Here is a 57,671-nt window from a genome sequence, read left to right as displayed (position 1 = left end):
TTTCATACAGAGACTGGAGCTGGCTGATTGACGCAGCGCGGGCCGCCTGAAAGCGGCTGACTTCCGCCTCGGCATCGTCAATAGGCCGGACGGCTGTAGAAATCGTATTGCGGTGAAATAGTGCCAGCGGTCCGATGGTGATGCCGGAACTTACGCTTTTTCCTTTAAGGGTCAGCATGACTTACACCTCCCGGTTATGGCAAGGGAGGATTGCCCATGCAGTCCTCCCCGCCTCATACATTAGAAATTTTCTTTGAAAAATGTTTCCATAGCAGAAGCTGCTGCTTCTTCATCGGCACCATCTGCCTGAACTGTTATGCTTTCACCCTGTTTGACACCCAGACCCATGACGGTGAAGATTTTCTTCAAATCGCCTTTTTTACTGCCTTTGGCAATCGTCAGGGACGAGGCATATTTCTTGGCTTCTTTAACCAGCAGTCCTGCCGGGCGGGCATGGATACCCTGGGGATCGGTAATGGTGTAAGTAAATTCTTTCATGATAATTCCTCCTCTGTATGAAATCCTATGGTTTAGTTTACTCTATGTTCATTAGTATGGCAACCGTTACGACTGGGGGCATTTTTTGCGGATAATCCCCATGATGACGGCTGCAATGACAGCGCCGGCTGCCAAAGATGCAAAATACATAGGCCAGTTGGTGACGACGCCGAAGACAAAGATGCCACCGTGCGGTGCCGGTACGGTACATCCGAAAAGCATGGAAAGGGCACCAGCTGCAGCAGATCCGATAGCGCAGGGCGGAATAATGTGCAACGGATCCGACGCGGCAAAGGGAATAGCTCCTTCTGTAATGAAGGACAGTCCCATGATAAAGTTGGTAATCGTAGACTGCCGTTCTTTCGGCGTAAATTTTTTCTTGAAGAGCAGCATGGAAAGGGAAATCGCAATGGGTGGCACCATGCCACCGATCATGACCGATGCCATGATGCCCGAGCTGACGGCCGCACCAGATGCGTCCATAAGGGATGCCGTACCAAAAACATACGCCGCTTTATTGATAGGACCGCCGAAATCGATTGACATCATACCACCCAGGACAAGGCCTAGGATGATGCGGCTGGATGTCGTCATAGATGAGAGCGTATCTGCCAGCCAGTGATTGAACACCGATGTCGGAGGATTAATGATATACGTCATGATAAGGCCGATGAGGACCAGTCCCAGTACGGGGTAGATGAGAATCGGCTTAGTCCCTTCCAACGCCTGGGGAAGATGGGAAAATATTTTTTTCAGCAGGATGATGAGATACCCGGCAATAAATCCGGCAAAGAGGGCCCCGAAGAAACCAGAACCACCAGTCGTCGCCAGGAAGCCGCCGACGATACCCGGCATGAGAGCCGGCCGTTCACCGATACTGGCAGCAATATAACCGGCCAGGATAGGCATCATCATACTGAATGCCAGTCCGCCGACGTTTTTCAGGAATGCCGAAAGAGGAGTTCCTGTACCAAATTGGGCCGTACCGGCATTACCCATATCGAAAAGAAATGCCAGGGCAATGAGAATCCCGCCGCCAATGACGAAGGGCAGCATGTGGGATACGCCGTTCATCAGATGCTTATATATCTGACGGCCTGTACTTTCGCCGCTTTCCGCCTCTGTTACCGCTTCCGACTCAGAAGCCGTACCATGGAATACAGGCGGTGTCCCGTCCAGGACCTGCCGGATGAGAGCCTGCGGCTCTTTGATTCCTGCCGCCACTTTGACGAAGAGGACGCGTTTGCCATCAAACCGTTCCACCGGTACGTCTTTATCGGCAGCGACGATGACACCGGCAGCACGGCGGATATCATCCGCCGTCAGGTGATGCTTGACACCGCCGGAACCGTTCGTTTCAATCTTGATATCGACGCCCATTTCAGCAGCCTTCTGTTCCAGTGCTTCCGCTGCCATATAGGTATGGGCAATGCCGGTCGGGCAGGCCGTAACGCCGATGACATAAGGGCGTCCGGCATCTGGTGCGGCAGATTGCGTTTCCGTATCTGTCACATCATCGGATACGGCATTGCCGTCTACAGCAGTTTCTTCAGCCGCCGCTTCAGCTGCGTCTTCAGCCAGCTGGGCCGTTTCGGCATCGGTGATGATCTGCAGGTATTCATCAACCGATGCAGCCTGCATCAGTTTTTCCCGGAAATCATCATCCATGAGCATCCGGGAAAGGCGGCTCAGAACTTCCAGATGAATATTGGCACCACCGGCAGGGGCTGCAATCATGAAGAACAAATAGGCCGGTTCATCATCGAGGCTTTCGTAATCGACGCCCTGACGGACAATCATCGACGCCAGGCCTGGCGTCGCTACGGCGTCGGTCTTGGCGTGGGGAATCGCTATGCCTTCACCGATTCCCGTACTGCCTTCTTCTTCCCGGGCAAGGACACAGGCCTTGTAGGCTGCCGTATCTTTCAGATGACCGCCCTTTTCCATCAGTCCCACGAGATGATCGATAGCCCCGGCTTTATCAGCAGCCCGGGCCTGCAAATCAATACTTTCTTTTTTTAATAAGTCTGCAATACGCACGGAATTTTCCTCGCTTTCCAGAAAACGCACATCGGTCACAGTGTTTTATACAATTTCTTTATTTCCTTTTCGCCAGCAAGCCAATCCTGGAACGCTGTAGCACTGCCGGCAGCAATCCCCCATTTCAGCGCTTCTTCCAGACTGCCGCCAGATGCTTCAAAACCAGCCAGGAAACCGGCTACCATGCTGTCACCGGCACCGACGGAATTCACCAGCCGGCCCTGGGGAGACGGACGGCGGTAGATTTTTCCATCTTCACCGAGAAGCAGGGCCCCGTCACCGCCGAGAGAAACGAGGACATTGCGTGCTCCCATGGTCTGGAGCCGTTTGGCACACATGATGATTTCTTCATCCCTGTGCAGGACAACACTGAAGAGTTCACCCAATTCATCCTGATTGGGCTTGATGAGAAACGGCCGGTAAGCAATGACGTTGCGCAGCAAGTCACCGGTGGCATCGACAACCGTGCGGATATGGCGAAATTCCATGCGTTTCAGGATTTGTTCATACATATCGCCCGGAAGAGTAGAAGGAATGCTGCCGGCCAGTACCAGCGTGTCTCCTTCATCCAGAGCTTCAATTTGTTTCATGAGCTGTTTCAGTTTATCCTTCGGAATAACCGGCCCCATTCCGTTGACAGCCGTTTCTTCTTCCGCACTGATTTTCATATTGATACGGGAATACCCCTTGTCCAGACGGATAAAATCACAATCGCCTCCGTTTTCTTCACAGAGCCGTTCAATTTCCTGCCCCGTAAATCCGGCCATAAAGCCCAGCATCCGTGCCGGTATGTGGAGATTTCCCAGGACAAGCGCTACGTTGATGCCCTTGCCACCGGGATAAATCGTTTCCTTTTCGGCCCGGTTAATGGCACCAGCGGCAAATTTTTTCATGTGAACGACATAATCCAGAGAAGGATTAAAGGTAACGGTATAAATCAAAGCACATGCACCTCCGTCAATTTCTTATAAGGAGCAAAATCGACATCCCGGCTGCTCCGTGCCGTTATGACTGACACGCCTGTAAGAGGCGCAAATGTAATATGGGAAGCCAGGCCGAACTTGCTGCCATCCGCCAGTATATAGGCCCGCCGGCACTGGGAAAAGGCCGCGGCCTTGGCAGCAGCTTCTTCTGCGTCCGGCGTCGTACAACCTTCTTCCAGGCTGATACCATTGGTACCAAAAAAGCCATAGGTAAAATGATACTGCACCAGTGCCTGAAGGAGTTCACTGCCGACGACGGATGCAGTCGTTCCCCTTACATGGCCTGGCAGCATATGGACAGATATGCCATTCCGGGCCAGTTTTTGTGCCAGGGGCAGGCTGTTGGTCAGAAAGGATGCCCCTGACCCTGTCAGAAAATCTGCCATCTGTTCCACCGTCGATCCCGCATCAAGATACACAAAATCGCTATCAGTCACGCAGGAAGCAGCATACTGGGCTATGCGCCGTTTTTCCGTCATATGGAGAGAATACTTATGTTCCAGTTCTTCCATATTGGCTTCATACACCCCTTCTTCAGAAGGCAGTGCCGTTGCCCCGCCATGAACACGGCGAAGCCGGCCGTCCCGGTTCAGGACCGACAAATCACGCCGCACCGTCGCTTCAGAAACCTGAAAATAATCAACCAGTTCCTGTACGGAAACAGAACCGCCGGCCGTTACCAGCCGTACCATCTCATCTTGTCGTTCTTCTGTCAGCACATATATCACCTACCTCTGTACAATCAGAATTACTTTTTATACCCCGTATTATACAAACATTTTCATTCATTTTCAATCACGTTCAATCATTATATTGAAATAGCAATCATTTCCGTTCATTTATACTAGAAGGTAATAGAAAAAACGGCTGCCACACGAAGCAACTATTTCATGTGACAACCGTTTTCTGATATGCTTTTCGCCTTTATAAAAACTATTTGAAAAATTTACATCTGTTACTGCATGCTGTGTTCTTTCTGTACACTGGCTGCTACAGCATTGTCGCTGGTAACAATACCATGACGCGTCTTGTATTTGAGGAAGAGCATAATGGCCAGAGCCAGTACGAAACAGCCAGAGAAGAACTGCAGTGTAATGGCATAACTGTTGGTCGTTTCCTTAATGAGCGACAGGACCAGGGGACCAGCAACGCCAGCAGCTCCCCAGGCCGTCAGGATCCGGCCGTGGATGGCACTCAGTTCCCGCGTCCCAAAAAGATCGGAAAGGTAGGCCGGCATGCAGGAGAAACCGCCACCATAACAGGTAATGATGAGCAGGACGAGTATCTGGAAACTGAAAGCTCCCGTGACATGGGACAGCTGCCAGAATGCCAGGATTTCAATAGTAAAGAACAGGACATAGGTCATAGAACGGCCCAGGTAATCGGAAACAGTAGCCCAGGCAATGCGGCCGGCGCCGTTCATGAATCCGATTATGCCGACCATCGAAGCCGCTGCCATCGGCGACATGCCGACGACTTCCTGAGCCATAGGAGAGGCGACAGCCAGAAGAGCAATGCCACAGGTAATATTGGTAAAGAAGAGCCACCAGATAGTATAGAGCTGCCACGTCTTCATCGCTTTTTTTACGCTAAACTGAGGCATGGCATCGGCATAGACCGGCGTATGGCGGGAACCGGCTTTGCGAAGAGCCGCATCGGAAACGGGGACTTCTCCCGGTTTGGGTGGAGCCAGATACAGAGAAGAAGCCGTCATGATGACCATATATACCGTGCCCAGGATGAGAAAATTGGGAATCAGGCCCAGATGCTGGACCAAAAGCTGCATGACCGGACCGGCAATCATACTGGCAAAACCAAATCCCATGATAGCCAGGCCCGTCGCAAAGCCACGGTTGTCCGGGAACCATTTGACCAGTGTCGAAACGGGAGTGATGTAACCTGTTCCCAGACCAATACCGCCAATGACTCCGTAGAAGAGATATAACAGAGGCAGGCTGTGGAAATATAACGCTGCAGCCGTGCCGAACATGCCACTGCAGAAAAAGGTCATGGCCAGCAGACCCGACTTACGGGGTCCGATTTTCTGGACGAAGCTGCCGAGAAAACCAGCAGACAGTCCTAAAAACAAAATAGCCAGGGAAAAGGTCCACGTCGTATCTTTGAGAGAAAATCCCATAGCCTGCATGATAGGACGGGTAAGGACACTCCAGGCATAGACACTGCCAATGCAGATGTGGATGCCCATAGCAGACAACGCAATAAGCCAACGGTTCTTTTTCATGAATCCATCTCTCCTTTGCGGTCGGCCGGCAAAGAGAGTGCAAAAAAAGCACCGGCCGGCTGGCCAAAGCATATTTTCATATCTTTGCCCAGACGGTCGGCGCTTTTTCTAAACGATACAGTCCACGTGGTTATTCCACTTGATTCCGTCAGGCCTGCATCGCATATTTTCTTGATGTTCTTTCATTATAGCAGGAAACATCTGTCTGTCAATAGGGAGCCTGTCTTATTTTTCATTCTAATTTTCCGCAGCAATCCGGGCCGCCTGTTTCTGCTGGGCTGCTATCTGGGATAAGGTCTGTCCTGCCGGCGCATCGCGCAGGACATAGGCTTCATCGGCATCAGCCGGTGCATTAGATGCACGGCCAGTCTGTGTTACAGCCTGGGAAGCGGCAACCGCTGCTTTTTCGGCAGCTGTCGCCGTCGTTGCCGTCGTTACATTCTTTACAGCAGCTGCCGGGGCCGACAGGCGTTCAAAGCCATAGGTCAGGAGAGCTGCCGCATCACCAGCACGGTCACCGCTGTTGAGGATGGACGCAACCAGGGTATGACCATTACGCGTAGCAGAAGCTACCAGACAAGGGCCGCCATCGTTAGTCGCACCGGTCTTGATGCCGTCAGCTCCCGCAAAACCGCTGGTGAGAAATTCATTCGTCGTTTCGCAATGCTTCGTACCACTGTCTGCATAGGGCATGTCAAAGAAAGCATGATTGACGAGTCCCCGGAAATCGGCTGATTTCATGGCATAGGCGCCAATTTTTGCCAGGTCTCTCGCCGTAGAATAATGATTTTCATCAGGAAGTCCGGCCGGATTGGTGAAGTGCGTATGACTGGCCCCAATAGATGCCGCTTTTTCATTCATAGACTGAACAAAGCTGTCCAGAGACGGCGAAACCGTAACAGCCGCATCATATGCCACATCACAGCCCCCGACCGTCATCATGCCCGTCAGAGCATTGCGCAACGTCACCTTGTCACCGGGATAAATGCCGAGACGGCTCACATCGCCGGCCAGCTGCTGGGATGCATCGGATACGGTCATGACCGTATCGAGTTTTCCCGATTCGACGCCAAGGATGCTGGTCATCATCATAGTCGTACCGCCAGGATACATGCGCTGATCTGCATTTTTGGCATACAGTTCATTGCCCGTCGCAGAATCGATGACGCAGGCTGACTGAGCATCGATCTGCGGTTCTTCTGCCAGTGCCGATGCACTGAACATCGTAAAGCAGGCTGCCAGGACGACAGCTATAGACGTTTTCAAAGACATAATCATACACCCTTTCTCCTGAAGTTTTTATTTTATAATGGATGTTTTGCCGCCATTTTGGGTTTGCGCGGGTATTTAGCCGGACTCGTGCCACTCTTGCGGATATAGAGGACCGCCCGTTTATCGGAAAGCCCGGGAAGCGTTACCGGGCGGACTTCTTCCAGTATCCCTCCCAATATGCGCAGGGCATTGGAAGCCTCTTTGATTTCTTCCTCATATTGCGCTCCTTTAAGAGCAATAAATAAGCCATTGTTCCGCACGTAAGGCAGCGCCCATTCACAGAGAATGGAAAGGCGGGCCACCGCCCGGCTGGTCACCAGATCAAACTGTTCCCGGTATGCTTCCTGATGGGCCATTTCTTCAGCCCGCCCGTGAAGGAACGCCACCTTCCGGAGGCCCGTTTCCCGGCATACTTCATTCAGGAAGTTCAATCGCTTCTGCAGGGAATCAAAAAAAGTCACCGTAAGATCCGGCCGGAAAATAGCCAGGGGAATACCGGGAAAACCGGCACCCGTACCGAGATCCAGCAGGGAGGCATCCTTTGGAAAATACCTTTCATCATAACAGGACAAGCTGTCAGCCATGTGTTTGACTGCTACTTCACCCGGATCGGTAATGGCTGTCAGATTCATGACTTTATTCGTTTCCAGGAGCAGTTCTTCAAACCGGCAGAACTGTCGTATCTGATAGTCTTCCAGTACAAGTCCCATAGCTTCCATAGCATGGATGAGGTCATTTTGAAACATGGCCGCCCTCCCGCTGATACTGTTCCAGATAAATGAGAAGGGCCGTAATATCTGCCGGAGAAACGCCGGAAATACGGCTGGCCTGCCCAAGAGACCGGGGCCGGATTTCATCAAGTTTCTGCCGCGCTTCACCGGACAGCGTATCAATATCGGCATACACAATGTCGTCCGGCATGAGTTTTTGTTCCAGACGGTTCATTTTTTCTACTTGTTCCATCTGGCGGCCAATATATCCTTCGTACTTGATCATGATTTCGATTTCTTCTTTGACATCGGCATCCAGTTCGGGCAGATCAAAAGTCTGGCACAGTTTGTCATACGACAGATCCTGACGGCGCAGTAATTCATAGGCCGTTATGCCCGTATGGACCGGAGCCGTGCCGAGAGCATCCAGTTTTTCCGCCATCGCTTTGCTCGGTGTAATGGAAATGGATCGCAAAGCGGCGATGCCATCAGCAATAGCTTTCTTTTTGGCACAAAATACGTCGTACCGTTCCTGACTGACCAGACCGATATCATAGCCTTTCTGGGTCAGACGCAGATCGGCATTATCCTGACGGAGGACGAGGCGGTATTCACTGCGGCTGGTCATCATGCGATATGGTTCCTGCGTTCCTTTCGTAACCAAATCGTCAATGAGTACGCCAATATACGCTTCCGAACGGGTAAGGATAAAAGGATTTTTTCCCTGCACCTTGCGGGCAGCATTGATACCGGCAATCAGGCCCTGGGCTGCTGCTTCTTCATAGCCGCTGGTACCATTGGACTGGCCGGCAGAAAACAGGCCGCTCACTTTTTTCGTTTCCAGGGACGGTGTCAGCTGCAACGGGTCGAGGCAGTCATATTCAATGGCATATCCAGGCCGCATGATTTTCACATCTTCCAGCCCTGGAATGGTGCGCAGGAATTCGTATTGGACATCGATAGGCATACTGGTACTCATGCCCTGGACGTACATTTCTTCTGTAGATTGTCCTTCTGGTTCGATAAAGAGCTGATGCCGCTTTTTATCGGCGAAGCGGACGATTTTTGATTCAATGGAAGGGCAGTACCGGGGACCGATACCTTGTATGATGCCATTGCACATGGGTGCCCGGTCAAGATTATCGCGGATAATTTTGTGCGTTTTTTCGTTGGTAAACGTCAGCCAGCAGCATTCTTTATTCCGGTTTTTCCGTTCTGACAGGAACGAAAAGGCATGACCATCTGTATCACCTTCCTGCACAGCCATTTCATCCGTACGAAGCGTACGCCGGTCTACCCGGGCTGGTGTCCCCGTCTTGAAACGCATGAGTTTCAATCCTGCTTTTATCAGCGACCCGGACAGATCTTCTGCCGAGCGCTGGCCGATAGGACCTCCGGAATAGGTGCATTCGCCGATGATGATTTTACCTTTCAGATATGTCCCGGTCGCCAGGATGACACAGGATGCGCCATAGACTTCCCCCAGTTCGGTCTGTACGCCGGTTACTTTTCCGTCTTTTGTAAGGAGGTCCGTAATCATGAGCTGCTTGACATCGAGATGATCCTGATTTTCCAGTGTTTTTGTCATGGTCATCTGATACAGTTTTTTATCTGACTGGGCACGCAGGGAATATACGGCTGGCCCCTTGCCCGTATTGAGCATACGCATCTGCAGGCACGTCAGGTCCGTATTGATTCCCATCTGGCCACCCAGGGCATCGATTTCCCGTACGAGGTGGCTCTTTCCCGGCCCTCCTACAGCAGGATTACAGGGCATAAGAGCAATATTATCAAGATTCAATGTCGCCATCAAAGTTCTGGCACCCAGACGGGCACTGGCAAGGGCTGCTTCACAGCCGGCATGGCCGGCACCGATGACGATAACATCATACGTATCTACTACATACATGGAATTTCCTTCCCTTTCGCAATACATTTGCAATCTATTTATCATTTACCCAGACAGAACCGGCTGAATATTTCTTCAACAATATCATCGTGAACCGTATCGCCTGTAATCGAGCCCAGCGTATCCCACGCCTGACGGATATCGATGACAGCACAATCCAGAGGCATTCCATCCTGCAACGACTGCCGTGCCCGTTCCAGAGCTTCTGCACTCTGCCGTACCAGTTCTATATGGCGGGTATTGGTCAGAAGAGCGCTGGGGCCATCGGTAAAGCCGCCTTTCAGCACTTCCTGCAGGAGTCTGTCCTTCAACTCTTCCAGACCGTCCCCGGTACTGGCCGAAATGGGGCAGATTGGGAAGCCATAGGTGCTCAGGTCCTGGCTGGTCATGACAGACGGCAGATCCGTCTTATTTAGGACAATAATGACATTTTTATCTGCCGCAGACTGGAGGATATCTTTGTCTTCATCCGTAAGGGGACGGGAACCATCTATGACAGCCAGGATGATGTCTGCCCGGTCCAGATACCGACGGGCCCGGCTGACGCCAATTTTTTCGACCGTATCATCCGTTTCCCTAATGCCAGCTGTATCGACGAGGCATACGGGAACGCCGCGCAGAGTAATCCATTCTTCCAATACATCCCGTGTCGTACCCGGCACGTCCGTAACGATGGCCCGTTCTTCCTGAAGAAGACGGTTCAGGAGACTCGACTTACCGGCATTGGGCGTACCGGCAATAGCGGCCATGACGCCGTCGCGGATCATGCGCCCGTTCTGGGATTCTTCCAGCATATGCTGCAGTTTTTCCTGCATTTCCTGCAAAGCACCGGATACGTCCGGCACAGCAATATCTTCCAGATCTTCTTCCGGATAATCAATCATGACTTCCAGCCGCGTCACCAGCTCGGTCAGGTCTTTGCGGGTCTTATTGATGACCTTGGAGAGCCGGCCCTCCAGCTGGCTTACAGCACTGGTGAGACCGGCCCTGCTTTTAGCCTGAATCACATCCATGACGGCCTCAGCCTGGGCCAGGTCGATACGGCCATTGACAAAGGCCCGTTCCGTAAATTCACCGGGATTGGCCATGCGGGCACCACTGCGCAATATGAGCTGCAAGATAGATTCCAATGCTTCCCGGCCGCCATGGCACTGGATTTCCAATACGTCTTCTGCCGTATAGGAGTGAGGGCCTTTCATGATAAGGGCCAGGACTTCATCGATACAGGTCCCATTTTCATCGACAATAGTCCCGTACTGAATAGAACGATCACGGCGTTCCTTCAGGGGAACTGCCGATTTACTTTTAAATATTTTATCTCCTACAGCATAGGCATCGGGTCCGCTGATACGGACTGCACCGATACCGCTTTCTCCCAGCGGTGTCGTAATCGCCGCAATGGTATCTGCCGTATCGTACATACAAACACTCCTTTCTGACAGGACTACAGGCGGACCGGTCAGATAACAAAAATGGCCAGATACCAGCGGTCCGTGAAAGATTCACTAACCAACTGACACTGACCACTGGTCACTTGCTCCGTTAGCCTTATTCAGCGTAATAAATGACGACATGACGGTACGGATCCTGACCTTCACTTTCCGTACGGACATGTTCGGCGTCCTGAAGTGCTACGTGGATAATTTTCCGTTCATAGCCGTTCATCGGTTCCAGGACGACTTTATCACCTTTCTTTTTCACCCGTCCAGAAAGGCGCAAAGCCAGCTGCTTCAGCGTTTCTTCCCGGCGGTGGCGGTAATTTTCGACGTCGAGCATGATGAAATGCCGCGTTTCTTTTCCCTGATTGGTTGTCAGATTGGTAAGATACTGGAGTGCATCCAGCGTCTGTCCATGTTTGCCAATGAGGATACCGAGATTTTTTCCATGGAGATGAAGGATAATTTTGTCCGGCTTGATCATTTTTCAATCATGACCTGCATGCCCATATTCTTCAGGACTTCCTGGAGAAATTCCCGTGCTTTGGCAGCCGCTTCTTCAGCGGTAAAATCTTCTACGGAATCTGCTGATTCTTCTGCAGGAGAATCTGTTACGGAATCTTCCCCGTCATCGGCAGGACTAGCTGTTTCCGGTTCGGCCGGATCAGCAGCTGGCTCAGACGCAGACTGTGGTTCTGCCACTGCTTTTGTTTCCGTAGCGGCGGTCTGTTTTTCTGCTTCTTCTGCCTTGCGCACATCTTCCTGCTGCCGCTGCAGCACGTGTTCTGCTTCTTCTTTGGCTGTCACGCGGACGACGGCAGGCTTGCTGCCAATGCCGAGAAAGCCGCTTTTCGGTTCGGCCAGCACTTCTACCGTCACTTCATCACGGGTCAGTCCCAGCTGTACCAGACCGGAACGGACAGCATCTTCTATCGTTTTTCCTGTCGCTTCTACATGATTCATGCGTTAGCAGCTCCTTTCTTTTTGCCGCGGAACATGATGATCTGCTGCAGCCACTGGAATACGTTGGATACAACCCAGTAAATGACAAGGCCACTGGGGAAACTGATGCTGATCCAGCCAATGAAAAGAGGCATGACAATCTGCATGATTTTCTGCTGTTTAGCCTGGGCTTCATTCATCGCTACCTGGGCACCGCTCATCTGTTTCTGGATAGCAAAAGTGGAGATAGCTGAAAGAATAGGCAGAATATAAGTAGGATCGGCATCGCCGAGACTGGGCATCCAGAGAAAACTCTTGTATGCTTCATCATAGGGATATTCACGCAGGGCATAAAATATGGAAATAAGGAACGGCATCTGGATAAGGATAGGCAGACAGCCTGAAAACGGACTGACTTTTTCTTCTTTATACAATTTCTGCAGGGCCATCTGCATTTTTCTTTGGTCGCCCTTATACTTTTTCTGTAATTCCTTGACTTTCGGCTGAATTTTCTGCATGCCTTCCATAGAACGGATTTGTTTAGCCGTCAGAGGCGCCAGTATCAGCTTGATGATAACCGTCAGCAAAATGATGGCAATGCCATAACTCGGATACCCGACCATATGGGTAAACTGGTAGCAGTAATCGAGAAAAACGGACATAATGCCAGACAGCACGTCCATGATTCCGCTAAAAAAACTCAATACTCTCAACTCCTGTCGAAGATTAAAAATGAAAAAATCAGACAGCCTTCATTTCATCTGCCTGATACCTAGGGTACAGGATCATATCCGCCTTCATGAAAGGGATGGCATTTTAAAATGCGCCTGATTGCTAAATAACTCCCTTTCAGTGCGCCGTACTTCTGCAACGCTTCAATGGCATAAGCAGAACATGTAGGATAAAAACGGCAGCACGGCAGATGCAGCGGAGATATGCACATCTGATAAAAACGTATCAGGAATATGAATAAGGATTTCATTCACATCGCTTCTTCCATACGTTCGCCCGGCGGAACAATTGCAGGATGCTCCGCTCAGCTTCTTGATATCCAACCTGTTTTAAATAGCCGCGCCCAATCAGTACCAGATCATAACCGTCTTTCAGCTCGTATTGATGGAGGCGGTATACTTCCTTCATCAGCCGGCGGCACCGGTTGCGTTCTACGGCACAACCGATTTTTTTGCCAGTTACAAAACCGATACGGGTTGGCTGTTTGGGAGAACGGGGCAGTACATACAATACGGCCAGGCGGTTGACAACAGATCTGCCATGGCGGTATACGAGCTGGTATTCCCGGTTTTTGCACAGCCTCTTCTCTTTGTTTAACTCGTACATCGTATAGTTCCTAAGCTTGTAATTCCTAAAAATGGCAGAAGAACAGAAAAATTCCTTCCAGGAACTTTTCTGTTCATCTCGTAAAAATTAAGCAGAAAGCTTCTTTCTGCCTTTCATGCGGCGTTTTTTCAAAACCATACGGCCACCTTTAGTCTTCATTCTTTCACGGAAGCCATGAGTTCTTTTCTTCCACAATACATTCGGCTGATATGTCTGTTTCAAGATAGACACCTCCTTCTTATCGATACAACGTATATTGAATTTACACCATAACAGTGTAATTATAGACAATCCCCCTGCCGATGTCAATTGTTTATTGGAAAAATTTGAAAAGACTGGGTTATCCAAAAAAGCAGAAATATAGCCGGAGCATATAGATGCCTTATAAAATATAATCAAAGCCTAACATATATATAACCAATTTCTAACTTCTATTTGTGCACAACTTACTTTTGATGTACAATACAGATGTGGTCTTCATACAAATATTCACCAAGTTATACACAGTTTATCCACAGATTGTGGATAATTTAATAGGTCGGAAACTCGATATTTATCGGCTTTCCGCTTTTTTCAGCCTATTTTATCCACTTTATCCACAATCTTTTATGAACATATCCACACATCACCCGATTGGAAAGGAATGCATGACATGATAGACCTGACTGAACTCTGGATCGGTATACTGACCGATATACGGCCTCAGGTATCCCCGCAAATTTACGACAACTGGTTTGAAGCAGCCCTGATTCCCTGTATGTATGAAAACGATGTCCTGACACTGGATACGACGAGTCGTTTCGTCTGTTCTTTCATCAGCAAAAAATATACAGATCTCCTGGAAACGGCAGCCAGCCATGTAACAGGCCGTCCTACACAGGTACGCCTTATCTACAGCACGGGAGGGGAAACGACCCCCGGCCCGTCTGTATCTCCGGCAGCACCATCATCGGCGCCTTCAACACCTGCAGCATATCATCCGGAAAAAACGGTATCTGCAGCACCAGCTTCGTCTTTTAAAGTACTGGAAGAAGACACAATCCGGGAAAACCAGGAATATGATGAACCCGAATGGGCACAAACGACACTGGAACCGGTAGATACGGAAAATCCTGATACGTATGAATACGAAAGTATTTCTCTTCCAGAAATCCGCTCAGCCAAAGATATCACGCCACCGCCAGCAGCAGAAAAACCAGAACCGGTTCCGGCCGCACAGGTTCCCGTTTCTGACGGACTGAACAGCAACTATACGTTCGATACGTTCATCGTTGGCAACAGCAACCGTATGGCTAACGCCGTCGCATTGTCCGTAGCTGGTGCACCGGCCCAAAAATACAATCCTTTCTTTATTTATGGCGATTCCGGACTGGGAAAAACTCATCTAATGCACGCCATCGGTCATAAAATCCGGGAAAATTTCCCTAACATGAGTTTGCGCTGCATTACCAGCGAAGACTTTGCCAATGAGCTCATCCAGTCTATCCAGGATAAAAATCCGGAAAGCTTCCGACAGCGGTATCGCAACGTCGATGTACTCCTCGTCGATGATATACAGTTCCTGGAAAATAAAGAACATACACAGGAAGAATTTTTCCATACTTTTAATAAGTTATACCAGGATCACAAACAAATGGTATTCACCAGCGACCGGCCACCACAAAATCTGAAAAAACTGGAAAACAGGCTCCGTTCCCGATTTCAGGCCAGCGCCGTCGCCCGCATAACGCCACCGGATCTGGAAATGAGGACAGCCATTCTCCGCCGCCGTTCCCAGTCTGAACACATTGAATTCCAAAATGATGCCATCAATTTCATCGCTGCTAATGTCAGTGAAAATATCCGTGAACTGGAAGGAGCTTTTGTCCGCGTCACGCTACAGGCTGCAGAGGAACATTCACCGGTTACGCTCGACATAGCCCAGCGGGCATTACAAGATTTAGTACAGGCCAGTGACAAGAAAAAATATATTACCATTGATGAAATCACAAAAGCCGTTTGTCAGTTCTATAAAGTAAAATATGAAGACCTGATGAGCAAGAAGAAAACCAAGTCGATTGCTTTTCCCCGCCAGATAGCCATGTATCTCTGCCGTGAACTGACGGAAAACACGTATCCTCATATAGGAACGGCATTCAATGGCAGAGACCATTCTACGGTTATGCATGCCTGTGATAAAGTTGCCAAGGCAATGGAAAAAGATAAAAATTTTCGCACCATGATAGAACAATTAAAGACGCGCATCATGAGCGTGGACAAATGAGCGGAAAAAATGTGGAAAAAAATCCGTTTATCCACATCTTCCGGAAAACAGTGGATTTGTGGATGGAAAAATCCGGTTTATCCACAAGTTATACACATCTGTGGATAGCATAAAATAAGGCCTTCACAGGACTTATGCACAATTTCACAGCGCCTATGACTATTACTACGATTTTAACTCATTTTTCAATTAACCTCACCATCATAGAAAAGGGGACAACCATGAAACTCAGATTCAAAAAAGAAGACCTCAACAAAGGACTCCAGTCCGTACAAAAAATCGCCCAGGATAAAAGTAATAACATTTCTTATGAAAATGGCCTGCTCATCAAAGCCATCGGCGATATGATCGAATTCCAGGCCAATGATTACGATATGGGAATCCGTACGGAAGTACCGGGCATCATTGAAGAACCAGGCGAAGTATTTATTGCTAATCCATTTCTCATCGAACTGACACGTCGTCTGCCTGGTGATGAAATCGAGATGATCAAAGAAGATGGAGATACCCAGCTCCTGTTAAAAGGCGGAAAACTGAAATTTGAATGCCTGACAATCAATCCGGATGATTTTAATGAAGTAGACATTGTTGAAAATGGTACTTCTTCTTTCACGACAGACAGTATTACTCTGAAAGACCTCATCGACCATACATCATATGCCTGTTCTACCGATACGGCCCGTCCCATTTTCACCGGTACACATATCGATGTAAGCGGGACGACTCTCAATATGGTGGCTACAGACACTCATCGCCTGGCTCTCAAATCAGCCGAACTGGCCCAGCCGGTCGAACAGCCTTTCAAAGCCGTCATTCCGAGCCGGCTGCTTATGGAAATTGCCCGTCAGCTGCCGACGGATATACCGCAGGATGTACAGATTGTAGCGCTTCGCAATTTTATGACTGTCCGGTTTGGCAATATCTTTATCCGTACCCGGTTGATTGAAGGGGAATTCCCAAATTACCGCCGGGTTATCCCGACACAGTTTACCAGTACGGTGACGCTGAACCGCCAGGAATTTACGGCAGCCGTCGAACGCGCTTCTATCGTGGCAAAAGATGCCCAGTATAATGTCATTAATTTTGCTATTCAGGACGGACAGATCAGCCTGACCAGCCAGCATCCCGATTACGGCACGATTGAAGACAGTGTTTCCTGCCAGATTAAAGGCGAACCCATCCGCATCGCTTTTAATGGAAAATTTGTCCTGGATATCCTGAAACACTGCCATAGTGAAGAAATTGTACTCCAGTTGAAGACAAGTAGTCCGATGCTGGTACAAGATAAAGATGAACAGAATTGTGTATTTGTCGTTACACCAATGAGGGCAAAATGATAAAAAATATCGAAATTAAAACTAATATGATACAGTTAGACCAATTCTTAAAATGGGCTGATGTCATAGAAAGCGGAGGACAGATCCGTCCGCTTCTGGATGAAAAGAGGATTTTTGTCAATGGCGCATTATGCCAGGCCAAGCGGAAGCAGCTCCATTCCGGTGACATCGTTGAGATAAAGGGTATCGGTACGTATAAACTTATTGGGGAATAAAACTATGCTGATTCATGATATCCGCCTGCTGCATTTCCGCAATTATGATGATGAACGAGTGACATTTCCACCATCGATTGTCGTGCTGCACGGAAAAAACGGCCAGGGAAAAACGAATCTCCTGGAAGCGCTGTATATGGCAAGTATTGGTAAATCGTACCGGGGACTTGCCGATGCGGACCTCATCCAATGGAAGCAGCAGACGGCAAGTCTGATCCTTAATTTCAGCCGCAGCGGTGTCATACAGCAGATTAAAATGATTCTTTCCAAAGAAGCAAAGAAAGAACTATGGGTCAATAAGACGAGAGTATCGCGCAGAGAGCTGATCGGTACGTTAAATGAGGTCCTGTTTTCACCAGAAGATTTGCAGCTTATCAAGGCGGGACCGGCTCTTCGCCGCCGGTTTCTCGATCGTGAATTATCACAGGTCAGTCCGGTGTACTGTCAGACTCTTCTCCGGTATCACCGGGCTGTTGCCCAGAGGAATCTGCTGCTTAAGCGAATGAAGTATGAAAAGGTCCAGTCCCTGGAAGAGTGGGACCGCCAGATTGCCAGCCTGGCAGCCGATATCGTACAGCGCCGCCTGATGGCCCTGCATAAAATCCGCCTTCTGGCCCGGATTACCCACAAGCGCCTCAGCGGAGGGGAAGGACTGGACATTGACTATGTGCAGCCTTATGGTGACGGTAGGGAAAAGGATGCCCAGTGGTATTATGATATGCTGCAGTCCCATCTGGAACAGGACCGGTACCGCATGTCTACATCGGTCGGGCCCCACCGGGACGATTTGGAATTTTCCATTGCCGGAGCCAACTTAAAGAAATATGGCTCCCAGGGACAGCAGCGCACGGCTGTTCTGGCATTGAAGCTGTCCGAACTGGAATATATGAAATCGGAAACAGGGGAATATCCGGTACTTCTTTTGGATGATGTCATGAGTGAACTGGATAGTCAGCGCCGTCAGGCGTTATTATCCTTTGTTAAAGGACGTATCCAGACATTTATCACGACGACGGAACCGGATATGTTCCGGTCTGTCGCTGATTGTTCTTTTATCTGTATTGAACAAGGCAGGGTGGCTGCCAATGGTTAAGCGGACCCATGAAATGGGAAAAGCCGGACTTTCTATACCGGCTGTCCTCAAAGAAAATAAACTGCTTACACCGTTCCGCTTTTTTCAGGCAAAGCGGGACTGGCCTCAGATTATAGGTAAACAAATTGCGAAATATTCTTATATTAAAGACGTAGATAAAAATTGCGTAATAATAGGCGTTCTCAATCCTGTGTGGATGAATCAGCTTTTTATGTACAGTCAGGAAATACAAAAGAAACTTAACGATTATATCGGTGAAGATTTCGTCCAGTCGGTGCGGTTTGTACGCAGTGGAAAAAAGCCGGCCCCGGTCGTGTATGAAACCCTTGAAGGAGAAGAGGAGTCAGACTATCCCCGGGGCCGTATCCGTGATGTGGTCTTATCCGATGATTATGTGCAGATGGTGAGGCAGGAAACATGCCACCTGCCGGAACGCATCCGCGGAAAGATGGCAGCCCTGCGCTTTGCCCAGGAAAAACGGCGCCTGTCCATGGAAGCCGAAGGATTCCGCCATTGCCCGCGCTGTGGCCGCTGGCTGGCAAAAGGAGAAACGATATGTCTCCTGTGCCGTCTCGAAGACAGGCAGCACAAGAAAAAGCTGGTACACGACCTGTTGATCCAGATGCCATGGCTGTCACTGGATCAGTTCGTTCATGAGATAGGAGCCGTACGCAGTGACCGGCTGTACGTAGAACTGTACAATGAAGTACGGCGGGACTGTATTTATAAGCTCATTGAACGGATCCACTACGATAGCGATACACCGGAAGATGATTTATTCCTGGCTTTGTTCATCACGAGGAAAACGCCGGTGGAACTACCCGATGATTATGTCCGCAACCTGGCTAACCGTTATAGAAAGAAGGAGTGATTATGTATCTTCATATCGGCGGAAACCGGATGATCGATGTACGCCGCCTCGTCGCCCTGTTCAAGGCTCATCCCAGCCGTGCCAGTAAAGCCAATCCGCTCATGCAGTACTATAAACCGTATGAATATGTGGGAAATAGTACAGAAAAGATTGGTACATATGTAGTCACGGAAGATGCTGTGTATGGTTCACCCCTGTCTCTTTCTACGCTGGTCAAACGGTATGAAGAGCTGTTTAGTGTGGATTGAACGGCTGAAATCTGGTATAATAAGATGTTACAGGTCCTGTGTCATCACAGGAGGACAGAAGAGGAGGAGCATTGCATGTCGGAAGACAAGAAAATAAAGTATGGTGCGGAACAAATCCAGGTCCTGGAAGGGCTGGAAGCCGTACGCAAACGGCCGGGTATGTATATCGGCAGTACGAGTCTGCGTGGACTGCACCATCTCGTATATGAAGTGGTAGATAATAGTATTGATGAAGCATTGGCCGGTTATTGCACACATATCGAAGTGGAAATCGGGGAAGACAATAGCATCAGCGTCATTGACAATGGCCGTGGTATTCCCGTTGCTATGCATAAAGTGGGGAAACCAGCTGTCGAAGTCGTTCTGACTGTGCTCCATGCCGGTGGCAAATTTGGCGGAGACGGTTATCCTATTTCCGGTGGGCTTCATGGTGTCGGCATCAGTGTTGTCAATGCATTGAGTGAATGGACCCGCGTGGAAGTCAAACGGGATGGATATTTGTATACTATTTCCTTTAAGCGTGGCGTGACCGACCAGCCGCTGATGAAAGTTCGTCCCTTGCGCCCCGGTGAAGAAACAGGTACCCACGTCACATTTAAACCGGATAAGGAGATATTCCCTGATACGGTCTATGATTTTGATACGCTTAAAACACGTCTGCGGGAACTGGCCTTCCTCAATAAGGGATTGCATATTACCCTGACGGATAAACGCGGTGACGGAAAACAGGAAGTATACTGCTATGAAGGCGGGCTGGTCTCGTTCGTAGAATTCCTGAACGAAAACCGTACGGCTGTTAATCCGACCGTTGTCCAGATTGATGGTGAAAAGAATAAAGTCATTGTCGATATCGCCATGCAGTATAATGACGGGTACAGTGAAAATATCTTGAGCTTTGTCAATGACATCTTTACTGAAGAAGGGGGAACTCATCTTTCAGGATTCCGTTCCGGTCTGACACGTACGATCAACGATTATGGCCGGCAGGCCGGACTCATCAAGGATAATGAAGATAATCTGTCCGGAGACGATGTCCGGGAAGGTCTCACGGCGGTCATCAGTGTCAAAGTGCGGGAACCGCAGTTTGAAGGACAGACTAAGACGAAACTGGGCAACAGTGAAGTCAAGGGGATTGTTGATAACATCGTATCAGACGGACTGCGGGAATATCTGGAAGAACATCCTGCAGAAGCTAAAAATATCATCAATAAGACGATTTCTGCATCGAGGGCCCGTCAGGCTGCACGCCGGGCACGGGAACTGACACGGCGCAAGAATGCATTGGAAATCAGTAGTCTTCCCGGCAAGTTAGCCGATTGCTCGGAAAAGAATCCGGATCAGACGGAAATTTATCTGGTCGAAGGTGATTCTGCCGGCGGCAGTGCAAAGCAGGGCCGGGATCGCCGTTTCCAGGCTATCCTGCCGCTCCGTGGAAAAATTATCAATGTGGAAAAGGCAAGGCTCGATAAGATACTGGCCAATGATGAAATCCGGTCTATGATTACTGCTTTTGGAACGGGTATTGGCGAAGAATTCGATATTACCAAGCGCCGGTACGATAAAATCATCATCATGACCGATGCCGATGTCGATGGTGCCCACATACGTACACTGCTTCTGACATTTTTCTACCGGTTTATGAAACCGCTGATTGAACAGGGCCATGTATATATTGCCCAGCCGCCGTTATACCAGGTACGCAAGGGAAAACAGGTATGGTATCTCTATACGGATGAAGCGATGAATGCCAAGTTGGAAGAATTGGGAAAAGACAGCTCGGTTGTCGTACAGCGGTACAAAGGGTTGGGTGAAATGAATCCGGAACAGCTCTGGGAAACGACGATGGATCCGGCGAATCGCACTATGCTCAAGGTACACCTGGAAGACGCTGTAGAAGCCGATAAGATTTTCTCCGTCCTCATGGGAGATAAGGTGGAACCGCGTCGTAAATTTATTGAAGAAAATGCAAAGAAAGTCCGCAATCTGGATTTGTAAGAGATTTCCTTGAGGGGGGATGTCTGATGAAACGAATTTGGCATGTAAGTCTTTGCACAGCGCTGTGGTGCGCCTGTACGCTTTCTGTGCTGGCGTCTGGTACGGTGTTGCCGGCTGAGGCGGCACCGTCTGTGGCAGAACAGACACAGACGGTCGTCATTACCGATCCGGCTGTACATATGAAAAATACAAACAAGTATTATGTTACATCAGGCCGCGTATATGATGCCGTCACAGGAGCTGTTGAGGGAATTTCCCGTGAAAAGACAGGACTCCCACAAGATACGGGACGATACTATTACCGGGTAGAAAAAAATCTTACCGGTGACTATTTCTATAGTGTCAAAGCATATGATACGGACAGTCACATCCTTATAGGCAGTTATTTTGTTGCTAAAGATGATTCCTGTGTCTGGAAATTACAGGATAATGATGATGCCGTACTCATTCTGGGAACGCCGGAAAAGTTGCTCGATAAGGCAGAAGTGACGGTATATCCAGGTAAAATACCGATGGGAAGCTATGGCATCCTGCGCGTCCGCATGCCGGGACGACTGCCCTATGATATCAAAATTACCAGTCTGAATCCTTCTGTAGCCGATATTTCTGAAAAAATGAATATCGTGTCTAAATCGGAAGGGAAGGCAGACATTGTTATCGATTTACGCATGGGTAACACGGTACGTACCATTACCCGGACCGTTAAAGTCATTGAGCCTGCTGATTCATCGAATCACGATTCCGGACGCAGGCCGATTGGCATCGGTATCGGTGTCGGATGGGGCGGCGGATGGCATCACCATGGCCACGGCGGCATTGGAATCTGGGTATGATAAAAAAAAATTGAGACCGCTCATTCAGCGGTCTCTTTTTTTGTTACCAGAATTTTATCGACGCGGAGATTATCCATATCCATGACTTCAAAAGTGAAGTTTTTCCAGCTGCATGTATCCGTTTCGGTAGGGATACGGCCTATTTTATACGTAACGAATCCGGCCAGTGTTTTGTATAGATCGTCTTCTTCTCCGGGAAGGTCTTCATCGAGGTCAAAGAAATCTTTAAATTCTTCGATTGTGAGCAGACCTTCCATGAGCCATTCACCGGGGCCCCGGCGGATGATGCGGTTGGCTTCTTCCTGCTTTTCCTCTTCACCGGCAGGCATGATTCCCAGTAGTTCTTCCAGAATGTCATGGAGCGTGACGATGCCGCTCAGGCTGCCATATTCATCGAGGACCACCGCTTCATGGACACCGTGTTCGCGGAAAGTCTGGACGACTTTCATAATATCCATCGATTCGGGAACATAGATAGGCCGGCGCAGGCTGTCCTCCAGAATCTGTATCATCGACGGTGTATGCTGTTTAAGGACGGAAGCGTGATATTTGCCAAAAACATCGGTAATGGATACGACGCCGACAAAATCGTCGAGTGACCCACGTCCTACCGGCATGATCAGATGATGGCAGTCTAACATTTCTCTGATGACCGTTTCTTCCGGATCTTCCAAATCAATCCAGTCCACCTGGGTACGGTTAGTCATGATATCGCTTACATCCATATCGCCGAGACGGAATACGCGGTCTACCAGTTCCGGCTCTTCTTTGGCAAAGGCACCCAGCTCGGCTCCCTGTTCGAGGAGCAGCTTGATTTCGTCTTCTGTGACGGGTTTCTTTTGTGGATGACCGGCCCCCATGAGTTTCATAACGGCTGCCGTCGAAGCAGACAGAAACCATACCAGCGGTGTACAGAGAGAAGAAAAATATAACATGGGGCGGGCCAGAAAACAGGCAATCCGTTCTGGATTATCAATAGCCAGACGTTTAGGAACCAGTTCTCCCAGAATCAATGTCAGATAGGTAATGGCAATGACCAGCGTTGTCAGGCTAACTGAGTAGGCATAAGGAGCTATAGGCGGATAGAGGTCTATGAGAGAGTGGGACATGGGCTCTGCCATGGCTGTACCGCCATAGACACCGGTGAGCAGGCTGACCAGAGTCATGCCGAATTGTACGGTAGAAAACATTTTATTCGGGTTTTCCCGCAACCGGATGACAATACGGGCAGAATTGTTTCCTTCCTCTACCAAAGCCTCCAGACGGGCCTGACTACAGCTGACGATGGACATTTCCAGCATAGAAAAAATGCCATTCCCGATGATGAGCAATACGATGACCATAAATTGTTCCCCTAGCGAGACATCCAAATCTGATAGCAACTCCTTTTTAAATTCAAAATATGGGTATTTGATGAGTATTATAACGTGTTTATTCTGTTTAGGCAAGGTGATAGCGGAAACATTCCGTTTCATTATTCTGGTCTATACTGGCAGGCCGGGGCAGACTCTGGTATGATAAAAAAAGAAACATTATTTCAAGGAGGATGATAGGCGATGATTTATACAGGGGATGAAATGGAAAAAAAAGCCGTTCTGGAAACGGCGGCCCGCATGTGTGCAGCAGCCAGGACAGCGCCGAAAACGCGGCATATTGATGGTATCCATACGCTGGTCGTTACGGGAGAAGAAAAGGATGCGCTGGCTGATAAAATGGAAGAAATCGGAAAGAAATATTTTGGTGATTCCTGGCAGCACTGGTATGGACGGGATGCAGGCAATGTACGGCAGGCCGACGCCGTAGTTCTCATCGGTATTGAAAAAAGCTACCGCGGCCTGGCTCACTGTAATTTCTGTGATTTTGGCGATTGCAGCAGCTGCCGGGAAGCCGGTGGCAATTGTGCGTATATCTACGTCGATTTGGGCATTGCCTTGTCTTCCGCTGCGCTGGCGGCACACCGGGAGCTGACCGACAGCCGGATTTATGCGTCTATTGGAAAAGCGGCAGGTGAAATGCCCTATGGTTGTGAATATAAGTGGCTGGGTATTGCCGTATCCGTTTCTGGAAAGGATCCCTTTTTTGACCGGTAAAAAGTATAAACTGATAGTTCACATTTTTTCTGTATCTGCTATACTAGATACGGATTGAAATACAGGGAAAGAAGGAAGTATCATGAAGTTTCAGCAGATTTTGAAAAAAGTATGTATTCTCGTTACAGGAGCCGTTATGAGCGCCTCGGTCTGTCTGGCTGCTATACCATATGACCAGGTCCTTGTCGGTGGCATCGGTCCCGGCTCAGCTGTCAGTTATATGAAGAGCCTTTATGGCCAGCCTGATTCAACGAATTTTGATACGCCGACGCAGGCAACCTACACCTATGGCAATTCTTTTATCGTTACATCGAATCCTTCTGATGTCAGCACTGTTTTTACTGTCCTTTCTTCAGGGCATAATGGACTGAATACACCGGCTGGTGTCGGCGTCGGTATGGATGAAGCCGTCATTACAGAAAAATACGGCCCCTGCGAAAGAAAAGGGGAAGTCAATGGCGTCACCTATTATCATTACGCTATGGAACCCAATCCGTCCCTGCCCAATGCGTTTGGCGGATATAGTTTCGGTGTAGAAAATGGCAAAATCATTTCTATCTGGGCTGGTGTCGTAGCCGATGACAATGGAGCGGCGGCAGCGGCGGCAGTAGCAGGCGGTACAGCAACTACCGTGGATGGAACAGCACAGGCTTCACAGAATACCTCTACACAGGAACCAGCACCTACACCGGTCGTTGCTCCTGTCAGTCCGGCTGATGCCAAGACGATAGCGGAACATAATGCGCCGGAACAGAAAGAAACGGCTCCGGATACGACATCCAAAGTTACAACAGACAATGGCACGACGGTCACTATAGAAAAGACGGAATAAGATATTTGTATACCGTTGGATATAGTTTCTGTGCATTATAAAAACAGGCTGCTGCATGAAGCAAATACTGCTTTATGCGACAGCCTGTTCTTTATGACCGTAATCCGGGACTTATTCTTCTTTCTGGGAACGAAGGAAGAGCGTACGCAGTTCTTCTGCCGGATCTTTGTGCTGGAAAAGGATATCATAAATAGCCTGTGTAATAGGCAGCTCTACCTGCCATTGAGCCGATAAATCCATGAGTGCTTCACAGGTATATACTCCTTCGGCTAATTTATTAAATGGTTTCTGTAAAATGAAATCTTCACCGAACCGCCGGTTGTTGCTGTGCTGGGAAAAAAGAGTCGCTTCGTAGTCTCCCAGGTGGCTCAGGCCGTATACGGTCATGGCACTGCCTCCCATAGCGGCGACGAGCCGGGATAATTCATGGGTACCTCTGGCCATGAGAGCGCCTTTGAGGCTGCTGTAGTGGAACCCGTCGAGCATGCCGGCAGCGATGCCATAGACATTTTTAGCGGCTGCACCGATTTCCGTGCCTAATAGATCCGTGCCATAATAAAAGCGGATCAGGGGACTGCTAAAAATATCGGCAATGCGCCGTGTCCGTTCTTTATTATCTGATGCCATGACCATGCAATTCGGCATACCGGAAAGGAAATCCTGTACATGACCCGGACCCACCCATACGACAGTACGTGCGTCTTCGCCCAGTTCTTCTTTCATGATTGTAGAAAGTCTCTTACCTGACCCTGTTTCCAATCCTTTCATGCAAAGGACGAAGGGCATGTGGGTCAGGCGCGTAGCCCTGATCTGTTTGGCCAGACTGCGCAGCTGCTGGGCGCTGATACTGATAATGACGATATCGGCACCGGCCAGGGCGGCGGTCAGGTCGGCCGTAAGAGCAATGTCAAGAGGCATATGAAGGTATTCATTCTGACGTTGTGAAATAAGTTCTGCCAGATGGGGAGAACCGGGACGGCCCCAGAGAGTGACATTATGGCCAATGCGGTGAGCATACCAGGCATGAAAAGTTCCCCAGCGGCCACAGCCTAAGACAGTAATATTCATAAAGAGAAAACCTCCGGATGATACAATATTCGACATAACAGGATATATCCCTGTGCTTTTATATTATACCATGAATCATAAGCAGGTTAAAATTAGGCAGGGCATAGGATTCATGATACAATACGTATGTAGACATTTCTGAACGACGAAAGGAGTCCTTATTATGAGTTTACATATTGAAGCCAGAGATGGAGAGATTGCAGACCGTATATTACTTCCCGGAGATCCTTTGCGGGCAAAATATATTGCTGAAACCTTTTTGGAAGGCGCCCGGTGCTTTAACAGGGTGCGAAATATCCTGGGATATACCGGCACCTATAAAGGGCAGCGTGTTTCTGTCATGGGAACGGGTATGGGGATTCCGTCTATTTCTATTTACGTCCATGAACTCCTGGAAAGTTATGGTGTAACGAAACTGATCCGCGTCGGTACATGCGGTGCCATGCGGGAAGATATCCAGCTTCGCGATGTTCTCATCGCCCAGGGAGCGACGACGGATTCATCGATTATCCGAAATATCTTTGGCCCGGCCATCAACTATGCTCCTCTGGCTGATTTTGACCTTCTCCGCACAGCCTATAAAAAGGCCAGAGAACATAATCTTTCGGTCCGCGTCGGCAATATCGTCTCCGTAGACAGGTTTTATGATGAAGAAATCGATAATAAAAAACTCACCGATTATGGCATCATGGCCGTAGAAATGGAAACGGCCGCTCTGTATATCCTGGCGGCAAAATATAAAGCCCATGCGCTGGGTATTTTTACGGTCAGTGACCATCTCCTGACGGGGGCTGCCTGCACGGCAGAAGAACGGCAGACTTCCTTCAATGACATGATCCGCATTGCCCTCGATACGGCAGTAAGCGAATGAGATGATTAGTCCGGCAGAAGGCAGTGATATGACTATGTTACATGATGACCTGATTTATGAAATCCTTTCTGTGGTCAGCGAAATACCGGAAGGACGGGTCGCTTCTTACGGACAGATTGCACGGCTCATTGGCAGAGATAATAATGCCCGTCTGGTAGGAAAAGTCCTGAGTATGGCGGAATATTATGGCAGATATCCCTGCCATCGGGTTGTCAATAGTGCCGGCAGACTGGCACCTTCTTTTTCATCACAAAGGAAACTTTTGGAGAAAGAAGGCGTTGTATTTAAGAAAAATGGCTGTGTAGATATGAAAATATTTCAATGGAATGAAGGTATGACTTAAAAAGAAAATCACGATATAAAAAAGCGATGTATCTGTCATGATAGCCATTACAGATACATCGCTTTTATCATATCTTCTGTTTTAGAACTTGGCGATGATAGCGTCGCGGTATTCTTCCGTTTTAGCTGTTCCACCCAGGTCAGGAGTAAGGTATTTCTTTTCGGCCAGCACGTCGTCAACGGCACGGCGGATAGCTTTGGCCGTGTCTGTTTCGCCTATGTATTCGAGAAGCATGCAGGCCGACCAGAGAAGGGCTGTCGGATTGGCGATGTGTTTGCCGGCAATATCGGGAGCACTGCCATGGACGGCTTCGAACATGGCATAGTCACTACCGATATTCATGGACGGAAGAAGTCCCAGTCCGCCGATGAGGCCGCTTGTCAGGTCGGAAATGATATCGCCGTATAGATTGGGCATGACCATGACATCGAAATTTTCCGGATGCATGACCAGCTGCATGCACGTGTTATCTACGATTTTGTCATCACTTTCAATCTGGGGATATTCTTTGGCAATTTCGCGGAAAATAGACAGGAACATGCCATCGCTGAGTTTCATGATATTGGCCTTGTGGACACAGGTCACTTTATGGCGGTTGTGGGACAGAGCATATTCAAAAGCGGCGCGGATGATGCGGCTGCTGGCATGACGGGTAATGATCTTGATGGAATGCATTTCATCATCACTTATCTTTTCTTCCACGCCGGCATACAAATCTTCTGTATTTTCACGGAATGTTACCAGATCAACGTTGGGAAATGGCGTCTTGACGGCCGTATTGGACTTTGCCGGACGGATATTGGCAAAGAGATCGTATTTTTTGCGCAGCATGACATTGATGGAACGGAATCCCGTGCCAATAGGTGTCGTAATTGGTGATTTGAGCAGGATATGTGTTTTTTCAAACGACTGGAATGCGTCATCTGGTACGAGGGCACCGTGCCGTTCGTATTCAGCAGCTCCTACGTTGAAACATTCATATTCCAGCGGTGCCTTGGCAGCTTTCAGGATATCTATGACAGTATCGGTGATTTCAGGGCCGATGCCATCGCCTTTAAATACAGTAATAGTTTTCATGGTTATCGATCCTCCATAGGAATGTATTCGCGGATTTCGCCGACATACTTGGCAGCTGGGCGGACGATGCGGTCGTCGTACTGTTTGTGTTCAATATTATGAGCCAGCCAGCCGACGAAACGGCTGATGACAAAGAGCGGCGTGTACAAATCACGGGGGATGCCCAAAAGCTGATAGGCAAAGCCGCTGTAGTAATCGACATTGCTGCACATATGGGTCCCTTTTGCTTCGGAAAGAGTCTTTATGGCTACCTTTTCAAAGCGGCGGTAGAAATTGTATATTTCATCCATGCCCTTTTCTTTGGCGACAATGCCACAGAAGTGACGCATGATTTCCGCACGGGGATCGGAAAGAGTATAGACAGCATGACCAAACCCGTAGACCAGACCGCTGTGATTCTTGAATTTTTTCTGCAGGATTTTATGTACGACATCTTCCATCTGGGCATCGGTCGCTTTGATGCCGATGGCATCGATGATGCGTTCCATCATGATGGAAACTTTAACATTGGCACCGCCGTGACGGGGCCCCTTGAGGGCTGCCACAGAAGCGGCCATGGCAGAATAGATATCCGTATTGGTAGAGGATACGACGAGGTTGGCAAAGGTCGAGTTGGTACCACCGCCGTGATCGGCGTGGAGAAAGAGGAGAATATCGAGAAGATGCGCTTCTTCTTCGGTAAATCTGCCGTCGAGACGGAGCATGGAAAGAATATTCTGAGCCGTCGAGTAATCCTTGCGGGGATAGTGGATGACCAGACTCTGCCTGTTGTAATAGTGTACTTTGGACATATAGGCGTAAACCGCAATAGAGGGCAGTTTACTCATAATATTGAGCCCTTTTCGCAAGGTCTGATAGACATCGATATTGTCTGGATCGGGGTCATAATTGTACAATGTGATGAGTGCATGCTGCAATTTATTCATCAGGTTTTTGCCGGGCAGACGCAGGAGGTTCATTTCCAGAAATTCATCAGGCAGGTCATAGCCGCTCTGCAGGACTTTACAGAAAGCATCGAGTTCTTCCCGTGTCGGCAGATAGCCGAAAAGGAGGAGAAAACAGGCTTCCTCATAGAGAAAACCGTGATAATCTTCCCGTTCGATGAGAGTACGCACATCGATGCCCCGATAGTACAGGATGCCGTCACAATCTATTTTATTGCCTTCGGCGTCGCGTTTATAGCCAACGACATCGGCAACCCGGGTCAGACCGACTAATACGCCTGTATGGTCTTCATTACGCAGACCCCGTTTGACGCCAAATTTAGGGAACCAGTCACGCGGAATCTGTGTGTAGTTTTGTGATTTGCCATAAAATTGCGCCAGATAAATATTCTTATCCATGAAATTCCTCTCTTTCCGATACGGTATAAATAACGAAATGAAAACTTTTAAAAATTTATCATTTTTTATATTTATACATTCATAGATTTACTCCGCCAAGCTCTCTGAGAGTATAAGTTATTATAGCATAATTACGGGAAAAGTAAAACGAATGACGAAAAAAATTTCCCATTTCTGACACTAGGCAGGATAAGAATAATTATGATATAATATGGACGTAACGAATAATATTTTCACTATATGAAAATAATTTACGATTATTTCAGTATCAGCAAACGCAAACAATTGTACAATAAGGGAGGAATCAAGGCGATGATAAAGCTATTTGACGGTGGTGCCTGGCTCATCCATGGGACAGAAGTCGTTCCGGAACAAGAAGAAAAAAGGGCAGAGACTTTGGCCGGTCATGCTCTTTCTAAAAAAGAAGGAAAGAAAGGGACTATTGCCTATTCTATTTTAAAACAGCATAATACGGCTCCGGATATGGATCATCTGAAAATAAAATTTGATGCCATGGCTTCCCATGACATTACCTTCGTAGGGATTATCCAGACTGCAAAGGCATCGGGCATGACGAAGTTTCCACTGCCGTATGTCATGACCAACTGTCATAATTCCCTCTGTGCAGTCGGTGGCACGATCAATGAAGATGACCATCTCTTTGGACTGTCAGCGGCTAAAAAATACGGCGGCATCTATGTACCGCCCCATATTGCCGTCATCCATCAGTATATGCGGGAAAAAATGGCCGGCTGCGGCCGCATGATCCTGGGCTCAGACAGCCATACCCGGTATGGTGCCCTGGGGACGATGGCTATGGGGGAAGGTGGCGGTGAACTGGTCAAACAGCTTCTCTGTGACACCTATGATATTGCCTATCCCGGTGTCGTCGGCGTATATCTGACGGGCCGTCCCCGTCCCGGCGTAGGGCCCCATGATATTGCGATTGCCATTGTCGGTGCCGTGTTCAAAAACGGCTATGTCAAAAATAAGGTCATGGAATTTGTCGGACCGGGTGTCGCTTCTATGACGACGGATTACCGCAACAGTGTCGATGTCATGACGACAGAAACGACGTGTCTGTCATCCGTATGGCGTACTGACGACGATACGAAAGCCTATCTTACCCAGCATGGGCGTCCCGATGCGTATAAAGAATTAAATCCGTCTGATGTGGCATATTATGATGGGTTTGTCGAAGTAGATCTTTCAACGATCAAACCGATGATTGCCCTTCCATTCCATCCGAGCAATGCCTATGAAATCGACGAATTCAATCAGAATGCCGGTGATATTCTGCGGGAAGCAGAAAAACGGGCACAAGAACTCATCGGAGACAGGGATATTCCCTTCAGTCTGACCGATAAGCTCGTCGATGGCCGGTTGCATGTCCAGCAGGGCGTCATAGCCGGTTGTGCCGGAGGCAACTATGTCAATGTCATGGCAGCAGCTCACATTTTGAAAAACGCGTCGTGTGGCAATGGCGTATTTTCTCTCGATGTGTATCCGTCCAGCCAGCCGGTCTATATGGACCTCGTAAAAAAAGGCGCCGTTTCAGAACTTCTGGCAGCGGGGGCTGTCTTTAAGACAGCGTTCTGTGGTCCCTGCTTTGGCGCAGGCGATACGCCAGCTAATAATACACTCAGTATCCGTCATACGACGCGGAATTTCCCGAACCGTGAAGGCAGTAAGCCCGGTCAGGGACAGTTTTCTGCCGTGGCGCTGATGGATGCCCGTTCTATTGCGGCAACAGCTGCCAATGGCGGTGTCCTCACATCAGCTGAAGTGTATGCCGATGACTATGAAGTACCTCCTTATGACTATGATGACAGTGCCTATGCAGCCCGCGTATACCACGGATTTGGCAAAGCGGAAACCAGTGCAGATCTCATTTATGGCCCGAACATCAAAGACTGGCCGGCTATGGAACCGCTTGCTGATGATATCCTTCTCCGGGTATGTTCCAAAATCACCGATGCGGTCACGACGACAGACGAACTGATTCCGTCTGGCGAAACGAGTTCATACCGTTCCAATCCTCTGGGACTGGCTGAATTTACTTTATCCCGCCGGGATCCGGCATACGTAGGACGGGCCAAAGAGGTCCGGAAACTGGAACTGGCACGTCTTTCCGGACAATGCCCGGCAGGAGTTGATCCCGATATAAAAGCTGTTTATGAAAAAATTAGTCAGCATTTTCCGAAAACTTCCATGAAGACGACGGAAATCGGCAGTATGATTTATTGTACCCGTCCCGGCGACGGTTCTGCCCGTGAACAGGCAGCCAGTTGCCAGCGCGTCCTCGGGGGACTGGCCAATATCTGCCAGGAATATGCGACAAAACGATATCGTTCCAATGTCATGAACTGGGGTATGCTGCCGTTCCAGATGCGGGGAGAACCGAATTTTGAAGTGGGCGATTACATCTTCATTCCTAATGTACGTCAGGCCCTTTCCGGTGATCTGCAGCATATCAGGGCTTACGTCGTCGGATCGTGGAAAGAGATGGATCTCTACATTGCGCCTATGACGGATACGGAAAAAGAAATCGTCAAAGCCGGATGTCTTATCAATTTCAATCGCAACCGCTGACATATCCATAGTATCTGAGATTATTCCGTAAAATCTGAATCGAGAATTTGATTGCCGTGTTTGGGAGCAATGGCATATTGCTTTTTCCAGGCCCGGTAAAACGTGGAATAATGAGTGAAACCGCAGTCGTAACATACGGTCGTGAGAGCCCGCCCCTCTTCGATGAGGTGGCGGGCTTTTTGCAGCCGTTTCGTCGTTATATACTGGCCGATGGAAAGTCCCGTTTCTTCTTTAAACAGATGCATAATGTAATCCGGACTGAGAAAACAGGCCCGGGCAATAGATGGAATGGTCAGTTTTTCTGTCAGATGGGCGGTTATATAATCCATGACTTGTATGATTTTTTCATTTTTTTTGTTCTGATGGACATAGCCTATTTTCTTTTCGTTGACGGCCTGGGTAAGATATATGAGAAATTCCGTAAATATGGCTTCTTTCAGGATATCACCGGCTGTTCCGCTGACCATCCAGGCCTGGCGGAGCCGGCAGGCTGTACTGTATACGCTGCCTGCTTCCTGATGCTGACGCAGAATCGGTGAAGGTGTCTGAAATACAGGAAGGACGGGAAAACCGCGGCGGGCAAAGGTATCAATAAAGGAAGGAGACAAATAGGCGATGATCCGTTCATAGACGGCATCACCGGCGATGACCGGACGGTGAATCTGACCGGCAGGAATGACGACGACATCGAAGGGCTGCAGTACATACGATGTGCCTTCAATATCGTATGTGACATGTCCCTGTAGGAATAGCGTGATTTTATCGAAGTCGTGATAATGGTACGGACAGGTCCAGGCCTTTTTATCGCAGACGTGGAACAACCGAAACTTTTCATGAAGATATCCTGTTTTTTCTGCCATCACTTTCTCCTTTTTTTTAATGAATGTATTTTCTTCGACTAAACAGTATTTGCAATATATATAGCATTATTTACATATACTTGTCACTTTCGGTTATTGTATAATACTGGTTGTGAGATTTCAAGAAAAAGTGAATGTGTCTGTATAGGAATAGATAGAGTTTGGGAGGTATATCCTATGAAATTTGTAAAAATGCACGGCTTAGGCAATGATTTCGTATTTCTGGAAGATAAAAATGGCGCCGATAAAGATTTTTCCGGTCTTGCCAGAAAGATGTGTGCTCCTCATACGGGAATTGGCGCTGATGGCATCATCGTGATCGTTCCCAGCGATATAGCCGATGTACGCATGCGGATCATCAATGCCGATGGCAGTGAAGCGGAAATGTGTGGTAATGGTATCCGCTGCTTTGCCAAATATGTGTATGATCATGGCATTATCCAGAAGAAAGAATTTGCTGTAGAAACATTGGCAGGCATTATGAAACCGAAAGTGACTGTTGGGAATGACGGCCAGGTCAGCCTGGTCACCATCAATATGGGTAAACCGTTTACAGACCGTACCCAGATTCCTATGGAAGGCCCGGCAGGCCCCGTCATTGATGAACCCGTTGAAATCGATGGCAAAACCTATCATATTACCAGCCTTCTCATGGGCGTACCCCACACGATGACCTACGTCAAAGATGTCGATGCCGTCAATCTTCCCGAACTGGGGCCTAAATTTGAAACGTACAAAGCTTTTCCCCGTAAGACGAATATGAATTTTGTACAGGTCATTGATGACCATACAATCAAAGTCCATACATGGGAACGCGGCGCTGGCGCTACTCTGGCCTGCGGGACCGGTTCCTGCGCCTGTGCAGTCGGTTCTTTCCTCAATGGCTTTACCGGACGCAGTGTCGATGTTCAGTTATATCTGGGTACGCTTCATATCGAATATAATGAAGAAGATGGCAACGTATATATGACCGGTCCGGCCGCCGTTACCTTTACCGGTGAATGGCTGGAAAATTGAAAGAGTATAAGAGAAATGAAAGAGCTGCCTTAGAGACAGCTCTTTTTTCGTATCTCCGGGGCAGGAAATATGCTATACTAGAAAAGAATGCCAGTCAGATTTTACCGATATGGGAAAGGATGTGTGCCTATGAATTATATATGTGCCGATATCCGCACGGATGTGGTTGTTTATAGTCTGTCCGATGAAACGGGACAGCTATCGGAATCCAAAGAAATACCAGTAACGGAGGGAGATTGGAAATCGGTAGTACAGGCACTTCATGCTATTGTCCGTTCCTATGACGGGGAAGAAACACTGGGCGGTCTGGCTTTATCCGTTCCCTGTCTGGTCGAACCGGGAGAGGGAATTATTCTTTCGGGAGAAGAAACAGACATAGAACAGGATTATCCACTGGCAGAGTCCGTGTCGGCAGCCTGTGGACTTCCCTGCAGCGTGGAAAATACAGTCAAGTGCACGGCCCTGGGGGAATACTGGCTCGGTGCCGGACAGCGGTCTCATCTGCTGTTCTGCCTGAATATGGGAAATCGCATCAGCGGTGCCGTTGTCATCGATGGATGTGTGCTCCATGGTGCCTCGTTCAGTGCTGGAGAAATAGGCTATATGAAAATCGGTTCATCCGCAACTTTTGGTGAGGCTGCTTCTATACAGGCACTGCTTCAGAACGTCGCTGCAGCCCGTCAAGTTCCGGCAGCATCGCTGGATGAAAAAAAGCTGTTCCGTCAGGCAAAAAGTGGTGATGTTGTGGCAGTCATGGCAATCCGTCGTCTCATCGATCATATGGCTGCCGGAATTGCCAATATCTGTTATCTTTATAATCCTGATATGGTCATCATCGGAGGCAGTCTGGCTGCTCAGATGCGGTATATCCGCCCTCTTTTGATGGAAGAACTCAAAAAACGTCTCCGGCCAATAGTATATGAACATACGCGCGTCACCTTTGCCCATTTGGGAGAAACGGCAGCTCTGAGTGGCGCTTTATACTGGTTATTACAGAAAGTACGTCATCATGATATATAACGAACCTGTAGAAATTGGATATTTTATCAGCCGTCCCAACCGGTTTATCGCTTTTGTGTCTATTCATGGCAAAGAAGAACGCTGCCACATGCCTAATCCGGGACGGATGTGGGAATTATTGTACCCGGGTACAAAGCTCTATGTCCGGCACAGTGCCAAACCGGAACGGCGGACGGCCTGGGATGTAGTGGGCGTAGAACGAGACGGTGTGCCCATTCTCCTCGACACACAGTACAATAATGATACGGCAGCCCGCCTGATTACCGAAAAAAAGGTTCCAGGATGGGAAGACTGGAACCTTTTGCGCCGGGAAGTAACGGTCGGGGACAGCCGGTTTGACCTGCTCCTGGGCCGGGGGAAAGAATTATTTTATGTAGAAGTTAAATCGTGTACTCTGTTCAGCCGCACGGGAGCCATGTTTCCCGACGCTGTCACGGCGCGGGGGCGCAAGCATATTTTGGAACTGGCATCCATGCATCGTCAGGGTATTCATACAGGACTTTTGTTTCTCGTACACTGGGACCGGGCCCGATGGTTCCTGCCGGATTATCATACGGACCCAGATTTTGCTTCGGCATTCATGGAAGCAGCACCGGAACTGAACTGGAAGGCACTGGCCCTTTCCTGGACTCCGTCCTTTACGGAACCGGTGCCTGTGCGCCTTCTTTCGTATCCTGAAGCGGTCCTTGTAAGAGAAAATCATGATAGTGGTGACTATCTCTTTGTCATGCATCTGGAAGAGACGATGGATATAGTCATTGGAGCTAGGGGGAGCCTGCACTTTCCAGCTGGATATTATGTCTATACAGGATCGGCCCGGAAACATCTCACAGCCCGGCTGGCCCGTCATACAAGGCGCCGTAAGAATATGCACTGGCACATCGATTACCTGCGCCAGTATGCTGATACGGTTGCAGCTATTCCCATCCGTACATCTCAGGACCTGGAGCATGATCTGGCTCATGCTGTCGATGGCATTGCCGGATGGCGGATAGATGGTTTTGGATGTACCGATTGTGATTGTGCCAGTCACTTATTCGGTTTTTCAGAGAATCCCATCCACTTGCCTTACTTTATCCAGATTGTCGAAGATTTCCGCATGAATCGTCTCGATCCGGATGTAGATGCCTGTATATAAATTAGAATTATGTTCTAAAAGTATAGAAGCCGTGGCAAAAAATGCTGGCCACGGCTTTTTTCTATGATATAATAAATACTAATCTGATGTAAACACAAGGGGGTATATATAATATGGAAAGATCGGATGCAATTGCATTACTTCGTAAATATAACGGGGAACCGTTTCATATCATGCACGGCCTGACCGTTGAAGGCGTTATGCGCTGGTATGCCCAGGAACTGGGATATGGTGATGATGTCGATTTCTGGGGTCTCGTAGGCCTTCTTCATGATATTGATTTTGAAAAATATCCGGAACAGCATTGCAAGAAAGCACCGGAACTCCTGGCTGAAATCCATGCCGATGATAAACTCATCCACGGCGTCGTCAGTCATGGATATGGCCTGACGGTCGATGTCAAACCGGAACATATGATGGAAAAGGTACTCTATGCTGCGGACGAACTGACAGGCCTTATCTGGGCAGCTGCCAAGATGCGCCCATCGAAAAGCACCAAAGATATGGAAGTCAAGAGCCTGAAAAAGAAATTCAAGGACAAACGGTTTGCCGCCGGTTGCTCCCGGGACGTCATCAAAAACGGTGCAGAAATGCTGGGCTGGGATCTGAATGACCTTTTTGAAAAGACGATTCTGGCTATGCGTTCCTGTGAAGATTCGGCACGGAAAGAATGCCTGGAACTGACAGGAGTAGAAGAATAACTATCGTTTATGAATAGGGAGGAGATTGTCTGATGCCACGGCATCGGCAGTCTCTTTTTTATTCACTGTAATCCGGTACAGGCAGTGTCTTCAGGAAGTAGTATGAAGGCAGGGTTGCCAGTTGTTTGTCTTTTTCACAATCTTCATCAAAAATAGCAAAGAAAGAGGCCCGCACGTTTACGTTTTCCAACACGTTATGGATGGCAATAAAGGTTTTTCCCGTACTCGATACGTCGTCGAGGACCAGGACTTGTTTCCCCGCCATCATCCGAGCCTTGTCTTCTGTCAGATAGAGGTGTTCCGGCCTGTTATGCGTACGAGACTGGTAGGTTCCGCTCCAGAAGGGACGCTGCTCTTCATCGGCAGACAAGGATTTACGGAGCATGATGACCTGGCAGCCGTTCATGAAAGCCAGCTGTGTTGCCAGGGTAATGCAGCGGCATTCCGGTGTCACGATGATATCAATATGATTGCTGATATTGTGATTCATGTAACGGTTAGCTTCCACTGCCGCATCGTACATTAAATATGGATTATGTATAAAATCGACTTTTACCAGGCTGATGCCGCCGGCTCCCGGGCAGACGGGCAGCGTATATGCGTGATGATTAAATTCTACTTGATATGTTGATTCTGATGCATAGACCATATTTTATCACCTCCTGGAGAATTCTATATTCAGTATACATTTTTTTTAATAATTATGCCATAGAAATGATAAATTTGTGGCATTTATTTTCTATATGTCCTATAATAAAAATATGCTATGACAATTGCTGGCATAGATGTAATATACTGCTGCGGAAAGGACCGTATGAAACAAAAAAAAATTTTTGGATTTGATTATACAAACAACGAATACATGAAATTGTTCATGTATCTTCTTGTCGGCGGCAGTGCAGCTCTCTTGGAATGGGGCCTTTTTTATTTGATTTTTCAGGTACTGACAGGAGCATCCATGTTTCCTTTGCAGACGCAGAATGTATTGGTGGCGACGACACTGGCTTTTGCCTTTTCGACGTTGTACCATTATATTCTCTGTAACGTCTTCGTGTTCGATAGTGGCAGCCGTTATCAGCGCGGTGCAGAAATTTCTCTCGTATTCCTCGTCAGTGTCATCGGGTTGGGATGGAATCTGCTCCTCATGTGGATTTTTACATCGCCATCTATTTTGGGACTGCCGCCGCTCCCGGCAAAGATCATGGCCAGTGCTATTGTAACCGTATGGAATTATTTGTCACGAAAAAAATGGATTTTCAAATAAAAAGGGGATGGGGTTATGGAAAAAAATCAGCGTGTACTGGATATCCTGAAAGAAATGATTGCCATTGACAGCGAAACGAATACGGAAAAAGAAGTCGATATGGAAAAATATCTGCAGAAAAAACTGTCTTCCATGGGGGAAATCGTAAGAGTCAGCCTCATGCGCGTTCCCAACGATCCGGCCGGCCGGTCTGTCGTCTGCGGGTTTATACCGGGGCGGAAAAAGGATACGGTCATTTTCCTCAATCATCATGATGTCGTCGGTACGGAAGCGTATGGCATTTTGCGGGATGACGCTTTTTCTCCGGAAAAACTTCTGCAGGAACTGATACAGTTCGAAAAAGACGAATCCGTCCTTTCCGATTTAAAGAGCGGAGAATGGATGGTCGGACGCGGTTCCTGCGATATGAAAGGCGGAGCGGCTGCCCAGCTGGCTGTTTTCGAAGAATATGCTGCCCAGGGTGGTGGTGAAGCCGGCCTGCTTTTTGTCTCCCTGCCTGATGAAGAATCATATTCGACGGGAATGCGGACAGCCGTTCCGGTATTGAAAGATCTGCGTGATACGTATGGGCTCATTTACCGCGTTCTCATCAATAGTGAACCTAACGAAAAGAAAAATGGGAAAATCGTGGCATTTACCGGGTCGGTAGGAAAGCTCCTGCCTGTCGTCATCGTACAGGGAAAATCGGTCCATGTCGGCAATTATCAGCAGGGAATCAATCCACTGGGGGTATTGTCACGGATCGTGGCGGAAACGGAAGGTGATGCGTCTCTGGCCGATACTTGTGGTGACGAAATGACGCCGCCGCCAGCCTGGATTTTCCAGCGGGACCGCAAGGATAAATACGATGTATCCCTGCCACAGCGTGCTGCAGGCTGTGCTAATTTCATGACTTATACGAAGACGCCGGAAGATGTCATGTATCTGTTGCGAAATGTGGCGCAAAAAGCCGTTTCCGATGCTTTGAGCCATGTCAGTCCCGCCCTTTCAATGGAAGTCATGACCAGTGCCGAACTACTGAAACAGGCAGAAGATTACCCGGGATTCGATGTATTTTATGAAAATGCCAAAAATAACAGCTTTATCCGATTACAAAAAGGTGAAACGTCTTATGCCCAGGAAACGATACGCCTTCTGGAAGCGGTCCTCGATTTTACCGGCATGAATCAGCCTATGGTCGTCATTGCCTTTGCACCGCCTTATTACCCTGCGGCAGACAGCCTGATTCTTCATGACACGCGGTATGACGGGCTTCGGCAGATTATCGGCGAGATGACCGATGTTCGCTATGATCATTATTTTAATGGTGTCTCCGACTGCAGCTACTGCTGTGTCAATCCGGACATGGATGAATCCCTGCTGGAACATAATCTGCCGCTGTGGGGGAAATCCTATGGATTTGATTTTGGCGCCATGGAAGAAATGCAGATTCCCTTCCTTCTTCTTGGCCCCTGGGGCAAAGACCTGCATGAACGGACCGAACGGGTCAATATAGACAGTGTATCCTCCCGGCTTCCCAATATATTGCGCAAAATTATAAGCTATGTAGGAGAAACGGCAGAATAGAGCAAACTGTAATTCTTTTTTATCGTACTTTCCAGAAAATTGTAACAAAACTGTAACAATCAAGTGGTAGTATAAAGACGTAACAAAGGTCCGTAATGATTTTTTATTAGAAATTGTTATGAATCAATGATGCATTTATTTATGAAAGCGTGGGATACTTATGATGAAAAAGAAAGTATTGACACTCGTTGCTGCTGCAGCGTGCGTATCTTCGTTTGCCTTTGCAACTCCGCAGACACAGTTTGAACAGGGCCAGTGGCAGATTGACCTCGGCGCCTGGAATCCGAAGGCTGAAGTAGATTCTTCCAACTGGGGTGCTAACAGTGGAGATGTAAGCTCTGATTCCAAATGGAATTTCCAGGGCGGTCTTTCCTATGCCTTTACGGACAAACTGGCCTTGCAGTATAACTACTACGGCCTGAAGACCGATTATAAGGGTGAACGTGCTACCGACGGTGACGAACACGAAGTCAACCTCGTCTATGGCCTCAATAAAAACTTTGCCGTATTCGCCGGCTGGAACCGTATCAATAACGACCTCGGCGCTTGGAGTGACACCAATAACGTAGCTCAGATCGGCCTTATCGCCAAAGCACCGCTTGCCAAGAATTTCGACATCTATGCCAAAGGCGCTCTCGGCACGAAGAATACTTCCATGTGGGAAGCCGGCCTCGGCTACAGCATTACGCCGGATCTCGACATCAACGCCGGGTACCGTTACCTTAACACGAAACTGGCTGACAAAGGTGATATGCCTGGTCTGAAAGATGATGCCAATATTTCTTATAAAGGCTTCATCGCCGGCTTGTCCTACCGCTTCGGCGGCGGCCACAAAGAAGCTCCTGTAGAAGAAGCACCGGCTCCTGTCTATGAAGCTCCGGCACCGGCTCCCGTAGAAGCTCCTCATGTATACAATGATTACTACCTCGACAGCATCCACTTCGGTTTTGACGAAGATCAGCCGCTGGCTTCTGAACAGGGCAAACTGGACAACTTCGTATCCGTTGCCAAGGCCAACCCGACAGAACAATTTAAACTGACGGGGAATACAGACTCCAAAGGCAGCGATGCATACAACACGGATCTTTCCAAACGCCGTGTAGATAATGTAGCTCAGTATGCTGTCAATAATGGCGTACCGGCTTCTCAGATGATCCTGGATTACAAATCCTTCCATGATCCTGTATCCAGCAACGACACGGATCAGGGCCGTGCTGACAACCGCCGCGTTGATATCTGGGAACATAAATAAAAATACGATGTACTCAAAAGGCCTGCCTATTGACAGGCCTTTTTTATGCTGATTTTACAATGTAAAAATGCTTGCTATTTTTCCATTTATACGATATAATTACATAGCTAACAGAATAAAAGTACTGGTGCGTGGCAATCCGTCGGGACTTGTGCAATGGAAACCTATGAACCTCGTCAGGTCCGAGAGGAAGCAGCGATAAGTAGTCATTTCCATGTGCCATGAGGCAACCTGACGGGTTGTCATACACGAGTACTTTTCAGTTGGTCAAAGCAGCTATGCCGTTAGCTGCTTTTTTTTACATCTTTCCGAAAGGACTATCATGGCATATATTGCGCTATATCGTAAATGGCGTCCCAAAACCTTTGAAGACGTAGTGGGTCAGCGCCAGATTACGGAAACTCTGCAAAAAGCAATAGATACGGATAAAGTAGCTCATGCCTACCTGTTTTCCGGTCCCCGTGGCACAGGTAAGACCAGTACGGCTAAAATCTTTGCCAGGGCCATGAATTGTGTCCATGGGCCGACGTCCCACCCATGCAATACGTGCGATGTATGCCGCCATATCCTTGCCGGGGAATCCCTCGATGTCATAGAAATCGACGCGGCATCCAATCGCAGTATTGAAGATATACGGAATTTGCGGGAAACGATTAAATTTATGCCGGCTGAAGGACGCAAAAAGATTTACATTATTGATGAAGTGCACATGCTGACGACAGAAGCCTTCAATGCGCTTCTAAAGACACTGGAAGAACCGCCGGCCCATGTGATTTTTATTCTGGCCACGACAGAACCGGAAAAAATTCCGATGACCATCCTGTCCCGCTGTCAGCGTTATGAATTCCGCCGCATTACCAGTCAGGATATAGCAGAACGGATTCTTTATATAGCCGATAAAGAGCATATTGATATTAGCAAGGGAGCTGCCCATATCCTTTCCGTGCAGGCAGACGGTGGCATGCGCGATGCTCTGAGTCTTCTGGACCAGTGTGTCAGCAATGCTGATGGGACTATCGATGAAACCCTGGTCCGGAATCTTCTGGGGCTGGTTGGCCGGGACTGGTTGTTTTCCCTGGCCGATGCCGTATTTTCCCATAAGGGAGATGTCATCATCAGTGCCGTCGATGATATTGTCCGCATGGGAAAAGAACCCCGGGTCATACTGACTGAATTATTGGAACATCTGCGGGCGCTCATGTTGTATCAGGCAGCGCCTGAATCAGATACACTTTCGGCATATGCCGATTCGATGAAAGAACTGGCAGAACAGGCAGGACGCGTCGAACCGGGACAGGTTTTCCGCATTCTCGGAGTGCTTCAGGAAGCACTTATGACGGCAAAAAATTCGCCGGCACCGCGTGTTGCCGTGGAAATGGGGCTGCTCATGGCCAGCCAGGGAGGAAGCACCAGTACTCATGCCGTATCGGATACCTCGGCAGGTGCGGCGCAGATCCAGGCACTGACCGACCGGGTGACGCGGCTGGAACAAGCCTTATGCCAGATCAGGGTGCCAGCGGGAAGTACTAAAAAAGAAAGAGAAGAAATTCCCCTGCCAGACGATGAATTTTCTCATTCCGGGGATTTGCCAGACGAACCGTATGACGATGCCGGATTTTTCAGGACGCCTCCTGCAGGCGTATCATCTGTTCCGCCTATACAGGACAAGGAACCGCCACCGGCGTCCGTACAGCCCGTATCCAGAGATATTCCGGCAGCACAGGCTTCTTCTGCCAGTGCATCGCCATCGCCTGTTCCCATACCAGAAACGGCTTCGTCCCGTGCGCTGCCGGTGCCGGAAAATTATGATGCCGTCTGGAAGCAGGTTTGTCAGATACTGGAAAAAAAGAAAAAAATGCAGGTTGTATCGTGTATACGCCTGGGCAGGGTACTATATATTGGTGAAACAGAAGTCATCCTGGTATTAAAATCGGCCTTTATGGTAAAGCGGGCCAACCGGGAAGATTATTATAAATACGTTGATGAAGCTCTGGCCGGTATTTTGGGCAAGGGATATCACATGAGAGCCTATCAGGAAGGAGATCCAGAACTGGCAGGCTACGAAAAAAAAAACAGTGAAATCACGGTGACCCGATCTCCCGCTTCTCCGGAAAAAACAAAATCCGATACAGTATCTGTATCGGAAGAAGATGCGGCCATGAAATCTGTGGCTCCCGGGGACATCCCAGCGGCAGCGCGTCAGGTACTGGACCCACTGCTCGAGAAGCTGGGAGACTGTCATATATATGTAGAAACTAAAAAATAATCAGAAAATCAGGAGGATATGAATATGTTTGGTGGAAATATGCAAGGCATGATGAAGAAAGTACAGAAGATGCAGAAAGACATGAAAAAACTGCAGGAAGAACTGAAACAACGTACTGTGGAAGTGACGGTTGGCGGCGGTGCCCTGACTATTGTCATGAACGGGGAAAAAAATGTGGAAAGTGTCAAAATCAATGATAAAAATGTTATTGATCCGGAAGACACGGAAATGCTGGAAGATCTCATTGTCGCCGGCGTCAATGAAGCCAGTAAAAAAGTCGATGATCTCATGGCTCAGGAAATGAGCAAAATAACGGGTGGCATGAAGCTGCCGGGCATGTTCTGATGGATACGCCTCTGGACCGGCTGACAGAACAATTCCGCCGTCTGCCCGGTATCGGCATCAAGACAGCGCGCAAGCTGGCTTATTATATGGTACAGCAGCCGGAAGAAAGCGTGAATGCCTTTATCGGAGCTATCCGCGATGCCAAATCGCAGATGCATTTTTGTTCAGTCTGCTTCAATTTATCGAGCACCGATCCCTGCCCTATCTGCAGTGATCCCCGGCGCGATCACTCCATTATCTGCGTCGTCGAAACGCCGCAGGATGTGCTGGCTATCGAACGCAGCGGTGATTATCACGGCCTTTACCATGTCCTGCACGGTGCACTGTCGCCCCTCGACGGGGTAGGTGTCGATGATTTGCGGATCAAAGAACTACTGCAGCGACTGCAGGATACAGAAGTCAAGGAAGTCATCCTGGCAACGGATCCGGACGTAGAAGGGGAAGCGACGGCCCTGTATCTGGCACGCCTGTTGAAGACGGCAGGCATCCGGGTTACCCGTATTGCCCGGGGCCTTCCCATGGGCGGAGATATTGAATATGCTGATGAGGCTACTCTGGCCGGTGCCGTAGCTAATCGGCAGGAAATGTGAGGACTTTATGGATTTCTACGGCATTGGCATCGGTATCGTCATTCTCGTGCTGGTGCATAAACTGATTCTGGCACCGCTTCGCCATCTTCTGGGAAACGTCGTTATCGGATTGCTGCTCTTATATGGGGTCAACCATTTCGGCTATCTCCTGGGCCTGGCTCATGTGCCTATTACTCTCATAACGGGAATTCTGGTCGGTATTTTCGGCCTGCCCGCCGTAGCTGTTCTTACGTTGTTCTATACGTTTTTCTGAAATTCCGAAAGAAGGAAATATGGTGCGAATCAAAAAATGGGCAGCAGCAGCCCTTGCTGCCGTCTTCGCTGCCGCAATCCTTTCTGGTTGTGGCAACAGCGTGACTACGAAAACGGAAAGTGTAACGAAATCGGAACATCCTGTGGCCCTGACACTCGATGCAAATATTACGGCCCTGCACATGACCAATGTAGTGCCTAAGCTTTCGGGCAAACTCGTCTCGACGCCCCTTACGGTAGGACAGGAGGTCAAAGCTGGCGAAGTAGTCGTACAGGTTGATTCGGCTCCATACCAACAGAGCGTCAGTGATGCCGAAGCACAGCTGGTAGCAGCGTCTTCTGCTGCCGCAGCGGCTCCGGTATATCAGGCTCCGGCTGCCAGCAGTGGAGGTGACAGTGGCCAGCGGGCAAAGCTCGATGTCTGGTATAATGAAGGAGCTATTTCCAAAGTCGAATACAACCAGATGATGGCCCGTACGGCTCCTCCGGTTCAGTCTGCTCCTGTTCAGGAAGCCGCGCCGGCTGTTGATTCGGGGCGCATTGCCCAGCTGCAGCAGGCTGTCCAATCGGCCAGGGAAATGCTGAGCAACGCTACGATTTATTCGCCTATTGACGGGCGTGTCACCTCTGTAGCCGATAATCCGTCTGTTGCCGTTGCCGGCAATGTCCTGGCCACGATTCAGCAGATGACGCCGTTGGTAGCGACGTTTGCCGTACCGGAAGATTATATAGAGGCACTGCAGACTGCCAAGAGTAATGGCACCATCAAGGTATCTATCATTGCTCCGTCTGGCGAGTCGGAAACAGGTGAGCTGACCTATCTTTCTGAAGTGAAGGATCCGGCAACGGGCTCCTATATGGCCAAGATTACATTTAATAACGACAAGAATCTGTTCGTGCCCGGCGAATTTTATCATGTCCGCCTTTCGACACCACAGGAAGTATCCCAGATTACTGTACCCAAAACAGCTGTCAAGACGAAAGACAGTGGAGATTTTGTCTATATCGTTAATGACAAGGGGCTGGCCGATGCCAGGTCTGTCCTGACGGGGGATGAAGAAGCCGGACGGGTAGTCATCCTGAACGGCCTTAGTGAAGGAGAAAAGGTAGTCATTGATCCGCCCGATTCACTGGAAATCGGTATGAAAGTCAATACGTAGGAAGAAAGCAGGCGATTCCATGAATATAGAAGACACAGGTAAAAGAGGGCGGCAAAATAGTCTGCTCAAATCATTGGAAAAAAGTCTCGATGTCCTCGATATTTTTGTCGAATGCAATACCGGTCTGACTTTGAAAGAAATAGCGGCCCGGACTGACCTCAATACTTCGACGGCTTTCCGCATCGTCAATACACTGGAACGTCGTCAGTATCTGACGCGCAACGAAGCATCCAAACAGTACCGGCTGGGTCCGAAAGCACTGGCTCTGGGATATTCCTCCCATTGGACAGAAAACGTCGTGACCCTGGCTAAACCGTATCTACGGCGGCTGCAGCAGATTTTCAATGAAACGGCCAGTATTTATGTGGCCGAAGGAGACAGTCGTATCTGCCTGGATCATGTAGAAAGCACCCATTCGTTGCGCCGCGTTATTCCCATGGGCGAATCGCTGCCTATCTATAAAGGTGCTGCCGGCAAAGTGCTTCTGGCCTGGGCTAGCAAGGCCGAACGGAACCGGGTCATCGTCCAGTATGGCAATTTGTCGGAAAGTGAGTTTGCCTCTATCCGGCACAATGGTTATGCCATTACCCAGGATGAAAGCGAACACGGTCTGTTTGCTCTTTCCGTTCCGATTTTCAATTTTGAGGAACAAGTCATCGCTTCACTGACCATAGCCGGTCCGAGCATGCGGTTTTATGATTCTATCCGGCAGAAGATGCTCTTTACCATGAGCCAGTATGCCTATGAAATATCCTATTCACTGGGTTATCGCAAAGACAAAGATAAGGATAGATAAATGAATAGCGGAATGATAGGATCGAAGTGGCCGGAAAAATGGTATGAAGAAGATGTCTGTCAGGTTGCCCGGCATCTTCTGGGGGCTGTTCTGGTACACGTTACAGAGAATACAGTCTATGCCGGCCGTATCGTCGAGACCGAGGCTTATGGAGGAACATATCATGGCTGGCCTGATGATGCGGCCCACAGTTACCACGGCAGGACGGCCCGGACAGAGCCGATGTTCCAATCCGGAGGCTGCAGCTATGTCTATCAGATTTATGGCATGTATTACTGTATGAATGTTGTGACCGGTCGTGCCGGCAGTGGGGAAGCAGTCCTCATCCGGGCTGTAGAACCTCTTTCCGGTCTGGATGATATGTTCCGCAACCGTAACATGGATAACCGTACCCGGAGTCCGTATCATCTGACCAACGGACCGGGAAAACTCTGTCAGGCCATGGAAATCACAAAATCACAGAATCAACTGGATCTCTGTGGCGATGAATTGTACATTGCTGAGCCGGTTATGCGCCAACCACTGCAGATAGCATGTTCTGCGCGCATTCATGTAGACTATGCCGAAAAAGGGAAGACTTTTCCCTGGCGTTATTATATTGAAAATAGTAAATCCGTATCTCGGCCATGAATCGATGGTACTTGAGAATCGGCGTTCATATACTTAGGGGGAGATTATTATTATTGAATTTAGAGAAATCCGTCTGGAAGATAAACCGATTATAGATGATTATTTTCAGCAGAAGCGGTATGAACAGGCTGATGCAACATTCATGACGCTGTTTGCCTGGCAGAAGCCCTATGAAATCCAGTGGGCTGAAGAAGACGATGTCATGTATATCCGTTCCGGCCGTGGCAAAAAGCAGTTCTGGATTCCGCCATTTGCCAAAAAAGACGGCAGCTTTTTAAAGGGCGTACAACGGATGCACGAATGGTTTGATGAACATGGCTATCCGTTCCTCATGAAAGGGGTAACGCCGGCAGCTGCCGAACGGATCCGGACACTCTGTGAAGACTGTTATGAATTTACGCCGGACCGGGATAACTACGAATACGTGTATCTCACACAGGACCTCATCAACTTATCAGGAAAGAAATTCCGTCAGAAAAAGAATAACCTCAATCATTTCCGCAATCAGTACATCGGAAACTGGGAATACGTGCCTATTACAGAAGAAATTTTTGATGAATGTATGGAAGCGGAAAAGACATGGTATGACCAGCATGAAGAACAGGATGACGATGAAGAACTTCTGGGTGAACGCCACGCCATCGAAGAAGTATTCAATAACTGGGAAATCCTTCAGCCGACGGGCGGCGCCATCCGCATGTATAATAAGATCGTCGCTTTTTCCATTGGTGAAATGCTCAATGATGATACGGCAATCATCCATTTTGAAAAGAGCGATCCCAATATCCGTGGCCTGTATCAGGTCATTAATCATGAATTTGTCGTTCATGCCTGGCCTCACACGACTTATATCAACCGGGAAGAAGATATGGGTATACCCGGTCTGCGTCATTCCAAGGAATCATACAACCCGCACCATTATGTAGAAAAATTTGATGTGACATTGAAAAAATAAAAACGGAGGCTGTCCCTGCATGACAGCCTCTTTCTTATAGAGAAAGGGGAGGTTTCTATGAATTTCCGTTTAGCTGGCGAACAGGACAGAGGGCTGGTGGAAAGTCTATGGGATTACTGTTTTGAACATCGGGAAGATCCGTTTTTCCAGTGGTATTTTAAAAATTTCTATAAACCGGAACAGGTTCTCATGGGGTTTCAGGGTGATCAGATGGCCTGTCTGACCCATCTCAATCCCTATACACTGAATCTCCGGGGCAGACAAGTGCAGACATCCTATATTGTCGGATTGGCAACGCATCCGGCAGCCCGGCGCGGCGGTGTCGGTGGCAAACTGCTCACGGCAGCCCTGGAAGAAATGAAACGGCGCGGTCATTATGTCAATATCCTCATGCCCAGCAAGGCCGGTTTCTATCAGCCCTACGGTTATGAATTATACTGTCATCAGTGGAAAGAAACGCTTCCTCTCGATGCTCTGCGCCCTCTTACGGACCGGACGCTCCACTATGGATTTATTACCAGCCCGGATGAATGGACTTATCTGGCGCCGGTATACGATGCCTATACGCGCAATCTTTCCGGTTATGCCGTCCGGGATGAACAGAGCTGGCGCAGCCATATCAGCGCCCAGCTGGCGGAAGGCAATATCGCCGTCTGCCTCGATGGTGACCGGCCGGTCGGATATCTCTTTTATCAGCTCGGTGAACCGACTATCGTAAGCGGAGAATTCGTGTATGCTACGGCCAGGGGCAAGAAAGGGCTTTTGAATTATATTTATAATCACCGCTCACAGGGCGATACATTCCAGTGGAATGAAGGAATCCACGACCAGTCGTACCGCTTCTATCCCGATGGCAAACAGGGCCATGAAACGATGCCCTTCATGACCGGCCGTATTGTCGATGTCAAAGGAGCGCTGGAAGAACTGCCATACCAGGCGGAAGGAAGTCTGACATTCCGGACAGACGACCCTCTGGCCGATTGGAATACAGGGACATGGCGCCTGACGGTGCAGGACGGCACAGCCAGTGTAGAAAAACGGCCTGATGGAGAAATGACCGATGCCGTCATGCCTATTGGCACTCTGGCTCTCCTCGTATTTGGGGCGATGGACGTCGATGATCTCGTTTTCAACGAAAAAATACAGGGAACAGATCGGGCACTGGAAATATTGCAGGCCTTGTTCCCAAAAGAAAAATGCTATATCAATGAATGGTATTGATTATAGGCTTGTTCTCCTGCAGGACAGTGGTGATGAGCAGATATGCAGGAATAGTAATTGACTTTTATAAATCGGATGGGTATAATAAATCCGTGATGAATTACATAATAAAGACTCCAGTGGCGCTGGAGTCCGGGAAAAAGGAATGGCTGTTGTACGCTGATAGCGTGCGGCAGCCTATTTTTTTTGTTGGTTATTCATCATATGTCTATGTGTATTACAAAAGCATGGATGTATCATTTTTTTGTTTTTATGATAACAGGAGGTCTATCTATGGCTACAGAAGTCACGAAAGAATTTATCGTAGGCATGCCGAAAGCAGAATTACATTTGCACATCGAAGGTACTCTGGAACCAGAATTAAAATTAAAACTGGCTCAGAAAAATCATGTAGATATCGGTCAGACTACGATCGAAGAAGTACGGGCATCATATCAGTATGACGACCTGGCTTCATTCCTGGCTGTATATTATCCTGCCATGAATGTATTGCAGACAGAAGATGATTTCTATGATTTGGCCATGGAATATATTCATCATGCCGCAGAAAATAATGTCCGTCATGCTGAAATTTTCTTTGATCCCCAGGCACACACGAGCCGTGGTATCGCTTTTGAAACCTTCATCAACGGCTTATACCGGGCTACTGTCGATGCCCGGGCACTCAATATCGATGCCAGACTGATTATGTGTTTCTTACGGGATATGTCCCGTGAATCGGCCCGCAAAACGCTGGAAGAATCCCTTCCGTACCGCGATAAGTTCATTGGTGTCGGCCTCGATTCAGACGAACACAATAATCCGCCCATGAAATTTTTCAATCAATTTACCCAGGCTGAACAGTATGGCCTGCATCTTACGGCACATGCAGATATCGACCAGAAAGGTTCTATTGAACACATCCGTGAACTGCTGGAAGTTATCGGCGTCGAACGGATAGATCATGGCACCAATATCGTTGAAGATCCTGATCTGGTTGCCTACGCAGCCAATCATCATATCGGCTTTACGACATGCCCGCTGTCCAATACGTTCGTACGGCCTGAAATGAAGGGACCGGAAGTACTGGAATTGCTCGATAAGGGCGTCAAGATCTCGGCACACTCCGATGATCCTGCGTATTTCGGCGGATATATCAGTGATAATTACTATGCCCTGGCAGATGCTTTCAACCTGACGAAAGAACAAGTAGTGATGCTGGCGCGGAATTCCTTTGAAACATCCTGGATCAGTAAAGAACAAAAGGCTATTTATATTGCCGAACTGGAAGAATATGCAAGAACCCATTAAGAAAATCGCAGTGCAACAGCGTGTCTATTTATTTATATAATGAGGGGTACTTATTTTTATGTCTAGCAACCAATCTATGGGAATTTTGGATAAAGTCTTTCATTTATCTGAAAACAATACAACAGTAAAGAGGGAATGTCTGGCAGGTCTGACGACATTTGTCTCCATGGCGTATATTCTCTTTGTCAATCCGATTATCCTGGGAGATGCGGGTATGGATGCCGGTGCTGTTTTTACGGCTACGGCCTTATCAGCTATCATGGGCTGCCTGCTCATGGGTTTTTTGGCTAATTATCCGATTGCTATCGCCCCAGGTCTGGGTGACAACGCCTTCTTTACTTATTCGGTCGTCCTTGCCATGGGTATTCCCTGGCAACAGGCCATGGGCGGTGTTTTCATCGCGTCCATTTTGTTTACGCTCGTTTCCTTTTTTAAGATCCGGGAAATCATCATCGATGCGATTCCTCAGGATTTGAAATATGCTATGGCTGCTGGTATCGGCATTTTCATTTCCTTCGTGGGATTGCAGGGAGGCGGTATCGTCATTGGCGATCCCTCTTCTCTGGTAGCAATCGGGTCGTTTAAAGTTCCGACGACCTGGCTTACTATCTTTGGTGTTTTCGTAACGGCTATCCTCATGGCAAAGAAAGTGCCTGGATCCATCTTTTACGGTATCGTCCTGACGGCTGTCATGGGACTGGTGACACAGATAATACCGCCTCCGGAAAGCATTATTTCCATGGCGCCGAGTCTGGATCCGACGTTCGGTGTAGGCGTGACGAATATGGCGTCTATTCTTACAGATCCTCAGATGTGGGCCGTAGTGATCATCTTTTTCCTAGTGGCCTTTTTCGATACGGCTGGCACGCTCATCGGACTGGCACAACAGGCCGGAATTATGCATAATGGTAAAATGCCCCGCATCGGCCGGGCTCTCATGGCAGATTCTCTGTCCATGCTCGGCGGTGCTGTTATGGGAACGACTCCTACGGCAGCTTATGTCGAATCTTCGGCCGGCATAGCTGTCGGTGCCCGTACAGGCCTGACAGCCGTTGTCGTAGCGATTCTCTTCGCCTTTAGTATGATTTTTTCACCTCTTCTGGCCGTCGTTACGGCTCAGGTTACGGCTCCGGCCCTGATTATCGTCGGCGTTCTCATGACATCGTCTCTTAAGGAAATCCACTGGAATCAGTTTGAAGTCGCCTTCCCGGCTTTCATGGTCATCATCGGCATGCCACTGACATTTAATATTTCGTATGGCATCGCCTTCGGGTTCCTGTTTTATCCAATCCTGATGACTATTGCCGGACGGCGCAGAGAACTCAATCCACTCATCTGGGTCATGTTTGTTCTCTTCCTCATTCTGTTGTATACGCTGACTATTCTTAAATTTTAAGGAGATTATACATGCTTACGAAAGAACTGTTATCTGATTATATCGATGCTGGTGCAGCCCGGATTAAAGCCGATATGGCTGTTATCGGCGGTACGCTGATCAATGTCAATACGGGTGAATACTATAAGGCAGACGTGGCTGTCTATAAAGGGAAAATCGTCGCCGTTGAAAGTGATATTTCTGACTATATCGATGAACATACGCAAAAAATAGACGCGACAGGAACCTATCTGGCTCCGGGACTTATTGACTGCCATATCCATGTAGAATGCAGCAAAATGAGCATGACACGTTTTGCCCAGGCCGTCGTTCCCCACGGTACGACCAGTATTGTCAGTGGTCTCGATGAATATATTTCCGTCATCGGCGTCGATGGGCTGGAAGCCATTTTCAAGGAAGTCGATGCATCTCCTATGAAAGTATTCTGGGCACTGCCTTATAAGACACCGTATACGATTCCCGTTTCGACCATTGCATATAATGTGACAGCTAAAGATCATGCAAAATATCATCAGGATCCTCGCTGTTATGGTATATGGGAACTGGTACGTGAAGCTGTCCAGACTAAGGATCCGGATACGATGGAAGCACTCGTCCTGGCCAGAAAATATCATCGGCCTATTTTTGGCTGCAGTCCCCTGGCTAAGGGCAAGGCTCTCAACGAATATCTCATGAGTGGTGTTCGTGTCGATCACGAAAGTTATGACCACCAGGAATTCCTGGAAAAAGCCCGCAAAGGGATGCACACGATTATCCGGGAATCAGCAGTCACGAAATTCCTTAAAGAAAATGTCCGCGCTATTACCGAAGGCGCACCGGGCATAGCCCGTCATACCAGCTTTTGCTCTGATGATGTAAACGCCCGGGGCATTCTCAAAGAAGGTCATATCGACCATATGGTACATCTGGCCATCGCCGCGGGAATCGAACCGATGACGGCCATCCAGATGGCGACAATTAATGCGGCAGAAGCTTATGAAATCGACGACCGTGTCGGTTCTATTGCACCAGGCAAGGATGCGGATATCCTTCTCGTCGATCAGCCGGGGACTTTCCGTGTACAGACAGTCATCAGTAAGGGGATACTGGTGACAGAAAAGGGAGAAAATAAATTCGAGTATACTGTACCCAGACGGGATGATTCCCTGTTGCACACCGTACAGCATGCACCGCTGACGGCAGATGATTTTGCCTATCATGTAGATATGGATGAAGGAAAGGCTGTCGTAGAAACGATCAACAGTATCGGGCCGTTCATGCGCAGACGCCGTGACGTCGAACTGGATGTCCGCGGAGGTATTGTCCGTCCCAGTGCCGAAAAAGACGTGGCCCTCGTATCGGTCATTGAACGTTATGGCATAAATGGTAACATGTCCAAGGGTTTCATTTCCGGATGGTCATTTAAGAAAGGTGCTATTGCCACGACGGCGGCTCCTGACGATAATAACCTCGTCGTCGCTGGTGCCAATTATGATGATATGGCACTGGCTGCCAATACACTGATCGAACAAGGCGGGGGACAGGTCGTCGTCATTGATGGAAAGATTGTTTCGTTCCTGCCGCTGCCCATTGCAGGTATTGCATCAGACCTGACACCGGAAGAATTGGCACAAAAAGAAAATGAACTCGACGAAGCGGCCAAAGCGATTGGCAGCCGTCTCCCGGATCCGATTTTTTATCTGTCCTTCCTGCCCATCACGGCGATTCCTGACCTGGCAATTACCGATGGTGGCAACGTAGATTATACAAAGCTATCTTACTTTGATCCTATCCTGGAATTGAAGGATAGATGATTTTTTTAAGGACATAGCTAAAAAGACTGTGCATGATGTTTTCATCGTGCACAGTCTTTTTAGCTTATATTCCTGCTTAAATTTTTCCGTTCGAGTACCTATTATGGAGTTAATGATATATGAAATAGACGGCCGTACTGGTCAGGATACCGGCACCTATATATACGGCCATAAGGGTCAGGATGAGATGACGCCGGGCAGAAAATACGGGCCGGAATGCACCATGTATAGAACCGGCAAGCATGACATAGGTGTCACTTCCTGTTGCCGGTACGTCCTGTCCGGTATGAGGTGTCGTCGTGCCGGGCAGTGATCCGGAAGTTGTGGGAGCCGGGTGGGAACCATGATAGGACAGGTTATTTTCGATGATTCCGTCAGGATTGGAGCGTATGTAGTCATGGACGTATTCCGTGTGGCCGTCCGGTGCGATACGCGTATAACCATTGACATGATGGTAACCCGATGGCGCTTTGATGAATCCGTCATGACTGACGGCGCTGTCGGGAGCAAAAGCCCCATCGTGGGTAAAGTCGCCAGATATACCGTCAGCTATGGCCCCGTCTACGGCAGCTGCTTTTAAGAAGGGGAGAATCAGGGCGATGATGACAAGGGGGATGCTTCCCATGATGCTAAGGGCTCCGGAAGCGGTATAGCCATTACGGTACAACCAGTACAGCAGCATCTGGAAAATAAAGGCAATGACTATAGCCAATGTTGTAAAAGCCAGACAGGTAAAAAAGAAAGCAGGCCTATTTATCAGATGGAGTAGTGATTGAGGCAGGAGAAGCACAATCTGGCGCAGTCCACTAAAGATGTAATGGTATCCTGTATAGATCCATTGTATTTTAAAATACAGTGTCAAAGCCAGACCGTAGACGAACATTCCGGCAATGACGGCCCGCCAGTTTTTGAGGATAAAGCCGATACGGGCCAGAAATAAAACGACCATGATAATAAAGGCGACCGGTGCCAGAAAAGGAAAGGCCAGACAAATACCGGAGGCAATGACCGATACGACAACCATAGTCAGCAGCATGCGCCATGCCGTCAGAATGAAAAAGGCGCAAAAAAAGCCAATAATGACCATGGGATGATGGCCTTTGATAAAAATATACATGATAATGGAAAAAATAGCGATGGCACTGATCGCATTGTGCCATGTCAGAAGTTGGGATGAGACCCATTCGGAGCGCGTCATAGTTTGCTTATTCATATTATCCCCCGTTTATACTATAATCATTCCTATATTACGTGAGGTTATAGAAAAAAGCAAGAAAAAAGAGACTGGATACAGTCTCTTTTAGGATAGGAATGGAACATAAGCCTGCAAGGCAGAAAAAAACGCTATGTTCAGGCTTTTTACGATTTTGTCAGGATACTTCAGCGGATGAAATTGGTCATGACTTTGGCTTCCGTTTCCGGTGCGGAGATACCGGCCTTTTTACCGGCTTCAATGCACTTCAGTATCCACGCCATGTTGCGGCCTAGGACGCGCATGATTTGAAGACCTTCGGCATCCTGACGGACTTCATCAGGCGTATTGCCATGTACCATGGGCCAGTAGTTGGAAGCGACGCTTACCATCTGATGATAGGCCAGGTATTTATTGAGGACATCGAGAGTAGCTGTCGTTCCGGCACGACGGGCAGATGCAACGGTTGCCCCAACTTTGTGTACGAGGGCCGCACCGGCTTTTCCGGCGAGCTGATCCATAAAGGAAACGATTTCTCCTGACGGGGAAGCCCAGTATACGGGAGAACCGATGACGAGACCATCGGCGGTCTTCATTTTTTCAGCAACGGCATTGACTGTAGCCGTATCCGGAACAGCATGGATGATTTCTGCATCAATTCCGTTTTCTTTCAGCGTATCAGCGACGACGGAAAGGGCCGTATAGGTGCAGCCTTTTTCGCGGCGGCTGCCATTGAGTAAAATAACTTTCATAAAAATCCCTCCTGTATGTCATTGCAAATTTTTATCAATTTTACATATCTACTATATCACGCAAAAGGCAAATAGTCAAACGAGAAAGATTAAATGGAATTATATGGAAATAGAGATGTTTTTTACTGCGAAAAAGTATATACTAAAAATAAAAGCTAGTACTATTATAATCGTATGTATCAAACAAAGAAGGTGAGTGTCATGGCCTATCGGGAATGTCCCGGATGCGGTTTTTTCTATGTCAGTGATGAAGAGGATACGTGTCCTGAATGCGGCTGGCCTGTGCCGCGGAAATGCCCGTTTTGTGGCAGTGAATATGAAAGCCGGGATGTTATCTGTCCAGGATGCGGGAGACAAATCGATACGCTCACCCATCAGGTACTACCTGAATCCGATGAAGGGACCGATGACTTTGATACAGGATATGACAGGGGCTTTGACATAGGTTTTGATAAAGGCTATGATTACGGCCATGACCGGGGGTTTGAAAAAGGGTTTGAAGCGGGCCGTAATAATGATCTGGCAGCTCTGGAAACTGTGCAGAAACGAAGACAGGACCGGAAAACGGGGCAAACTATGCAACAGACAGATACAGTTGTGACAGAAGATACAGAGGATGCTCCTACAGAGGAACCATCGGCGATGGATCCAACATCAGCACAGGAGACCCCGATGCCATGGATCTCCAAAGTGATTGGCGTCCTGCTCGTTCTCCTGTGTCTGGCTGTCGTCATCGCTATTATAGGACTGCAGCCGGTAGTCATTATCTTTGTTCTCCTTGTTTTATACGCCCTGCTCCGCTGAAGAATTCAGGTACTATGGAGCAAGCGCCATAATGTCGTACGGCTCATATTCAGTTTTTCAGCGATTTCTTTATACGTACAGCCGAACAGGGAATGGAGCTTTTGAATACCGGCACGGAAGTTTTTCAAATCGGTGACAGGTGTTTCCATCAGTGCCGGATATTGGAGATATAGATCTTCTTTTACATTGTTTTCACCGATGGCTTCCATCAGAAGCTGATAGCGGTAACGCAGGGTTGGACTGGCTGCTGTTTTTAGCTGCAGGGCATAGCGGATACTGACGCTGCGCAGTTCAATGATATTGCCGGGCCAGCTGTATGTGGTAAGCAGTTGTGTCATATGTTCACTGAGATGGGTATGCCGTTTTTGCGGCAGCTGTTGATGGACGTAGTTCACAAAGAGCTCACAGATATCTTCCGGCCGGTCCCGGAGTGGCGGTAATGTCAGACAATGAATGGACAGAAGCCGACGCAGCTCTATAGGCAGCCGCCGGTATTCCTGATCGGTGGCTACTGTATAAAATAAAATATCCAGCACTACGGGTTCTCCGTTTTCCGGGGAGATGTATTGCTGTTTTGTCAGAACTTCCTGCAGGATAGCCAGGAGTCGCGGACCGGCCAGACCGGGATGAATGATAATGATACTGCCACCGGCGGCATGAAAAAAGAGACCGCTGCGTGTGTATCCGTTCTGTGTACGTCCGTAAAGGGTGGAAACGGCCTGTTCGTCTGTTGTAGAAGAACAATCCAGTGTCATACAGGGATTGCCCGAACGGCGGGATGCATTGTGCAGGCAATGAGCCAGCTCTTCACCACCACAGCCGGCAGGACCGATAAGAGTGGTGGCGTATTCGATGGGAGAAATATGACGGCAAAGCTGTACAAGATGACTCATGACAGGTGAATACGCGGTGATTTTTTCCAGTTTATAAACCGGGGCAATAGTATACCGCTGTTGCTTCCGGTCTTTTT

The 57,671-nt window shown here is 48.5% G+C and carries 56 protein-coding genes, 1 other RNA gene, 1 pseudogene and 1 riboswitch (2 of these 59 only partly in view); of the genes and pseudogenes, 34 read left to right on the top strand and 24 right to left on the bottom strand.

Features of this window, described 5'->3' with window-relative positions:
* The 15 genes and pseudogenes from ptsP to rpmH form a co-directional block, all read right to left on the bottom strand.
* Window positions 1–178, bottom strand: partial view of a phosphoenolpyruvate--protein phosphotransferase gene (gene ptsP / locus ACGTIC_RS01340; protein WP_113855152.1) — the 5' end (the start) only. Its footprint begins 1,454 nt before the window's first position; the window shows 178 of its 1,632 coding nt (coding positions 1–178); the start codon lies at window positions 176–178; its stop codon lies beyond the left edge, outside the window.
* A 62-nt stretch (window positions 179–240) separates the two neighbouring features.
* Window positions 241–498 (bottom strand): HPr family phosphocarrier protein, encoded by a 258-nt coding sequence (locus tag ACGTIC_RS01335; RefSeq protein ID WP_059076238.1) that lies wholly within the window; start codon window positions 496–498, stop codon window positions 241–243.
* Window positions 499–564: 66 nt separating this feature from the next.
* Window positions 565–2,538, bottom strand: coding sequence for a fructose-specific PTS transporter subunit EIIC (locus tag ACGTIC_RS01330; protein ID WP_113856491.1), 1,974 nt, complete (start codon window positions 2,536–2,538; stop codon window positions 565–567).
* Window positions 2,539–2,573: 35 nt separating this feature from the next.
* Window positions 2,574–3,479, bottom strand: a complete 906-nt coding sequence (pfkB, locus tag ACGTIC_RS01325; protein WP_059076237.1) for a 1-phosphofructokinase — start codon at window positions 3,477–3,479, stop codon at window positions 2,574–2,576.
* Complete coding sequence (locus ACGTIC_RS01320; protein ID WP_113855151.1) at window positions 3,476–4,240, bottom strand: DeoR/GlpR family DNA-binding transcription regulator; 765 nt, start codon at window positions 4,238–4,240, stop codon at window positions 3,476–3,478. The genes pfkB and ACGTIC_RS01320 overlap by 4 nt, the downstream gene beginning before the upstream one ends.
* 236 nt (window positions 4,241–4,476) lie before the next feature.
* Entirely contained in the window at window positions 4,477–5,763 is a 1,287-nt protein-coding gene (locus ACGTIC_RS01315; RefSeq protein ID WP_059076235.1) for an OFA family MFS transporter, read from the bottom strand.
* Window positions 5,764–5,842: 79 nt separating this feature from the next.
* A riboswitch (ZMP/ZTP riboswitch) is annotated at window positions 5,843–5,929 on the bottom strand.
* Between the two features lie 71 nt (window positions 5,930–6,000).
* Window positions 6,001–7,041: a D-alanyl-D-alanine carboxypeptidase family protein gene (locus ACGTIC_RS01310; protein ID WP_113855150.1), complete on the bottom strand. Its 1,041-nt coding sequence runs from the start codon at window positions 7,039–7,041 to the stop codon at window positions 6,001–6,003.
* 26 nt (window positions 7,042–7,067) lie between these two features.
* The gene (rsmG, locus tag ACGTIC_RS01305) at window positions 7,068–7,781 is read right to left on the bottom strand and encodes a 16S rRNA (guanine(527)-N(7))-methyltransferase RsmG (RefSeq protein WP_059076233.1); all 714 of its coding nucleotides are present in this window, start codon (window positions 7,779–7,781) and stop codon (window positions 7,068–7,070) included.
* Entirely contained in the window at window positions 7,768–9,654 is a 1,887-nt protein-coding gene (gene mnmG, locus ACGTIC_RS01300; RefSeq protein WP_059076232.1) for a tRNA uridine-5-carboxymethylaminomethyl(34) synthesis enzyme MnmG, read from the bottom strand. Before mnmG ends, rsmG begins: the two co-directional genes overlap by 14 nt.
* 41 nt (window positions 9,655–9,695) lie before the next feature.
* Complete coding sequence (gene mnmE, locus ACGTIC_RS01295; RefSeq protein WP_113855149.1) at window positions 9,696–11,075, bottom strand: tRNA uridine-5-carboxymethylaminomethyl(34) synthesis GTPase MnmE; 1,380 nt, start codon at window positions 11,073–11,075, stop codon at window positions 9,696–9,698.
* 127 nt (window positions 11,076–11,202) lie between these two features.
* A pseudogene (jag, locus tag ACGTIC_RS01290) lies at window positions 11,203–12,053 on the bottom strand (RNA-binding cell elongation regulator Jag/EloR).
* Window positions 12,050–12,736, bottom strand: coding sequence for a YidC/Oxa1 family membrane protein insertase (locus ACGTIC_RS01285; protein WP_369814267.1), 687 nt, complete (start codon window positions 12,734–12,736; stop codon window positions 12,050–12,052). The pseudogene jag and the gene ACGTIC_RS01285 overlap by 4 nt, the downstream one beginning before the upstream one ends.
* Window positions 12,737–12,804: 68 nt before the next feature.
* Window positions 12,805–13,014, bottom strand: coding sequence for a membrane protein insertion efficiency factor YidD (yidD, locus tag ACGTIC_RS01280; protein WP_059076229.1), 210 nt, complete (start codon window positions 13,012–13,014; stop codon window positions 12,805–12,807).
* Window positions 13,011–13,370: a ribonuclease P protein component gene (rnpA, locus tag ACGTIC_RS01275; protein WP_059076228.1), complete on the bottom strand. Its 360-nt coding sequence runs from the start codon at window positions 13,368–13,370 to the stop codon at window positions 13,011–13,013. Before rnpA ends, yidD begins: the two co-directional genes overlap by 4 nt.
* 87 nt (window positions 13,371–13,457) lie before the next feature.
* Entirely contained in the window at window positions 13,458–13,592 is a 135-nt protein-coding gene (rpmH, locus tag ACGTIC_RS01270; RefSeq protein ID WP_059076227.1) for a 50S ribosomal protein L34, read from the bottom strand.
* A 430-nt stretch (window positions 13,593–14,022) separates the two neighbouring features.
* On the opposite strand from rpmH, the gene dnaA reads away from it, so the two are divergent.
* From dnaA to ACGTIC_RS01230, 8 genes are all read left to right on the top strand, one after another.
* Window positions 14,023–15,633: a chromosomal replication initiator protein DnaA gene (gene dnaA / locus ACGTIC_RS01265; protein ID WP_113855148.1), complete on the top strand. Its 1,611-nt coding sequence runs from the start codon at window positions 14,023–14,025 to the stop codon at window positions 15,631–15,633.
* A gap of 221 nt (window positions 15,634–15,854) precedes the next feature.
* Window positions 15,855–16,970, top strand: coding sequence for a DNA polymerase III subunit beta (dnaN, locus tag ACGTIC_RS01260; protein ID WP_059076225.1), 1,116 nt, complete (start codon window positions 15,855–15,857; stop codon window positions 16,968–16,970).
* On the top strand, window positions 16,967–17,185 hold the full coding sequence (locus ACGTIC_RS01255; RefSeq protein ID WP_206084919.1) for an RNA-binding S4 domain-containing protein: 219 nt from the start codon (window positions 16,967–16,969) through the stop codon (window positions 17,183–17,185). The genes dnaN and ACGTIC_RS01255 overlap by 4 nt, the downstream gene beginning before the upstream one ends.
* Before the next feature lie 4 nt (window positions 17,186–17,189).
* Window positions 17,190–18,278 carry a DNA replication/repair protein RecF gene (gene recF, locus ACGTIC_RS01250; protein WP_257536609.1) on the top strand — a complete coding sequence of 363 codons (1,089 nt, stop codon included), beginning with the start codon at window positions 17,190–17,192 and terminating at the stop codon, window positions 18,276–18,278.
* Window positions 18,271–19,149, top strand: coding sequence for a DUF721 domain-containing protein (locus ACGTIC_RS01245; RefSeq protein WP_113855147.1), 879 nt, complete (start codon window positions 18,271–18,273; stop codon window positions 19,147–19,149). The genes recF and ACGTIC_RS01245 overlap by 8 nt, the downstream gene beginning before the upstream one ends.
* 2 nt (window positions 19,150–19,151) lie before the next feature.
* Window positions 19,152–19,397, top strand: a complete 246-nt coding sequence (gene remB, locus ACGTIC_RS01240; protein ID WP_059076222.1) for an extracellular matrix regulator RemB — start codon at window positions 19,152–19,154, stop codon at window positions 19,395–19,397.
* A gap of 75 nt (window positions 19,398–19,472) precedes the next feature.
* On the top strand, window positions 19,473–21,392 hold the full coding sequence (gyrB, locus tag ACGTIC_RS01235; RefSeq protein ID WP_075581709.1) for a DNA topoisomerase (ATP-hydrolyzing) subunit B: 1,920 nt from the start codon (window positions 19,473–19,475) through the stop codon (window positions 21,390–21,392).
* Window positions 21,393–21,418: 26 nt separating this feature from the next.
* On the top strand, window positions 21,419–22,225 hold the full coding sequence (locus tag ACGTIC_RS01230) for a hypothetical protein (RefSeq protein ID WP_113855146.1): 807 nt from the start codon (window positions 21,419–21,421) through the stop codon (window positions 22,223–22,225).
* A 20-nt stretch (window positions 22,226–22,245) separates the two neighbouring features.
* Here ACGTIC_RS01230 and ACGTIC_RS01225 read toward each other — a convergent pair whose 3' ends face one another.
* Window positions 22,246–23,568: a hemolysin family protein gene (locus tag ACGTIC_RS01225; RefSeq protein ID WP_234995433.1), complete on the bottom strand. Its 1,323-nt coding sequence runs from the start codon at window positions 23,566–23,568 to the stop codon at window positions 22,246–22,248.
* Window positions 23,569–23,781: 213 nt separating this feature from the next.
* Here ACGTIC_RS01225 and ACGTIC_RS01220 point away from each other — a divergent pair, with 213 nt between their 5' ends.
* Together ACGTIC_RS01220 and ACGTIC_RS01215 are read left to right on the top strand one after the other, a co-directional pair.
* Window positions 23,782–24,315, top strand: coding sequence for a DUF2148 domain-containing protein (locus ACGTIC_RS01220; protein WP_113855145.1), 534 nt, complete (start codon window positions 23,782–23,784; stop codon window positions 24,313–24,315).
* Between the two features lie 82 nt (window positions 24,316–24,397).
* On the top strand, window positions 24,398–25,147 hold the full coding sequence (locus ACGTIC_RS01215; RefSeq protein WP_113855144.1) for a hypothetical protein: 750 nt from the start codon (window positions 24,398–24,400) through the stop codon (window positions 25,145–25,147).
* 111 nt (window positions 25,148–25,258) lie between these two features.
* On the opposite strand, the gene ACGTIC_RS01210 is transcribed toward ACGTIC_RS01215, so the two are convergent.
* Window positions 25,259–26,215, bottom strand: a complete 957-nt coding sequence (locus tag ACGTIC_RS01210) for an NAD(P)H-dependent glycerol-3-phosphate dehydrogenase (protein WP_113855143.1) — start codon at window positions 26,213–26,215, stop codon at window positions 25,259–25,261.
* A gap of 163 nt (window positions 26,216–26,378) precedes the next feature.
* Between ACGTIC_RS01210 and deoD the strand changes: the two genes are divergently transcribed.
* Together deoD and ACGTIC_RS01200 are read left to right on the top strand one after the other, a co-directional pair.
* Window positions 26,379–27,086, top strand: coding sequence for a purine-nucleoside phosphorylase (gene deoD, locus ACGTIC_RS01205; RefSeq protein ID WP_113855142.1), 708 nt, complete (start codon window positions 26,379–26,381; stop codon window positions 27,084–27,086).
* Window positions 27,087–27,114: 28 nt separating this feature from the next.
* Window positions 27,115–27,429, top strand: coding sequence for an MGMT family protein (locus ACGTIC_RS01200; RefSeq protein ID WP_236699646.1), 315 nt, complete (start codon window positions 27,115–27,117; stop codon window positions 27,427–27,429).
* An 81-nt stretch (window positions 27,430–27,510) separates the two neighbouring features.
* Here the strand turns inward: ACGTIC_RS01200 and ACGTIC_RS01195 are convergent, their stop codons facing one another.
* Together ACGTIC_RS01195 and ACGTIC_RS01190 are read right to left on the bottom strand one after the other, a co-directional pair.
* Window positions 27,511–28,506 (bottom strand): isocitrate/isopropylmalate dehydrogenase family protein, encoded by a 996-nt coding sequence (locus ACGTIC_RS01195; protein ID WP_113855141.1) that lies wholly within the window; start codon window positions 28,504–28,506, stop codon window positions 27,511–27,513.
* Between the two features lie 2 nt (window positions 28,507–28,508).
* On the bottom strand, window positions 28,509–29,849 hold the full coding sequence (locus ACGTIC_RS01190) for a citrate synthase (protein WP_113855140.1): 1,341 nt from the start codon (window positions 29,847–29,849) through the stop codon (window positions 28,509–28,511).
* Between the two features lie 312 nt (window positions 29,850–30,161).
* On the opposite strand from ACGTIC_RS01190, the gene ACGTIC_RS01185 reads away from it, so the two are divergent.
* Window positions 30,162–32,441: a hydratase gene (locus tag ACGTIC_RS01185; RefSeq protein WP_113855139.1), complete on the top strand. Its 2,280-nt coding sequence runs from the start codon at window positions 30,162–30,164 to the stop codon at window positions 32,439–32,441.
* Between the two features lie 20 nt (window positions 32,442–32,461).
* Here ACGTIC_RS01185 and ACGTIC_RS01180 read toward each other — a convergent pair whose 3' ends face one another.
* Complete coding sequence (locus tag ACGTIC_RS01180) at window positions 32,462–33,301, bottom strand: AraC family transcriptional regulator (RefSeq protein WP_075581703.1); 840 nt, start codon at window positions 33,299–33,301, stop codon at window positions 32,462–32,464.
* 177 nt (window positions 33,302–33,478) lie between these two features.
* Here ACGTIC_RS01180 and dapF point away from each other — a divergent pair, with 177 nt between their 5' ends.
* The 4 genes from dapF to ACGTIC_RS01160 all read left to right on the top strand — a co-directional run bounded on the left by dapF (window position 33,479) and on the right by ACGTIC_RS01160 (window position 37,177).
* The gene (gene dapF / locus ACGTIC_RS01175) at window positions 33,479–34,318 is read left to right on the top strand and encodes a diaminopimelate epimerase (protein ID WP_113855138.1); all 840 of its coding nucleotides are present in this window, start codon (window positions 33,479–33,481) and stop codon (window positions 34,316–34,318) included.
* Window positions 34,319–34,447: 129 nt separating this feature from the next.
* The gene (locus ACGTIC_RS01170; protein WP_162816190.1) at window positions 34,448–35,338 is read left to right on the top strand and encodes an ROK family protein; all 891 of its coding nucleotides are present in this window, start codon (window positions 34,448–34,450) and stop codon (window positions 35,336–35,338) included.
* Window positions 35,328–36,476, top strand: a complete 1,149-nt coding sequence (gene sfsA, locus ACGTIC_RS01165) for a DNA/RNA nuclease SfsA (RefSeq protein ID WP_113855136.1) — start codon at window positions 35,328–35,330, stop codon at window positions 36,474–36,476. Before ACGTIC_RS01170 ends, sfsA begins: the two co-directional genes overlap by 11 nt.
* Before the next feature lie 113 nt (window positions 36,477–36,589).
* A complete protein-coding gene (locus ACGTIC_RS01160) occupies window positions 36,590–37,177 on the top strand; it encodes a hypothetical protein (protein ID WP_059076207.1) in 588 nt (195 codons plus the stop codon).
* A 58-nt stretch (window positions 37,178–37,235) separates the two neighbouring features.
* Here ACGTIC_RS01160 and ACGTIC_RS01155 read toward each other — a convergent pair whose 3' ends face one another.
* Complete coding sequence (locus tag ACGTIC_RS01155) at window positions 37,236–37,826, bottom strand: phosphoribosyltransferase family protein (RefSeq protein WP_059076206.1); 591 nt, start codon at window positions 37,824–37,826, stop codon at window positions 37,236–37,238.
* A gap of 165 nt (window positions 37,827–37,991) precedes the next feature.
* Between ACGTIC_RS01155 and ACGTIC_RS01150 the strand changes: the two genes are divergently transcribed.
* From ACGTIC_RS01150 to ACGTIC_RS01075, 16 genes are all read left to right on the top strand, one after another.
* A complete protein-coding gene (locus ACGTIC_RS01150; RefSeq protein ID WP_059076205.1) occupies window positions 37,992–38,441 on the top strand; it encodes a GtrA family protein in 450 nt (149 codons plus the stop codon).
* 15 nt (window positions 38,442–38,456) lie between these two features.
* On the top strand, window positions 38,457–40,007 hold the full coding sequence (locus ACGTIC_RS01145) for a M20/M25/M40 family metallo-hydrolase (RefSeq protein ID WP_113855135.1): 1,551 nt from the start codon (window positions 38,457–38,459) through the stop codon (window positions 40,005–40,007).
* Window positions 40,008–40,167: 160 nt separating this feature from the next.
* Window positions 40,168–41,259 carry an outer membrane beta-barrel protein gene (locus ACGTIC_RS01140; protein WP_113855134.1) on the top strand — a complete coding sequence of 364 codons (1,092 nt, stop codon included), beginning with the start codon at window positions 40,168–40,170 and terminating at the stop codon, window positions 41,257–41,259.
* A 140-nt stretch (window positions 41,260–41,399) separates the two neighbouring features.
* An RNA gene (gene ffs, locus ACGTIC_RS01135) (signal recognition particle sRNA small type) lies at window positions 41,400–41,499 on the top strand.
* An 82-nt stretch (window positions 41,500–41,581) separates the two neighbouring features.
* On the top strand, window positions 41,582–43,525 hold the full coding sequence (dnaX, locus tag ACGTIC_RS01130) for a DNA polymerase III subunit gamma/tau (RefSeq protein ID WP_113855133.1): 1,944 nt from the start codon (window positions 41,582–41,584) through the stop codon (window positions 43,523–43,525).
* Between the two features lie 24 nt (window positions 43,526–43,549).
* Window positions 43,550–43,870 (top strand): YbaB/EbfC family nucleoid-associated protein, encoded by a 321-nt coding sequence (locus ACGTIC_RS01125; RefSeq protein WP_059076201.1) that lies wholly within the window; start codon window positions 43,550–43,552, stop codon window positions 43,868–43,870.
* The gene (gene recR, locus ACGTIC_RS01120) at window positions 43,870–44,460 is read left to right on the top strand and encodes a recombination mediator RecR (RefSeq protein WP_075581697.1); all 591 of its coding nucleotides are present in this window, start codon (window positions 43,870–43,872) and stop codon (window positions 44,458–44,460) included. The genes ACGTIC_RS01125 and recR overlap by 1 nt, the downstream gene beginning before the upstream one ends.
* Before the next feature lie 7 nt (window positions 44,461–44,467).
* Complete coding sequence (locus ACGTIC_RS01115; RefSeq protein WP_059076199.1) at window positions 44,468–44,713, top strand: pro-sigmaK processing inhibitor BofA family protein; 246 nt, start codon at window positions 44,468–44,470, stop codon at window positions 44,711–44,713.
* Between the two features lie 19 nt (window positions 44,714–44,732).
* Window positions 44,733–45,872 carry an efflux RND transporter periplasmic adaptor subunit gene (locus ACGTIC_RS01110; protein WP_206084921.1) on the top strand — a complete coding sequence of 380 codons (1,140 nt, stop codon included), beginning with the start codon at window positions 44,733–44,735 and terminating at the stop codon, window positions 45,870–45,872.
* A gap of 19 nt (window positions 45,873–45,891) precedes the next feature.
* Complete coding sequence (locus tag ACGTIC_RS01105; protein ID WP_083237081.1) at window positions 45,892–46,668, top strand: IclR family transcriptional regulator; 777 nt, start codon at window positions 45,892–45,894, stop codon at window positions 46,666–46,668.
* On the top strand, window positions 46,669–47,298 hold the full coding sequence (locus ACGTIC_RS01100) for a DNA-3-methyladenine glycosylase (RefSeq protein WP_257536608.1): 630 nt from the start codon (window positions 46,669–46,671) through the stop codon (window positions 47,296–47,298). It begins immediately after the preceding gene.
* Between the two features lie 43 nt (window positions 47,299–47,341).
* Window positions 47,342–48,253 (top strand): phosphatidylglycerol lysyltransferase domain-containing protein, encoded by a 912-nt coding sequence (locus ACGTIC_RS01095; protein ID WP_083237080.1) that lies wholly within the window; start codon window positions 47,342–47,344, stop codon window positions 48,251–48,253.
* Window positions 48,254–48,310: 57 nt separating this feature from the next.
* On the top strand, window positions 48,311–49,474 hold the full coding sequence (eis, locus tag ACGTIC_RS01090; protein WP_113855132.1) for an enhanced intracellular survival protein Eis: 1,164 nt from the start codon (window positions 48,311–48,313) through the stop codon (window positions 49,472–49,474).
* A 273-nt stretch (window positions 49,475–49,747) separates the two neighbouring features.
* Window positions 49,748–50,764: an adenosine deaminase gene (gene add, locus ACGTIC_RS01085; RefSeq protein WP_113855131.1), complete on the top strand. Its 1,017-nt coding sequence runs from the start codon at window positions 49,748–49,750 to the stop codon at window positions 50,762–50,764.
* Between the two features lie 85 nt (window positions 50,765–50,849).
* The gene (locus ACGTIC_RS01080) at window positions 50,850–52,160 is read left to right on the top strand and encodes an NCS2 family permease (RefSeq protein ID WP_394522746.1); all 1,311 of its coding nucleotides are present in this window, start codon (window positions 50,850–50,852) and stop codon (window positions 52,158–52,160) included.
* A gap of 11 nt (window positions 52,161–52,171) precedes the next feature.
* Window positions 52,172–53,953 (top strand): adenine deaminase C-terminal domain-containing protein, encoded by a 1,782-nt coding sequence (locus ACGTIC_RS01075; RefSeq protein ID WP_059076194.1) that lies wholly within the window; start codon window positions 52,172–52,174, stop codon window positions 53,951–53,953.
* A 109-nt stretch (window positions 53,954–54,062) separates the two neighbouring features.
* On the opposite strand, the gene ACGTIC_RS01070 is transcribed toward ACGTIC_RS01075, so the two are convergent.
* Window positions 54,063–55,166, bottom strand: coding sequence for a hypothetical protein (locus ACGTIC_RS01070; protein WP_113855130.1), 1,104 nt, complete (start codon window positions 55,164–55,166; stop codon window positions 54,063–54,065).
* Window positions 55,167–55,333: 167 nt separating this feature from the next.
* Window positions 55,334–55,897 carry a flavodoxin family protein gene (locus ACGTIC_RS01065; protein WP_113855129.1) on the bottom strand — a complete coding sequence of 188 codons (564 nt, stop codon included), beginning with the start codon at window positions 55,895–55,897 and terminating at the stop codon, window positions 55,334–55,336.
* 201 nt (window positions 55,898–56,098) lie between these two features.
* Here ACGTIC_RS01065 and ACGTIC_RS01060 point away from each other — a divergent pair, with 201 nt between their 5' ends.
* Window positions 56,099–56,701, top strand: coding sequence for a hypothetical protein (locus tag ACGTIC_RS01060; RefSeq protein WP_113855128.1), 603 nt, complete (start codon window positions 56,099–56,101; stop codon window positions 56,699–56,701).
* Window positions 56,702–56,706: 5 nt separating this feature from the next.
* Here the strand turns inward: ACGTIC_RS01060 and ACGTIC_RS01055 are convergent, their stop codons facing one another.
* Window positions 56,707–57,671 carry the 3' portion of a PrpR N-terminal domain-containing protein gene (locus ACGTIC_RS01055; RefSeq protein ID WP_113855127.1) on the bottom strand. It continues 916 nt past the right edge of the window, so the window shows 965 of its 1,881 coding nt (coding positions 917–1,881); its start codon lies off the right edge, out of view; the stop codon is at window positions 56,707–56,709.

Origin of the sequence: Megasphaera hexanoica (genome assembly GCF_043520715.1) — a bacterium.
GTDB classification, from domain to species: domain Bacteria; phylum Bacillota; class Negativicutes; order Veillonellales; family Megasphaeraceae; genus Megasphaera; species Megasphaera hexanoica.
This window is presented reverse-complemented; position numbering and strand designations above follow the sequence as displayed.

Coding starts and splice junctions, on each gene's coding strand:
- ACGTIC_RS01335 (WP_059076238.1), bottom strand. CDS start 498: ATGAAAGAATTTACTTACACCATTACCGATCCCCAGGGTATCCATGCC.
- ACGTIC_RS01315 (WP_059076235.1), bottom strand. CDS start 5,763: ATGAAAAAGAACCGTTGGCTTATTGCGTTGTCTGCTATGGGCATCCAC.
- ACGTIC_RS01310 (WP_113855150.1), bottom strand. CDS start 7,041: ATGATTATGTCTTTGAAAACGTCTATAGCTGTCGTCCTGGCAGCCTGC.
- rsmG (WP_059076233.1), bottom strand. CDS start 7,781: ATGTTTCAAAATGACCTCATCCATGCTATGGAAGCTATGGGACTTGTA.
- mnmG (WP_059076232.1), bottom strand. CDS start 9,654: ATGTATGTAGTAGATACGTATGATGTTATCGTCATCGGTGCCGGCCAT.
- mnmE (WP_113855149.1), bottom strand. CDS start 11,075: ATGTACGATACGGCAGATACCATTGCGGCGATTACGACACCGCTGGGA.
- yidD (WP_059076229.1), bottom strand. CDS start 13,014: ATGAAATCCTTATTCATATTCCTGATACGTTTTTATCAGATGTGCATA.
- rnpA (WP_059076228.1), bottom strand. CDS start 13,370: ATGTACGAGTTAAACAAAGAGAAGAGGCTGTGCAAAAACCGGGAATAC.
- dnaA (WP_113855148.1), top strand. CDS start 14,023: ATGATAGACCTGACTGAACTCTGGATCGGTATACTGACCGATATACGG.
- dnaN (WP_059076225.1), top strand. CDS start 15,855: ATGAAACTCAGATTCAAAAAAGAAGACCTCAACAAAGGACTCCAGTCC.
- ACGTIC_RS01255 (WP_206084919.1), top strand. CDS start 16,967: ATGATAAAAAATATCGAAATTAAAACTAATATGATACAGTTAGACCAA.
- recF (WP_257536609.1), top strand. CDS start 17,190: ATGCTGATTCATGATATCCGCCTGCTGCATTTCCGCAATTATGATGAT.
- ACGTIC_RS01245 (WP_113855147.1), top strand. CDS start 18,271: ATGGTTAAGCGGACCCATGAAATGGGAAAAGCCGGACTTTCTATACCG.
- remB (WP_059076222.1), top strand. CDS start 19,152: ATGTATCTTCATATCGGCGGAAACCGGATGATCGATGTACGCCGCCTC.
- gyrB (WP_075581709.1), top strand. CDS start 19,473: ATGTCGGAAGACAAGAAAATAAAGTATGGTGCGGAACAAATCCAGGTC.
- ACGTIC_RS01230 (WP_113855146.1), top strand. CDS start 21,419: ATGAAACGAATTTGGCATGTAAGTCTTTGCACAGCGCTGTGGTGCGCC.
- ACGTIC_RS01225 (WP_234995433.1), bottom strand. CDS start 23,568: ATGGTCATCGTATTGCTCATCATCGGGAATGGCATTTTTTCTATGCTG.
- ACGTIC_RS01220 (WP_113855145.1), top strand. CDS start 23,782: ATGATTTATACAGGGGATGAAATGGAAAAAAAAGCCGTTCTGGAAACG.
- ACGTIC_RS01215 (WP_113855144.1), top strand. CDS start 24,398: ATGAAGTTTCAGCAGATTTTGAAAAAAGTATGTATTCTCGTTACAGGA.
- ACGTIC_RS01210 (WP_113855143.1), bottom strand. CDS start 26,215: ATGAATATTACTGTCTTAGGCTGTGGCCGCTGGGGAACTTTTCATGCC.
- deoD (WP_113855142.1), top strand. CDS start 26,379: ATGAGTTTACATATTGAAGCCAGAGATGGAGAGATTGCAGACCGTATA.
- ACGTIC_RS01200 (WP_236699646.1), top strand. CDS start 27,115: ATGACTATGTTACATGATGACCTGATTTATGAAATCCTTTCTGTGGTC.
- ACGTIC_RS01195 (WP_113855141.1), bottom strand. CDS start 28,506: ATGAAAACTATTACTGTATTTAAAGGCGATGGCATCGGCCCTGAAATC.
- ACGTIC_RS01190 (WP_113855140.1), bottom strand. CDS start 29,849: ATGGATAAGAATATTTATCTGGCGCAATTTTATGGCAAATCACAAAAC.
- ACGTIC_RS01185 (WP_113855139.1), top strand. CDS start 30,162: ATGATAAAGCTATTTGACGGTGGTGCCTGGCTCATCCATGGGACAGAA.
- ACGTIC_RS01180 (WP_075581703.1), bottom strand. CDS start 33,301: ATGGCAGAAAAAACAGGATATCTTCATGAAAAGTTTCGGTTGTTCCAC.
- dapF (WP_113855138.1), top strand. CDS start 33,479: ATGAAATTTGTAAAAATGCACGGCTTAGGCAATGATTTCGTATTTCTG.
- ACGTIC_RS01170 (WP_162816190.1), top strand. CDS start 34,448: ATGAATTATATATGTGCCGATATCCGCACGGATGTGGTTGTTTATAGT.
- sfsA (WP_113855136.1), top strand. CDS start 35,328: ATGATATATAACGAACCTGTAGAAATTGGATATTTTATCAGCCGTCCC.
- ACGTIC_RS01160 (WP_059076207.1), top strand. CDS start 36,590: ATGGAAAGATCGGATGCAATTGCATTACTTCGTAAATATAACGGGGAA.
- ACGTIC_RS01155 (WP_059076206.1), bottom strand. CDS start 37,826: ATGGTCTATGCATCAGAATCAACATATCAAGTAGAATTTAATCATCAC.
- ACGTIC_RS01150 (WP_059076205.1), top strand. CDS start 37,992: ATGAAACAAAAAAAAATTTTTGGATTTGATTATACAAACAACGAATAC.
- ACGTIC_RS01145 (WP_113855135.1), top strand. CDS start 38,457: ATGGAAAAAAATCAGCGTGTACTGGATATCCTGAAAGAAATGATTGCC.
- ACGTIC_RS01140 (WP_113855134.1), top strand. CDS start 40,168: ATGATGAAAAAGAAAGTATTGACACTCGTTGCTGCTGCAGCGTGCGTA.
- dnaX (WP_113855133.1), top strand. CDS start 41,582: ATGGCATATATTGCGCTATATCGTAAATGGCGTCCCAAAACCTTTGAA.
- ACGTIC_RS01125 (WP_059076201.1), top strand. CDS start 43,550: ATGTTTGGTGGAAATATGCAAGGCATGATGAAGAAAGTACAGAAGATG.
- recR (WP_075581697.1), top strand. CDS start 43,870: ATGGATACGCCTCTGGACCGGCTGACAGAACAATTCCGCCGTCTGCCC.
- ACGTIC_RS01115 (WP_059076199.1), top strand. CDS start 44,468: ATGGATTTCTACGGCATTGGCATCGGTATCGTCATTCTCGTGCTGGTG.
- ACGTIC_RS01110 (WP_206084921.1), top strand. CDS start 44,733: ATGGTGCGAATCAAAAAATGGGCAGCAGCAGCCCTTGCTGCCGTCTTC.
- ACGTIC_RS01105 (WP_083237081.1), top strand. CDS start 45,892: ATGAATATAGAAGACACAGGTAAAAGAGGGCGGCAAAATAGTCTGCTC.
- ACGTIC_RS01100 (WP_257536608.1), top strand. CDS start 46,669: ATGAATAGCGGAATGATAGGATCGAAGTGGCCGGAAAAATGGTATGAA.
- eis (WP_113855132.1), top strand. CDS start 48,311: ATGAATTTCCGTTTAGCTGGCGAACAGGACAGAGGGCTGGTGGAAAGT.
- add (WP_113855131.1), top strand. CDS start 49,748: ATGGCTACAGAAGTCACGAAAGAATTTATCGTAGGCATGCCGAAAGCA.
- ACGTIC_RS01075 (WP_059076194.1), top strand. CDS start 52,172: ATGCTTACGAAAGAACTGTTATCTGATTATATCGATGCTGGTGCAGCC.
- ACGTIC_RS01070 (WP_113855130.1), bottom strand. CDS start 55,166: ATGAATAAGCAAACTATGACGCGCTCCGAATGGGTCTCATCCCAACTT.
- ACGTIC_RS01065 (WP_113855129.1), bottom strand. CDS start 55,897: ATGAAAGTTATTTTACTCAATGGCAGCCGCCGCGAAAAAGGCTGCACC.
- ACGTIC_RS01060 (WP_113855128.1), top strand. CDS start 56,099: ATGGCCTATCGGGAATGTCCCGGATGCGGTTTTTTCTATGTCAGTGAT.